The organism is Aeromonas sp. AE23HZ002T15, from assembly GCF_054165525.2.
Map to the genome: position 1 here is coordinate 1,958,387 of NZ_CM201342.1, position 57,671 is coordinate 2,016,057.

Annotated in this window: 50 protein-coding genes and 1 tRNA gene (2 of these 51 running past the window's edge); 14 read left to right on the top strand and 37 right to left on the bottom strand. The window is 61.9% G+C overall.

The features are described 5' to 3' along the window. Window positions 1–128: the start of a nucleoid-associated protein HU-alpha gene (hupA, locus tag ACT5M9_RS09005; RefSeq protein ID WP_005305063.1), read on the bottom strand. It extends 145 nt beyond the left edge of the window; the window shows 128 of its 273 coding nt (coding positions 1–128); the start codon lies at window positions 126–128; the stop codon falls past the left edge of the window. A 339-nt stretch (window positions 129–467) separates the two neighbouring features. Here hupA and rsd point away from each other — a divergent pair, with 339 nt between their 5' ends. Continuing rightward, a complete protein-coding gene (gene rsd / locus ACT5M9_RS09010; protein WP_438550712.1) occupies window positions 468–950 on the top strand; it encodes a sigma D regulator in 483 nt (160 codons plus the stop codon). Between the two features lie 101 nt (window positions 951–1,051). Beyond that, complete coding sequence (locus tag ACT5M9_RS09015) at window positions 1,052–1,432, top strand: PilZ domain-containing protein (RefSeq protein WP_457981931.1); 381 nt, start codon at window positions 1,052–1,054, stop codon at window positions 1,430–1,432. A gap of 74 nt (window positions 1,433–1,506) precedes the next feature. On the opposite strand, the gene radA is transcribed toward ACT5M9_RS09015, so the two are convergent. Then, window positions 1,507–2,874: a DNA repair protein RadA gene (gene radA / locus ACT5M9_RS09020; protein WP_438550714.1), complete on the bottom strand. Its 1,368-nt coding sequence runs from the start codon at window positions 2,872–2,874 to the stop codon at window positions 1,507–1,509. 100 nt (window positions 2,875–2,974) lie between these two features. On the opposite strand from radA, the gene ACT5M9_RS09025 reads away from it, so the two are divergent. Further along, window positions 2,975–5,347 (top strand): PilZ domain-containing protein, encoded by a 2,373-nt coding sequence (locus ACT5M9_RS09025; RefSeq protein ID WP_457981930.1) that lies wholly within the window; start codon window positions 2,975–2,977, stop codon window positions 5,345–5,347. Window positions 5,348–5,420: 73 nt separating this feature from the next. Here the strand turns inward: ACT5M9_RS09025 and ACT5M9_RS09030 are convergent, their stop codons facing one another. Together ACT5M9_RS09030 and serB are read right to left on the bottom strand one after the other, a co-directional pair. Beyond that, window positions 5,421–6,326 (bottom strand): alpha/beta fold hydrolase, encoded by a 906-nt coding sequence (locus tag ACT5M9_RS09030; protein ID WP_457981929.1) that lies wholly within the window; start codon window positions 6,324–6,326, stop codon window positions 5,421–5,423. A 28-nt stretch (window positions 6,327–6,354) separates the two neighbouring features. Then, window positions 6,355–7,359 carry a phosphoserine phosphatase SerB gene (gene serB / locus ACT5M9_RS09035; protein ID WP_457981928.1) on the bottom strand — a complete coding sequence of 335 codons (1,005 nt, stop codon included), beginning with the start codon at window positions 7,357–7,359 and terminating at the stop codon, window positions 6,355–6,357. 177 nt (window positions 7,360–7,536) lie between these two features. Between serB and ACT5M9_RS09040 the strand changes: the two genes are divergently transcribed. The 4 genes from ACT5M9_RS09040 to ACT5M9_RS09055 all read left to right on the top strand — a co-directional run bounded on the left by ACT5M9_RS09040 (window position 7,537) and on the right by ACT5M9_RS09055 (window position 13,556). Then, window positions 7,537–8,145: an AhpA/YtjB family protein gene (locus ACT5M9_RS09040; protein WP_438550718.1), complete on the top strand. Its 609-nt coding sequence runs from the start codon at window positions 7,537–7,539 to the stop codon at window positions 8,143–8,145. A 65-nt stretch (window positions 8,146–8,210) separates the two neighbouring features. After that, window positions 8,211–10,466, top strand: a complete 2,256-nt coding sequence (locus ACT5M9_RS09045) for a sensor domain-containing diguanylate cyclase (RefSeq protein ID WP_457981927.1) — start codon at window positions 8,211–8,213, stop codon at window positions 10,464–10,466. Between the two features lie 451 nt (window positions 10,467–10,917). Continuing rightward, complete coding sequence (locus tag ACT5M9_RS09050) at window positions 10,918–12,615, top strand: DUF3300 domain-containing protein (RefSeq protein ID WP_457981926.1); 1,698 nt, start codon at window positions 10,918–10,920, stop codon at window positions 12,613–12,615. Continuing rightward, window positions 12,615–13,556, top strand: a complete 942-nt coding sequence (locus ACT5M9_RS09055) for a DUF2950 domain-containing protein (protein WP_457981925.1) — start codon at window positions 12,615–12,617, stop codon at window positions 13,554–13,556. The genes ACT5M9_RS09050 and ACT5M9_RS09055 overlap by 1 nt, the downstream gene beginning before the upstream one ends. Window positions 13,557–13,655: 99 nt before the next feature. Here ACT5M9_RS09055 and deoD read toward each other — a convergent pair whose 3' ends face one another. From deoD to ACT5M9_RS09090, 7 genes are all read right to left on the bottom strand, one after another. Beyond that, window positions 13,656–14,369: a purine-nucleoside phosphorylase gene (gene deoD / locus ACT5M9_RS09060; protein ID WP_457981924.1), complete on the bottom strand. Its 714-nt coding sequence runs from the start codon at window positions 14,367–14,369 to the stop codon at window positions 13,656–13,658. 143 nt (window positions 14,370–14,512) lie between these two features. Then, entirely contained in the window at window positions 14,513–15,721 is a 1,209-nt protein-coding gene (locus ACT5M9_RS09065) for a phosphopentomutase (protein ID WP_457981923.1), read from the bottom strand. Between the two features lie 14 nt (window positions 15,722–15,735). Further along, window positions 15,736–17,067 (bottom strand): thymidine phosphorylase, encoded by a 1,332-nt coding sequence (deoA, locus tag ACT5M9_RS09070; protein WP_457981922.1) that lies wholly within the window; start codon window positions 17,065–17,067, stop codon window positions 15,736–15,738. An 83-nt stretch (window positions 17,068–17,150) separates the two neighbouring features. Then, window positions 17,151–17,924 (bottom strand): deoxyribose-phosphate aldolase, encoded by a 774-nt coding sequence (gene deoC, locus ACT5M9_RS09075; protein WP_438550725.1) that lies wholly within the window; start codon window positions 17,922–17,924, stop codon window positions 17,151–17,153. A gap of 391 nt (window positions 17,925–18,315) precedes the next feature. After that, the gene (locus ACT5M9_RS09080) at window positions 18,316–18,486 is read right to left on the bottom strand and encodes a XapX domain-containing protein (RefSeq protein WP_349919750.1); all 171 of its coding nucleotides are present in this window, start codon (window positions 18,484–18,486) and stop codon (window positions 18,316–18,318) included. Window positions 18,487–18,609: 123 nt separating this feature from the next. Next, window positions 18,610–19,884, bottom strand: coding sequence for a NupC/NupG family nucleoside CNT transporter (locus tag ACT5M9_RS09085; RefSeq protein WP_438550726.1), 1,275 nt, complete (start codon window positions 19,882–19,884; stop codon window positions 18,610–18,612). 213 nt (window positions 19,885–20,097) lie between these two features. Then, window positions 20,098–20,886, bottom strand: coding sequence for a TatD family hydrolase (locus ACT5M9_RS09090; RefSeq protein WP_457981921.1), 789 nt, complete (start codon window positions 20,884–20,886; stop codon window positions 20,098–20,100). A 40-nt stretch (window positions 20,887–20,926) separates the two neighbouring features. Here ACT5M9_RS09090 and tppF point away from each other — a divergent pair, with 40 nt between their 5' ends. Continuing rightward, complete coding sequence (gene tppF, locus ACT5M9_RS09095) at window positions 20,927–21,541, top strand: type IVa pilus pseudopilin TppF (protein ID WP_457981920.1); 615 nt, start codon at window positions 20,927–20,929, stop codon at window positions 21,539–21,541. Here tppF and ACT5M9_RS09100 read toward each other — a convergent pair. From ACT5M9_RS09100 to ACT5M9_RS09115, 4 genes are all read right to left on the bottom strand, one after another. Then, entirely contained in the window at window positions 21,510–21,692 is a 183-nt protein-coding gene (locus ACT5M9_RS09100; protein ID WP_457981919.1) for a DUF5363 family protein, read from the bottom strand. The genes tppF and ACT5M9_RS09100 overlap by 32 nt on opposite strands. Window positions 21,693–21,766: 74 nt before the next feature. Continuing rightward, window positions 21,767–22,279 (bottom strand): GNAT family N-acetyltransferase, encoded by a 513-nt coding sequence (locus ACT5M9_RS09105; protein WP_457981918.1) that lies wholly within the window; start codon window positions 22,277–22,279, stop codon window positions 21,767–21,769. Between the two features lie 188 nt (window positions 22,280–22,467). Further along, window positions 22,468–23,820 carry a 23S rRNA (uracil(1939)-C(5))-methyltransferase RlmD gene (rlmD, locus tag ACT5M9_RS09110; protein WP_457981917.1) on the bottom strand — a complete coding sequence of 451 codons (1,353 nt, stop codon included), beginning with the start codon at window positions 23,818–23,820 and terminating at the stop codon, window positions 22,468–22,470. A gap of 295 nt (window positions 23,821–24,115) precedes the next feature. After that, window positions 24,116–25,540 (bottom strand): ammonium transporter, encoded by a 1,425-nt coding sequence (locus ACT5M9_RS09115; RefSeq protein WP_457981916.1) that lies wholly within the window; start codon window positions 25,538–25,540, stop codon window positions 24,116–24,118. A gap of 512 nt (window positions 25,541–26,052) precedes the next feature. Here ACT5M9_RS09115 and ACT5M9_RS09120 point away from each other — a divergent pair. Next, complete coding sequence (locus ACT5M9_RS09120) at window positions 26,053–26,421, top strand: VOC family protein (protein ID WP_457981915.1); 369 nt, start codon at window positions 26,053–26,055, stop codon at window positions 26,419–26,421. A 710-nt stretch (window positions 26,422–27,131) separates the two neighbouring features. Here the strand turns inward: ACT5M9_RS09120 and ACT5M9_RS09125 are convergent. The 20 genes from ACT5M9_RS09125 to ACT5M9_RS09220 all read right to left on the bottom strand — a co-directional run bounded on the left by ACT5M9_RS09125 (window position 27,132) and on the right by ACT5M9_RS09220 (window position 48,974). Continuing rightward, window positions 27,132–29,717, bottom strand: coding sequence for a fused MFS/spermidine synthase (locus ACT5M9_RS09125; protein ID WP_520395665.1), 2,586 nt, complete (start codon window positions 29,715–29,717; stop codon window positions 27,132–27,134). Window positions 29,718–29,738: 21 nt separating this feature from the next. Further along, the gene (locus ACT5M9_RS09130; protein ID WP_457981914.1) at window positions 29,739–31,310 is read right to left on the bottom strand and encodes an arylsulfatase; all 1,572 of its coding nucleotides are present in this window, start codon (window positions 31,308–31,310) and stop codon (window positions 29,739–29,741) included. 100 nt (window positions 31,311–31,410) lie between these two features. Next, complete coding sequence (locus ACT5M9_RS09135) at window positions 31,411–32,415, bottom strand: HAD family hydrolase (protein WP_457981913.1); 1,005 nt, start codon at window positions 32,413–32,415, stop codon at window positions 31,411–31,413. Beyond that, entirely contained in the window at window positions 32,415–33,764 is a 1,350-nt protein-coding gene (locus ACT5M9_RS09140; protein WP_457981912.1) for a hypothetical protein, read from the bottom strand. Before ACT5M9_RS09140 ends, ACT5M9_RS09135 begins: the two co-directional genes overlap by 1 nt. After that, on the bottom strand, window positions 33,761–35,359 hold the full coding sequence (locus tag ACT5M9_RS09145) for a vWA domain-containing protein (RefSeq protein WP_457981911.1): 1,599 nt from the start codon (window positions 35,357–35,359) through the stop codon (window positions 33,761–33,763). The genes ACT5M9_RS09140 and ACT5M9_RS09145 overlap by 4 nt, the downstream gene beginning before the upstream one ends. Next, on the bottom strand, window positions 35,356–36,348 hold the full coding sequence (locus ACT5M9_RS09150; protein WP_457981910.1) for a vWA domain-containing protein: 993 nt from the start codon (window positions 36,346–36,348) through the stop codon (window positions 35,356–35,358). The genes ACT5M9_RS09145 and ACT5M9_RS09150 overlap by 4 nt, the downstream gene beginning before the upstream one ends. After that, window positions 36,335–36,838: a DUF4381 domain-containing protein gene (locus tag ACT5M9_RS09155; RefSeq protein WP_457981909.1), complete on the bottom strand. Its 504-nt coding sequence runs from the start codon at window positions 36,836–36,838 to the stop codon at window positions 36,335–36,337. The genes ACT5M9_RS09150 and ACT5M9_RS09155 overlap by 14 nt, the downstream gene beginning before the upstream one ends. After that, window positions 36,835–37,791, bottom strand: coding sequence for a DUF58 domain-containing protein (locus tag ACT5M9_RS09160; protein ID WP_457981908.1), 957 nt, complete (start codon window positions 37,789–37,791; stop codon window positions 36,835–36,837). Before ACT5M9_RS09160 ends, ACT5M9_RS09155 begins: the two co-directional genes overlap by 4 nt. A gap of 8 nt (window positions 37,792–37,799) precedes the next feature. Further along, the gene (locus ACT5M9_RS09165) at window positions 37,800–38,777 is read right to left on the bottom strand and encodes an AAA family ATPase (RefSeq protein ID WP_457981907.1); all 978 of its coding nucleotides are present in this window, start codon (window positions 38,775–38,777) and stop codon (window positions 37,800–37,802) included. Between the two features lie 261 nt (window positions 38,778–39,038). Beyond that, window positions 39,039–41,369, bottom strand: a complete 2,331-nt coding sequence (locus ACT5M9_RS09170; RefSeq protein WP_457981906.1) for a tetratricopeptide repeat protein — start codon at window positions 41,367–41,369, stop codon at window positions 39,039–39,041. Window positions 41,370–42,356: 987 nt separating this feature from the next. After that, the gene (locus ACT5M9_RS09175) at window positions 42,357–44,633 is read right to left on the bottom strand and encodes a DUF927 domain-containing protein (protein WP_457981905.1); all 2,277 of its coding nucleotides are present in this window, start codon (window positions 44,631–44,633) and stop codon (window positions 42,357–42,359) included. Then, a complete protein-coding gene (locus tag ACT5M9_RS09180; protein ID WP_457981904.1) occupies window positions 44,630–45,004 on the bottom strand; it encodes a DUF5375 family protein in 375 nt (124 codons plus the stop codon). Before ACT5M9_RS09180 ends, ACT5M9_RS09175 begins: the two co-directional genes overlap by 4 nt. Beyond that, window positions 44,970–45,137 (bottom strand): hypothetical protein, encoded by a 168-nt coding sequence (locus tag ACT5M9_RS09185; RefSeq protein WP_457981903.1) that lies wholly within the window; start codon window positions 45,135–45,137, stop codon window positions 44,970–44,972. Before ACT5M9_RS09185 ends, ACT5M9_RS09180 begins: the two co-directional genes overlap by 35 nt. Further along, window positions 45,134–45,292 (bottom strand): hypothetical protein, encoded by a 159-nt coding sequence (locus ACT5M9_RS09190; protein ID WP_457981902.1) that lies wholly within the window; start codon window positions 45,290–45,292, stop codon window positions 45,134–45,136. Before ACT5M9_RS09190 ends, ACT5M9_RS09185 begins: the two co-directional genes overlap by 4 nt. Beyond that, window positions 45,289–45,825, bottom strand: coding sequence for an ash family protein (locus ACT5M9_RS09195; RefSeq protein ID WP_457981901.1), 537 nt, complete (start codon window positions 45,823–45,825; stop codon window positions 45,289–45,291). The genes ACT5M9_RS09190 and ACT5M9_RS09195 overlap by 4 nt, the downstream gene beginning before the upstream one ends. A 105-nt stretch (window positions 45,826–45,930) precedes the next feature. Then, the gene (locus ACT5M9_RS09200; RefSeq protein ID WP_457981900.1) at window positions 45,931–46,533 is read right to left on the bottom strand and encodes a BRO-N domain-containing protein; all 603 of its coding nucleotides are present in this window, start codon (window positions 46,531–46,533) and stop codon (window positions 45,931–45,933) included. Between the two features lie 13 nt (window positions 46,534–46,546). Next, window positions 46,547–46,957, bottom strand: a complete 411-nt coding sequence (locus ACT5M9_RS09205) for a hypothetical protein (protein ID WP_457981899.1) — start codon at window positions 46,955–46,957, stop codon at window positions 46,547–46,549. Between the two features lie 10 nt (window positions 46,958–46,967). Beyond that, a complete protein-coding gene (locus ACT5M9_RS09210; RefSeq protein ID WP_139406556.1) occupies window positions 46,968–47,177 on the bottom strand; it encodes a helix-turn-helix transcriptional regulator in 210 nt (69 codons plus the stop codon). A 243-nt stretch (window positions 47,178–47,420) separates the two neighbouring features. Beyond that, window positions 47,421–48,629, bottom strand: coding sequence for a tyrosine-type recombinase/integrase (locus ACT5M9_RS09215; protein ID WP_043158844.1), 1,209 nt, complete (start codon window positions 48,627–48,629; stop codon window positions 47,421–47,423). 260 nt (window positions 48,630–48,889) lie between these two features. After that, window positions 48,890–48,974 (bottom strand) — tRNA-Leu (locus tag ACT5M9_RS09220). Between the two features lie 143 nt (window positions 48,975–49,117). Between ACT5M9_RS09220 and ACT5M9_RS09225 the strand changes: the two genes are divergently transcribed. Then, on the top strand, window positions 49,118–49,636 hold the full coding sequence (locus tag ACT5M9_RS09225; protein ID WP_457981898.1) for an RDD family protein: 519 nt from the start codon (window positions 49,118–49,120) through the stop codon (window positions 49,634–49,636). A 209-nt stretch (window positions 49,637–49,845) separates the two neighbouring features. On the opposite strand, the gene lptG is transcribed toward ACT5M9_RS09225, so the two are convergent. Together lptG and lptF are read right to left on the bottom strand one after the other, a co-directional pair. Further along, on the bottom strand, window positions 49,846–50,916 hold the full coding sequence (gene lptG / locus ACT5M9_RS09230; RefSeq protein ID WP_457981897.1) for an LPS export ABC transporter permease LptG: 1,071 nt from the start codon (window positions 50,914–50,916) through the stop codon (window positions 49,846–49,848). Window positions 50,917–50,941: 25 nt separating this feature from the next. Next, window positions 50,942–52,054, bottom strand: a complete 1,113-nt coding sequence (gene lptF, locus ACT5M9_RS09235) for an LPS export ABC transporter permease LptF (protein ID WP_438551535.1) — start codon at window positions 52,052–52,054, stop codon at window positions 50,942–50,944. Between the two features lie 172 nt (window positions 52,055–52,226). On the opposite strand from lptF, the gene pepA reads away from it, so the two are divergent. The 4 genes from pepA to ACT5M9_RS09255 form a co-directional block, all read left to right on the top strand. Then, window positions 52,227–53,738, top strand: coding sequence for a leucyl aminopeptidase (pepA, locus tag ACT5M9_RS09240; protein ID WP_438551536.1), 1,512 nt, complete (start codon window positions 52,227–52,229; stop codon window positions 53,736–53,738). A 153-nt stretch (window positions 53,739–53,891) separates the two neighbouring features. Continuing rightward, complete coding sequence (locus ACT5M9_RS09245) at window positions 53,892–54,344, top strand: DNA polymerase III subunit chi (protein WP_457981896.1); 453 nt, start codon at window positions 53,892–53,894, stop codon at window positions 54,342–54,344. Window positions 54,345–54,406: 62 nt separating this feature from the next. Continuing rightward, window positions 54,407–57,259, top strand: a complete 2,853-nt coding sequence (locus tag ACT5M9_RS09250) for a valine--tRNA ligase (RefSeq protein WP_457981895.1) — start codon at window positions 54,407–54,409, stop codon at window positions 57,257–57,259. Between the two features lie 275 nt (window positions 57,260–57,534). Then, window positions 57,535–57,671 carry the beginning of a hemolysin family protein gene (locus ACT5M9_RS09255; RefSeq protein WP_457981894.1) on the top strand. It continues 1,156 nt past the right edge of the window, so the window shows 137 of its 1,293 coding nt (coding positions 1–137); the start codon lies at window positions 57,535–57,537; its stop codon lies off the right edge, out of view.

Below are 57,671 nucleotides of genomic sequence, written 5' to 3' on the forward strand. Positions count from 1 at the left end.
TGAACGGCATCGCCCTCTTTCAGGCTCTGGGTAATACCATTGATGATCTCTTCCAGAGCAACTTTGGCCTGAGCTTTGCTCAGGTCTGCTTTGGCGGCAATTGCATCGACAAGTTGAGCTTTGTTCATAACATTTCCTTTATGATCGGGCATTTAGCACCGGGCCACTCTATTCAAAAAAAAACACTCAGGCAAAGGCTTTATCAGCCCCGTTGGCTTGAATGCTGGGGTTTTCATCAAGATCTGCGGAAATAGTCACATATCTCGCCCCTTCATCGCCCTTGGCGACGACACGGCGGCGCACAACCGATGGGGACTTGTACGCAAACCCCCATCTGATGTAACAATATCCCCACACTCCTATTGACGGTCAACAGGATTTTCCCTAGTTATAGGGAGTGTCGTCAGTCGATGGAATGACCGCAGGCCTGTCGCCATAGCGTCACAGGCCATGCCCACGGAGGGTCTATGTTAACTGAACTGGAAAACACCAAGCGCGCATTGGCAGGCAAACACAGGGCCATTGACGACTGGCTCGATGCTCGCCAGGCCTTGCTGGTCGAATATATCCGGCTGGCCGGCCTCAAACCCGCCAGGGCCAAGCAGCGCTCCCTCCCCAGCCACATTGAGTTGCAGCGCTTCTGCGAACAGCTGGTCGATTACGTCAGCGCCGGTCATTTCGAGATCTACAACCACGTGGTGACCGCCTTCGAGCAGGCCAGCGGCGACAAGCTGGAGCTGGCCAAGCGCATCTATCCCCACATCCGGGCCTGCACCGAGTTCGCCCTAGAGTTCAACGACAAGTACAGCAACGCCGATGAGGCCCAGCTGCTGCTGCTCGATGATGACCTGAATCACTTGGGCCCCGTGCTGGAAGACAGATTCAAGCAGGAGGATCGTCTGGTGAAGGCGTTGCAGGTGGTGGAATCCCTCAGTCACCAGCAAGGTTGATGGTCAATACCGGAGCCAGTTCAAGATCCTGCGGCTCAAGCTGGATTACAATCTGAGGCAACCTTCCCAGCCCCGTATCTGCCTTCCTACCGGAGACGAACATGCCAGAGCGCCGTCATTTTACCCGGATCTTCTACTTGACCGCCGCCAGGCTGAGCCAGGAGGCGCGCCAGTGGCGCACCCAGCTGGTCGATGTCTCCCTGCAGGGTGCCCTGCTGCTCAGGCCGGAAGATTGGTCCCCCAGCGACGACAAGGAGTACGAGATCTGCTTCGTGCTCGGCGGCAGCGACATCGAAATCAAGATGCAGGTGGAACTGACTCACGAAGCCAGCAAGAAGCTGGGGTTCTACTGCCATCACATCGACATCGACAGCGCCAGCCACCTCAAGCGGATGATCCAGCTGAACGTGGGGGAAGAGCAGCTGCTCTACCGTGAGCTCGAGCAGTTGCTGCAAGAGCATCAGGATCACGCTCAGCCCTGAGCGGCCCTGCCACAGAGTTCAAAAGAAAAAGGAGCGCCATGCGCTCCTTTTTCCTTGCCGTGATTCAGTTGTCGCTACAAGGCCTCGAGGGCATCGGACAGCTTCTTCACCGGCACCACCTCCATCCCCTCGATGGGATGCTTGGGCGCGTTGGCGTGGGGGACGATGGCCCGGCGGAAGCCATGCTTGGCCGCCTCCTGCAACCGTTCCTGGCCGGAGGGGACGGGCCGGATCTCGCCGGAGAGGCCCACCTCGCCGAATACCACCAGATCCTTGGGCAGGGCCTGATCCCGAAAGCTGGAAACCATGGCCAGCAAGAGCGCCAGATCCGCGCTGGTCTCTTCGACCTTGACCCCGCCCACCACGTTGATGAAGACGTCCTGATCCGCCATCTGCAGCCCGCCGTGGCGATGCAGCACCGCCAGCAGCATGGCGAGGCGGTTGTGATCCATCCCCACCGCCACCCGGCGCGGGTTGGAGAGCTGGGAGTAATCCACCAGCGCCTGCAGCTCCACCAGCAGCGGTCGGGTCCCCTCCCAGATCACCATGACGATGGAGCCAGGCGCCTGCTCCTCGCCCCGGCTCAGGAAGATGGCGGAGGGATTGCTAACCTCCTTCATCCCCTGCCCCGTCATGGCGAAGACGCCGAGCTCGTTGACCGCCCCGAAGCGGTTCTTGTGGGAGCGCAGGGTACGGAAGCGGGAGTCGTGGCCCCCGTCCAGCAGCACGGAGCAGTCGATGCAGTGCTCCAGCACCTTGGGGCCCGCCAGGGTGCCGTCCTTGGTGACGTGGCCCACCATGAAGATGGCGACGTGGTTCTGCTTGGCGTAGCGGGTGAGCAGGGCGGCGGATTCGCGCACCTGGGAGACGGAGCCCGGCGCGGACTGCACATCCGCCACGTGCATCACCTGGATGGAGTCGATGACCATGATCTGCGGCTGCTCCTGCTGGGCGATGAGGCAGATCTGTTCGACGGAGGTCTCGGACAGCATGCGCAGCTTGTCGGTGGGCAGCCCCAGCCGGCTGGCCCGCATCGCTACCTGCTGCAGGGACTCCTCCCCGGTCACGTACAGGGTCTTCATTCGCTCCGCCAGCCCGCACATGGTCTGCAGCAGCAGGGTCGACTTGCCCGCCCCCGGGTTGCCGCCGATGAGGATGGCCGAGCCCGGCACCACGCCGCCGCCGAGCACCCGATCCAGCTCCTTGAAGCCCGAGCCGAAACGGGGGATCTCGGTGGTGGCGATCTCCGCCAGGGTCTGTACCTGACTGCCGACAGCACCGGCATAGCCGCTGTAGCGAGCCGTGCTGCGACCCGGGGTGTTCACCCCCAGCCGGACCTCGCTGATGGTGTTCCACTCCTTGCACTCGCTGCACTGGCCTTGCCAGCGGGTGAAGTCGGCGCCACATTCGGTGCAAACATAGGCGGTTTTGTTTTTGGCCATGGATAACTCGGGGACAGGATGAATTCCTGCTTGATATACTTGTTTGCGACCGACAGATCAAACCCAGATTCGGAAAAGTGACTCTCCGCGGCAGGATTACATGGATTCAGAACAGCCCCTACACCTGATAGAACAGCTTGTCCCCCTGCTTCGGGAAAAGGACTTCGACGAGATCTTCAACCGTCTGACCCAGAACGAAAATACCAACAGCCGCTTCCTGCTCAAGATGGAGCTCAAGCGCAAGTGCACCCCCTGCCGACGGGTCGTGGACATGCGCAGCGAGCTGGGCGAGCTCTGTCAGGTGTTCGAGTCGGAGGGCATTACGCACTTCATGCCGGCGGAGGCCATCGCCCTGTTCCAGTCCCAGTGCTACCTCTACCGTGACGGCTACACGCTGGGGGTCTACGAGGCATTGCAGGCCTGGTACAAGCTCAATCAGGGGCGCATGGATCGCCTCTCCCTGCCCAGCAGCCCGTTTCATCCCTTCGACGTCAACGCCATCCCCTTCGCCAGCCACTATGGCCGCCAGGAGGAGCGGATGCACTTCAGCTCCCCCATGGTGCTCAGGCTGGCCAGCGGGGAGAAGGTCTTTGCCAAGAGTTCGGATCTCTCCCTCGGCGGGATCCGGGTCTCGGTACCCTACCTGCCCGACTACCAGACAGGGGAACAGATCGAGGTCATCTTCACCGGTCTGGAGCGGGAGTCCGCCAACCCCCTGCTGCGCCAGCCCATCGATTACCAGATCCTGGGGGAAGAGCAGAAAGAGGGAAAATTCTGGCTGCGCCTGGTCAAGAGCGGCGATCACCCCGCCTTCGAGCGGTTTCTCGGCGAATTCATCGAGCACAATCGCAGTCGTTATAGGGTCAGCGTCGATTACCTGCTGTCTGCGGCCATCATCAAGGGCTATGAGCAGTTCTACCTGCCGCGCATGACCGGCATGCCGCTCTTCTTCGGCACCGGGGAGAGTCCCGGCCTGGAGATAGCCCTGCGTACCGAGAACAACCAGCACCTGCTCGAGTACTGGCGGGACGCCAAGAACCGGGACATGCTCGGCAGCCTGTTCTCGCCGGCCCGGATGCGCGATCTGCTGCCCCGGAGCGGCGGATTGAAAGAGACCCTGATCTACAGCTTCACTCACTCGGTGCGCAGCCACCTCTACTTCTTCTCCGCCACCCGGGAGGAGCTGCAGCAGAGCGGCCTGACCGCCCTCTTCTTCCAGGTCGGGGCCCGCCGTCCCAGCTGGCGGGTCTACAAGTTCAGCCTGGAGGCCTGTTCGCTCCCCGAGGCCGATCTCGACAGCCAGCAGGGAGAACCTCATCAATTGCAGGATATGCTGCTGCGGGAGAGGCTCAAGCAGATAGGCTATGTGGGTGCATTGCAGGAGATCGGCCTCGACAGCCAGCGCGAGGAGTTCGGCTACGACGCCAGCCAGCATCACAACGCCAACGAGTTGCAGCGCTTCGGCCACGGGCTGGAGGCCACCCCCTTCGAGATCGAGACACTGCACTATGTGCAACTGCGCAAGGAGGCCCGCTACGTCCACAAGACCGCCATCGTCATCCGCCACAAGGAGCGGGCCTGGCTCGGCTGGACCCGGGACATCTCGGCCCACGGCATGCAGGTCGAACTGGAAGAACCCCTCGACGGGGAGAAGGGGGATATAGTCCAGGTCGCCCTGCCTAGGCTGCAGGAGCTCTCCAAGAGCATGGATCTGCAGCGCCTGCCCTACCGGCTGGTCAGCCAGAACCTCAGCCGCACCGTGCTGCACCTGTGCATCGAGGGGGCACCCGAGCGTCACACCGGCCATCAGTTCTTCAGCCTGCTGATCGAGAGCAACCAGAACAAACTCAAGGCCACCCGGGAGCACAGGCGCTACCGCGGCATGGCGCGGGCGCTGCGCAACATCTTCACCCACCACCTGTTCGACACCCCCGTCTACGTCAACAAGCAGAAGGCGGCGCCCCAGCTGGCGGCGGCGGGCCTCTCCCCCCGGCCCCGCAGCCTCAGCAAGCTGCTGCACTCCTGCGCCGAGCAGGAGGGGCAGGTCAACCTCTACCCCCTGTTCCAGGGGGGACTGCTCAAGACCCTGCTGCTCAATCCCCTGCGCACCATAGAGCGGGAAGACAAACCCGCCCAGGAGGAGGTCTATATCGCCAGCCTCCACTCCCAGGGGGGAACGCCCCTGTTCCTCAGCCGACTGGCGAGCAGCTTCCCGACCCTGGCGGACAAACGCCGCTTCGTGGAGCTGGCCCTGCAACAGGGGCAGTTCTACTCCGTGCTGGTCGGCATCTCCCGCACCGGCCGACCGGACACCAGCTTCATCGCCAACGAGCTGGATTACATCGCCAAGTTTGCCATCCACAAGGCCAAGAAGCTGGAAGAGGAGCTGTGGAGCGTGGTGGGGGTGGGTGAGCTGACGGACACCAGCCAGGCCACCCTGTTCCGCCTCGGCATCAGACCACCGGCGGGTTAGATCCGGGCAGCGGTCGATACATCATCAGGAGAGAGGGCGGCCAGCGGGCCGCCCTCTTCATGTCAACGCCGCCTCAGGTCGCCTGCGGGTTGTCGAGCCAGGTGAGGATCTGGGGGAAGTGATCCTCCTGGGCCTGGGGGGCGGTCAGCATGTTGATATGGTCGTAGTCGAGCCGGTTGCCATTGTCCCGTCCGAGCCGGGTATGACGGGTCGCCGAGCCCATCTCGCCACTGAACCGACGCACGTCTATGGGGTGGCCCAGCACCTTGTCGGCCCTTGCCGAGATCATCCAGAGCGGTGGCCAGGACACCCGTCCCGCCGCCTCCCCGTAGGCGAAGCCGTCGTGGGGATCCTGCCAGGGGCCGCATTTCACCCAGGGAATGGTCTCCTGCAGGTAACGCAGCGGCTCGTCATCGGCGCCCATCTTCAGCCTGCGCGCAGCCAGGAAACCGCTGTTGCGGGCCAGCCAGGGGGCGAGCCGATTCCAGATAAGATCGACCTTCAGCCAGCGCTCCGGGTTCTGCACCGAGACACCGCGTTTGGTGCCGAAGAACACCATGCTGGCGATCCCATCCGCCATCTCGGGGAAGCGGGCCAGGGTCGAGGCCATGATGACCCCGCCCCAGGAGTGCGCCATCCAGTGCACCCTGACGCCCGAGTGGCGCGCCGCCACCCAGTGTTGCAGGGCGGGGATGTCTTCGGTGATGAGTTCATGCTGGCCATGGCCGGCCCGCTCGGCGATGGTGGGGGTGCTGAGCCCCCGACCGCGCAGGTCCGCCACATAGACCTGATAGCCGTGCCGCGCCAGGTAGCAGGCCAGCCCCTTGCCCGACTCCGTGTAGAAGATGCGGCCATTCTCGATGGCCCCGTGCACCATCAGGATGGGATCTGCATGAACCGCCACGCCGGGGTGAATGTGGCGCACATGCAGTTGATGCTCGCCGCAGAGGATAAACAGGGATTGTTGCAACAGTTCCATCTTGAGTTCCGGTCCTCCTTGACCGAGGTCAGCACCAGCGCAAATCGCGACAGGCCAGGGCCCCGAGCAGGCAGATCACCCCCTCGAGGTCGTGGTGGTTGAGGGTGGCGGCTGCCTGCGCCCGCACCAGGGGCTTGGCATGGATGGCGATGCCGAGCCCCGCCACCCCCATCATCTTGAGATCGTTGGCCCCATCCCCCACCGCCACCGTCTGGGCGGGGGAGATGCCGTATTCTGCCGCCAGCCGTTGCAGCACCTCTGCCTTGACGGCGGCATCGACGATGCGGCCGCTCACCTTGCCACTCAGGTTGTCGCCGTCCAGGGCCAGCTCGTTGGCGAAGACGGCATCCAGCCCCAGGGCCCGCTGCAACTCACCGGCGAAGCGGGTGAAACCGCCGGAGGCGATCGCCACCTTCCAACCCGATCCCTTCAGGGTATCGACCATCAATCGCAACCCCGGCATCCAGGGCATGTTCCCCGCCACCTCGTCGAGAATGGCCACCGGCGCCCCCGCCAGCAGGGCGACCCGATTGCGCAGGCTGTCGGCGAACTCCAGCTTGCCCTGCATGGCCGCCGCCGTCACGGCGGCCACCTGCTCCCCCACCCCGGCCAGGCGGGCGATCTCGTCGATGCACTCGATCTGGATGGCGGTGGAGTCCATGTCCATCACCAGCAGGCCGGGTTCGTTCAGGCTCGGCAGGACGGGCAGATGGCAGAGATCGATGTCCCATGACTCGGCCTTGATCCCCTGCACCAGTTCGGGAGAGAAGTGGCTGGTGCCGAGCAGCAACAGGGGGACGCCCGCCTGCTCAGCCGGAGGATAGAGGCTGGTGCTGACCTCATGACGGGCCAGCAGGGCGGCCAGCCGATCCAGATGGTGAGCCCCCAGTCCTTTGCCAAACAGGACCAGCCAGGCGGCATCCTGCGACTCATCCACGGGGAGCAAGGCTTCGGGAGTCAGCAGCCAGTGGGGCGCGGAGCACAGGGCCGCCGGCCAGGCAGACAGCGTGGGGGGGAGCTGGGACAACAACATAAGAGAGACGCCTTCCTTGGGGTTCAAAATGCTGGCCCAGAGTAGCGTATTGCTTTTTGTACAGGCAAGCGCCAAGATCCCGCCATTGATCCGCCAGGGTGAACAGTGTCAGACCGGGTCGCTGGCGGTTTGACTCCGGCACACTCCTGGCATCACCCATCGCAAGAGGTTCGGGCTTTGCGTCATCTTCCCATCAAACGCGTCATCAGTCTGGCGGCCGGCACCCTGCTCGGCCTCTGGGTGCTGGTGCTGCTCATCCACATGCAGGGAGAGAGCCAGGCCGCCCTGCACAGCGAGGCCCGTGACCGCGCCCAGGCCCTGGTCTCCTATGCCGCTCGCGACATGGGGCGCTGGATCAAGGAAGACAACGAGAGCGAGCTGGAGCGGCTGGCCCAGGATCTGGCCGCCGAGCCGGAGATCCTGGACGTCACCCTCTACGATGCCCGCGGCATCCCCCTCGCCCAGTCGGATCAGGCCGTCCCCCTGGAGAGCCTGCTGCCCATAGGCGCGGACAACAAGTCCCTGCCGGAGCAGGGCAAGGGGCGCATCCAGTTCGTGCAGGAGGTGCAGGATGGCAACCTGACCCTGGGCTACCTGAGGATCACCCTGGAGGAGCAGAAGCTGCTGGCCAGGCAGGATACCCACCTCAAGGTGAACCAGGAAAAGCAGCGGCTGATGCTGCTGGTGATGCTGCTGGCCGGCCTGCTCATCTCCTACGGTGTGCGTCGCAACTACATGCGGGTGCGCAAGCACAAGAAGCAGAGCAAACCTGCAGCGCCACAATAAAGGGGGGTAGATCGCACCAGCCACCTTGTATATAACTCTGACAGGATGACTGGCAGGAGAGCCACATGATTGCCCCCCCCTTGCCGCTGGACGAGCACAGTCGACTGGAACGACTGCGTCTCCTCGGCCTGCTCGACCGAGAACCCATCGATCAGCTGGATCGCCTCACCCGGCTCATCACCCGCCATTTCTCGCAGCCCATCGCCATGGTCTCCCTGACCGACGTGAACCGGCAGTGGTTTCTCGCCCGTACCGGGATCAGCCTGTGCGAGATCAGCCGGGAACAATCCTTCTGCGGCCACGCCATCCTGCAACCCGACATCATGCAGGTGCCGGATGCCCGTCTCGATCCCCGCTTCGCCGACAACCCGCTGGTGACGGGGGATCCCAGGGTCGTCTTCTATGCCGGCCGCCCTCTGCGCGCCCTCGATGGGGTGGTGCTCGGCACCCTCTGCCTGGTGGGCCATGAGACTCATCGTCTCGACGACGACGCCTGCCGCGATCTCGATGACTTCGGCCACCTGGTGGAAAACACCCTGCACGATCTGGAGCGACGCCATCAGGTTCGCAGCCTGAATCAGGCACTGGAGGACAAGGAGCACCTCTTCACCCTCACCTTCAACCAGTCGTCGGTGGGCATGGCCCACTCCTCCCTCGAGGGCAGGTGGCTGAGGACCAATCCGGGGCTGGAGCGACTGCTCGGCTACAGCGAGCAGGAGATGCTGGGACGTACCTGGCACACCATGACCCACCCCGAGGATCTGCCGCGAGAGCAGTCGCTGTTCAATGCGCTGGTCGCGGGGAAGAGCCAGGACTACCGGCTGGAGAAGCGGATGGTCCGGGCCGACGGCAGCCTGTGCTGGGTACAACTCAGCGTGACCCTGTGCCAGGGCCGCACCACGGCCCCCCACATGATCGCCGTGTTTGCCGATCTCACCGAACGCAAGCAGGCCGAGGCCGAGTTGCTGCGACTGCAGCTCGGCCTCGAGCAGCAGGTGCGCGAGCGCACCCGCGAGCTGTCGAACACGGTGGAACAGTTGCACCTAGAGATGCAGGAGCGCGGCGCCGTCCAGCAGCGCCTGTGGCAGGAGCAGCGTCGCCTGCAATACATGCTGGAACACACCAGCAACGCCTTCCTAGAACTCGACGAATCCCTCGTCGTCACCGGCTGGAATCCCGCCTCCACCACCCTGCTCGGCTGGCATGCGGAGGAGGTGCTGGGCCAGCACCTGCCCCGCTTGCTTGAGGCCGGGCATCCCCTGCTCGCCCTGCTGGAGTCCCCGCAAAGCCCGCCACGGCGCCTGGAGTGCGATTTGGGCACGCGCAGCGGCCAGCGGATCCCGGTCGAGGTGATCGCCGAACGCTACCAGTTCGACGGCAAGGTGCGACTCGCCCTGTTCCTGCACGACATCACGGCGCGCCGCCGGGTGCTGGCCGAGATAGAGCGTGGCCGGGCCAGGCTGCGGGCCATCACCGACGGCCTGCCGGTGACCATCAGCATGATCTCGCCCGAGGGGCGCTATCTGTTTGCCAATCAGGCCTATTGCCACTATTTCGGACTGGATGCCGATTCGATGCGAGAGATGAGCATCAGGGAGGTGATAGGCCCGGAGGCTTACGCCATGGCCATGGCCCATGTGGCGCGGGCCCTGGCCGGGGAACAACTCAGTTTCGAGCACAGATTCACCCTGCCCATCGGCACCCGCGATCTCAGGATCACCCTGATCCCGAGCCGCAGTGACGAGCCCGGCGTCTACATCCTAGGCAGCGACATCACGGAGTTCAGGGCGCTGCAGAACCAGCTGGAGCACGAGGCGGCCCACGATCCCCTCACCGCCCTACCCAACCGGCGCGCCTTCACCCTGCGCCTCTCCCGGGAGCTGGAACGCGTCCACCAGAACGGCGCCCCCCTGGGCCTGCTGTTTCTCGATCTCGACGGTTTCAAGGGGATCAACGACAGGCTGGGTCACCATGTCGGCGATGCCCTGCTGCAGCGCTTCGCCAGCGTACTGAATGCCGAGGTGCGCCCGGGTGACATGGTGGCCCGCCTCGCCGGTGACGAGTTCACCATCATATTGCCGGCCCTGCGCCAGCCGGAGCAGGAGTTGCCCGCCCTGTGCGAGCGGCTGCTGGCGGCCATGGCCATCCCCGCCGACGTGGCCGGCCACGCGCTCCCCCTCGCCGGCAGCATAGGGGGCGCACTCTGCCCGTCGGGGCAGTTCTGCCATATCGACGATCTGCTGCACCGGGCCGACGCCGCCATGTACAGGGCCAAGCAGGCTGGCAAGGGGCGCTTCGCCCTCGACTTCGGCCAGGCATAAGGCCTCAAACAAACAGGGAGGCATCATGCCTCCCTGTTTGTTGCCCAGCATTATCCTCAAGGCTGCACGAACTGACCTGTCTCAGCAGCGCCTCAAGAACTCAATCCGAGACGATCTCCCTGGAACCGTCTTGCTTCTGGCAAGCGGTACCTAAGGCATCCTCTTTCTTACTTTCCACTGCGATGGTCTGCTGGCATTCACGGCAGTAACAACCGTTGCTGCGGTCCCCTCCCGCACCGCCGTCAGTGTGTCATTACAAGTTGTTCAGGCTTGGCTTGAGACAGAAACAAACGCATTTTTCACGCCTTTCCAGCCGGTTTTGGGTGTGATCCCGATTCGTGGTTTATGTTTTCGGTATGCAACCCCCGCATTGAATGCGATGAGATACAACATTTGTGGAAATCATCGGGCAAGAGGTGCATCAGCCACTCCAGCAGAAGGAAGCAAGATCATGAAGCAACCCAGATTTCGCCATGGCGTGTTGGCGGCCGTGATCGCCCTCAGCACGGTATTGGCTGCCTGCAAAGAGGAGCCGCCTGCCGTCACGCAAAATGCTCAACCCAGCGCGGCCTCTGCCGCCAGCCCAACCAGCGCTGCCAGCCCGGCGATCGCACCGCAAGGGCAGCCCGTTAGCGCACCCGCATCGAAATATACCCCGGAGGCGCTCGAGACCCTGCTCGCGCCCGTAGCGCTTTACCCGGATGCGGTATTGTCTCAGGTGTTGGCCAGCGCCACCAATCCGCAAGAGGTGCTCGATGCCGGCAACTGGCTGGTCGCCCACCCTAATCTCAAAGGGAAAGAGCTGACCGCCGCCATTGCGCCGCTGGGCTTTACACCGCCGACCATGTCGCTGATGCACTTCCCGACCGTCATGGACATGATGTGCTTGAAGATGGATTGGACGACTGAGCTGGGCAGTGCCTTCCTGGCCGATGAACCGGGCGTACTGGCCGCCGTTCAGCGCCTGCGCCAGCAAGCGATGGAGGTGGGCAACCTGAAAGACTCGGAACAGATGAAAGTAGCCCAGGATGAGCAGAACAATCAGCAGATCGTCACCATTGCGCCTGCCAACCCTGACGTCGTTTATGTCCCACAATACGACCCGAGCGCCGTCTATAGCCCGCCCGCTGCCGGGCCGGCCTCGGCACCGGTGACCACAGCAACCACCACAACGACCGTGCCTGCGACAACGACCACGACAGTGGTGGAACATGACGATCACGACGACGATAACGAATACGACCGCGGTGATATGGTCGTGACGGGCTTGCTCGCCTTTGGCGCGGGCATGTTGGTCAACGAGGTCTTCAACGACGACGATGATGACGATTATTACTACCCAAGGTGGGGATCGGGTTATCCCAGTGGTTACGCTCCCTATCCTTACCACCCCAACTATGGCAATGGTTTTCGTCCCACCAGCGGGTACAACCGTCCGGTCAACTATCAGCGGGGCTCTAACAACAATATTTATATCAACGCCAAGGGGAACGATTACTTCAACAAGTTTGAGCGCGGCCCCAATAACTACCTGCGCCAGACCAACAGTCCCATCACGGCGGCCCGCCCCAACCGCCCTGAGCTGGCTACCCTGGGACAACGCTCGCGCAATAACGAGGCGGGGGTGGGACAGCGAGGTATCACACCGAAGGGGAGTTATGCGGGGATCAATCGCCAGCCTAAAGGCGAATACGCTGGCGCACCGCGCGCCGTCAATGAGGCGAACAGGGAGGCTCGCGTCACCGCGCCAAAGGGAACCTATGCGGGGGCCAACCGCCAACTCAACAGCGAAAGTGCCAAGGTAACGCGCGATGCTAGACAGGCGAACAGGGAGGCGAATGTGGCCCAACGCACGCCACGCCAGGGCAACTACGCAGGAGACAGGGTCAAGCGGCAGCAAATCACGCCACAGACCGCTGGAGCCCGTGACCGCGGCTATGTCCAACCACGTGCCACTCACAACAAGATCACGGCACAGACTGCAACCCGCAGGGCACCTGTGGCCTCGGCCCCAACCTCGAGGAGTGCCTTCCAGGGGGTACATAACACGGGCAGAACCGAGCGCGCCGCCAGCCAACGTGGGCGTGAAAGTATGGCTAATAGAGCGCATACCGGGCGCAACACTCAACCCAGACGGAGTACGCGATAATGAAGCGTTTGTTGAAATGGAGTTGGGCCCCCTCATGGGGTTTGGCCCTGCTGGCCCTGGTCTGCGCCAGCGATGCGAGCGCCATGGCACCGCGCACCTTCGCCACCCCGGATGAGGCAGTGCAGGCCCTGATCACGGCCCTGGAGAAGAACGATGTCAGCGCACTGACGCAGTTGCTCGGCGAAAAGAGTGAGGAGGCCATCAGCTCGGGGGATGAGGTGGCCGATGCCAATGATCGCGCCGCCTTCGTCGCGAGCTTCAAGAGCAAGCACCAGCTAGTGGCCGAAAGTAAGGATAAAATGATACTGGTCGTGGGGGAGTCTGATTGGCCACTACCAATCCCCCTCGTGGCCGCAGATGGCAAGTGGTATCTCGATGGCGCCGCAGGTGCCAAAGAGATCGTCTATCGCCGCATCGGTCGAAATGAGTTGGGGGCGATCGCGGTGTGCCGTGGCTTCATCGACGCACAGCTAGAGTACGCCGCCGTGGGACATGATGGCCAAACGGCGGGGCTCTTTGCGGCAAAACTGCGCAGTGATGCCGGGCAACAAAATGGGCTCTATTGGCCCGTGGGCAAGGGGGAACCAGCAAGCCCGGCCGGAGAGGAGGTCGTCAGTGCCGCGGCAGAGGGCTACAAGGCCGTGGTGGGTCAACGCACCCCCTATCATGGCTACTACTACCGCATCCTGTATGCCCAGGGAGCCGCTGCCGATGGGGGAGCGAAAGAGTACTTTGTCGACGGGCAATTACGAGACGGTGTCGCCCTGATCGCCTGGCCGGCCGATTATGCCGCCAGTGGGGTGATGACCTTCATGGTGAATCACGAGGGGCGGGTTTATCAAAAGGATCTGGGCACCGACACGGCAACGGCCGTTGAGGCGATCCAGCTGTTCGATCCCGACAAGAGCTGGTCGCTGGTAGTTAGCAAGGAGGGTGATTAGGTCTCCCTATCTCCCCTCCGGGCTTCCCCCCTATTAAATGAGACATAAAAAAACGGCGACCCTGGGGTCGCCGTTCTTGCGTGGAGCCGAAGCCTGGGATCAGTCGCCCAGCAACACGGAGTCCAGCGCCACTTCGATCATGTCGTTGAAGGTCAGCTGACGCTCTTCGGAGGTGGTCTGCTCACCGGTACGGATGTGATCGGAGACGGTGCAGATGGTCAGCGCCTTGGCGCCGTACTCGGCGGCCACGCCGTAGATGCCGGCGGCTTCCATCTCGACACCCAGGATGCCGTATTTTTCCATGACGTCGAACATGGAGGGATCCGGGGTGTAGAACAGGTCAGCGGAGAAGATGTTGCCAACGCGCACGGCAACGCCCTTGTTCTTGGCGGCTTGCACGGCATTGGCTACCAGATCGAAGTCGGCGATGGCGGCGAAGTCGTGATCCTTGAAGCGCAGACGGTTGACCTTGGAGTCGGTGCAGGCACCCATGCCGATCACCACATCACGCAGTTTCACGTCTTCACGGACGGCGCCACAGGAGCCCACGCGGATCAGGGTCTTCACACCGTAGTCGGTGATCAGCTCCTTGGCGTAGATGGAGCAGGACGGGATGCCCATGCCGTGACCCATGACGGAGATGCGACGGCCCTTGTAGGTACCGGTGAAGCCGAGCATGCTGCGCACGTCGCACACCTGCTCCACGTTATCCAGGAAGGTCTCGGCGATGTACTTGGCACGCAGGGGGTCGCCCGGCATCAGTACGGTGTCAGCAAAGGCGCCATCTTTCGCATTGATATGAGGAGTTGCCATTCTCTTAATTCCTTCACACTAGGTTGAGTTTTATTGTCTTTATTGGGTTGCCCGCCACCTCTCGGCGGCGGGCGGGTAACTTACAGGACCCGGGCCCTGCCGTGCAACCCGGGCGGTCCGTGCGGCGCCGCCCGGAGCCTGCCTCACAGGAAGCTGGTACCGTATTGCAGCTTCGGCAGACCGTGGTAGGCGGCGATGCTCTGGCCGATGTCGGCGAAGGTCTCGCGACGACCGAGGGAGCCCGCCTTGACCGGCTTGCCGTAGAACAGCACTGGGATGTACTCACGGGTGTGATCGGTGCCGCTCCAGGTCGGATCGCAACCATGGTCGGCGGTCAGCACCACCACATCGCCATCTTCCAGCAGCTCGAACAGCTCCGGCAGACGGGAGTCGAAGTACTCCAGTGCGTCGGCGTAGCCCTTGACGTCACGGCGGTGACCGTAGGAGGAGTCGAAGTCCACGAAGTTGGTGAAGACGATGGTGTTGTCACCGGCGGCCTTTACCTCTTCCAGGGTTCTGTCCCACAGCTCGGTCAGGCCTGTGCCCTTCACCTGCTTGGTGATGCCCTGCTGGGCGTAGATGTCGGCGATCTTGCCGATGGAGACCACCTGGCCACCCGCATCCTTCATGAAGTCCAGCACGGTCGGCGCCGGCGGCAGCACTGAGTAGTCGTGACGGTTGCCGGTGCGCTTGAAGTTGCCCTTGCCGGTGCCCACGAACGGACGGGCTATGACGCGACCGATGTTGTAGGGTTCCAGCAGCTCACGCACGATGTGGCACAGCTCATAGAGCTTCTCGAGGCCGTAGGTCTCTTCGTGGCAGGCGATCTGGAACACGGAGTCGGCGGAGGTGTAGAGGATCGGCTTGCCGGTGCGCATATGCTCTTCACCGAGATCGTCCAGCACCTGGGTACCGGAGGCGTGGCAGTTGCCGAGGTAGCCCGGCAGGCCCGCCTTCTCGACGATGGCATCCAGCAGCTCCTGCGGGAAGCTGTTGTGATGATCGTGGAAGTAACCCCAGTCGAACAGCACGGGCACGCCGGCGATCTCCCAGTGGCCGGACGGGGTGTCCTTGCCGGAGGAGAGCTCCTGGGCGAAGCCGTAGGCGCCGATCACCTCGATGTCCTTCTTCAGGCCAGCCGGGAAGATGCCGGAGGCAAGTTCCCCCGCATGGCCCAGGCCCAGCTTGTTCAGGTTCGGCAGGTTCAGCGGGCCGCGGCCCTCGAACTTACCGTCGGCACAGGCCTTGGCGATATGGCCAAGGGTGTTGGCGCCCACATCTCCGAACTTCTCGGCATCGGCGGCAGCGCCAATACCGAAAGAGTCCATCATCAGAATAAAGGTACGTTTCATGGGACTTCCCCTTGTTACAAATCAGCCAGACCGATGCGACGATAGACCTCGGGCAGAGCCTCTGGTCGGGTGTCGCCGATCCTGACAGCCGCCTGCACCATGCTGGCAGCCTGAGCGAATTGCTCTTCGGTTTGAGCGTGGATCAGCGCGAGCGGCTTGTCAGCATCGACGCTCTGACCCAGGCGGATAAAGTCGGTCAGACCGACCGCATAATCGAGTTTGTCGCCGGCGGCGCGGCGACCACCACCCATGGCGACCACGGCCAGACCCAGCTCGCGGGTATCCATGGCGGTCACGAAACCGCTCTTGGGTGCGAACACGGGACGTACTATGGCCGCCTTCGGCAGATGGCTGTCGTAGCGCTCCATGAAGTCGCTCGGACCACCGAGGCCAGTGACCATGCGACCGAAGATCTCGGCCGCCTTGCCGTTGTCCAACACCGCCTGCAGCTTGGCGCGGGCATCGGCGTCATCGCTGGCGAGGCCGGCGGAGATCAGCATCTCGGCGCACAGGGCCAGGGTCACTTCGTGGATGCGCGGGTTGCGGTACTCGCCGGTCAGGTAGCGCACGGCTTCGCGCACTTCCACGGCGTTGCCGGCGCTGGAGGCCAGCACCTGGTTCATGTCGGTCAGCAGCGCCGAGGTACGGCAGCCGGCGCCGTTGGCCACGGCGACTATGCTCTTGGCCAGCTCCTCAGATGCTTCAAACGTCGGCATAAAGGCGCCCGATCCCACTTTCACGTCCATCACCAAGGCTTCGAGGCCGGAGGCCAGCTTCTTGGAGAGGATGGAGCCGGTGATCATGGCGATGGATTCGACGGTGGCCGTGATGTCGCGTACCGCATAGATGCGCTTGTCCGCCGGGGCGAGATCGCCGGTCTGGCCTATGATGGCCACACCCGCTTCTTTCACCACCTTCAGGAAGCGATCGTTGTCGACCGAGGTCTGATAGCCGGGGATGGCATCCAGCTTGTCCAGGGTACCGCCGGTGTGACCGAGGCCACGGCCGGAGATCATGGGGACGAAGCCACCGCAAGCGGCGACCATGGGGCCCAGCATCAGGGAGACCACGTCACCCACCCCGCCGGTGGAGTGCTTGTCGACGATGGGGCCGCCGAGGTTCAGGTGATCCCAGGAGAGCACCATGCCGGAGTCGCGCATGGCACAGGTCAGGGCCACCCGTTCATCCATGGTCATGTCCTTGAAGTAGACCGCCATGGCGAGCGCCGCGATCTGCCCTTCGCCTATGGTGTTGTTGGTAATGCCCTGGACGAAGAATTGAATCTCTTGGGTACTGAGCGCCTCACCGTTGCGCTTCTTGCGAATAATTTCTTGAGGCAAAAACATCTTTCATTCCCTCCGTGCGTCACGCACGAACACAGACCGAACAGGATCCGATGAGGGGACGGCGTGCCGTCCCCTGCCGCGACTTAGTAACCGCTGGTGTTGGCCGGCTTGTCGCCGTGGCCCAGGGTCGCCAGCAGGCTGGCCAGCAGGCTGGACGCGCCGAAGCGGAAGGTGCGGGGGGAGACCCAGTCCTTACCCAGGATCTCTTCGGCCATGGCCAGGTACTGACCCGCCACGGCGGCGTCTTTCACGCCACCCGCCGGCTTGAAGCCCACTTTCGGGTTCTTGGCCTTGATCACTTCCATCATGATGCGCGCCGCTTCCGGGGTCGCGTTCACCGGCACCTTGCCGGTGGAGGTCTTGATGAAGTCGGCACCGGCGTCGATGGAGATCTCGGAGGCGCGACGGATCAGCGCCTCTTCCTTCAGCTCGCCGGTCTCGATGATCACCTTCAGCAGGGCTTGAGTGCCGCAGGCTTCCTTACAAGCTTTGACCAGATCGAAGCCAACCTGTTCATTGCCGGCCATGAAGGCGCGGTAAGGGAAGACGACGTCCACCTCGTCGGCACCGTAGGCGACGGCGGCGCGGGTCTCGGCCACGGCGATCTCGATGTCGTCGTTGCCGTGGGGGAAGTTGGTCACGGTGGCGATACGCACGTCGGCGGCGCCGATCTCACGCAGGGTCTTGCGTGCGATGGGGATGAAACGGGGATAGATGCAGACGGCGGCGGTGAGGCCGGCCGGGGACTTGGCCTTGCGGCACAGGTCGATCACCTTCTGATCGGTGTCGTCATCGTTCAGGGTGGTCAGGTCCATCAGGTTCAGGGCGCGTTGGGCGGCCACTTTCAGATCGGTCATGCTATGTCTCCAAAGTCTCGATGATTCCCAATACCAGCGATCAGCATCCGCCGAACCAGCAGGATCGGCAAGTGAAGATCCCGGGTAAAGGGGATATGGAATTGCAGCGCAAAATGCACAGGCAATACGGCTGCAAATAAGGCAAGAGCCCTGTCACTTTCTTACAAAAGTGCGGACTTGGTTCCATGAAGACTTGAGAAAGGCCGACAACCGCTGACCCGAGTTCCCAATCAATTCCATTTGACCGCCAACACCCGACTTGAGCGGGTATTAGTCAATGCCAGCACCCTGCTGGCATCGCCTATTTCAGCCGAGATACCCCGTGTTTGCAAGCCGGATTTGCCAATTTCAGAGGTACCTCACATCTGGCAAAACCGGGTCTGGAAAGTGCTTAAGAGAAGAACTTGGTCAGGATCCAGGAGTAGGCTATCCCCCCCAGATAGACCCCGACTATGCCCATCACGCCGGACAGAACCGGTGGTGCCGGAATAGGCAATTTGAGGAAAGAAAACAACACGCCAACAAGAAAGCCGGCTGCCATCGCCAGTAGCACTTCATTCATATAACCTCCGATTTGACTCATTTTTTTATTAGTTTAAGCAGGAAAACGGTTGTCACCGCTCCAAACGCGAACGCCACAGCTTTTCGCTGTGGCGTTCGTCTTTACCCTTGTATCAGGTAAATCTTACATGGCGGTCAGTGCCAGGAAGAAGCCTGCGATAGTGGCAGACATCAGGTTGGACAGAGAGCCAGCCAGTACGGCCTTCAGACCGAACTTGGCGATGGTGCCGCGGCGGTTCGGTGCCATGGAGCCCAGACCACCCAGCAGGATGGCGACGGAGGACAGGTTGGCGAAGCCGCACAGGGCGAAGGAGATGATGGCCTTGGTGTGGTCGGACATGGCCACGCCGTTGATCAGCATCTCATCCTTCAGATAAGGCGCGAAGTTCAGGTAGGCCACGAACTCGTTCACCACCAGCTTCTGACCGATGAAGGAACCGGCAACGATGGCTTCGTTCCAGGGTACCCCGATCAGGAAGGCCAGCGGGGAGAACAGCCAGCCCAGCAGCAGTTCCAGGGACAGTTCAGGCATGCCGAACCAGCCACCCACACCGGAGAAGATACCGTTGATCATGGCGATGAGGCCGATGAAGGCCAGCAGCATGGCCCCCACGTTCAGGGCCAGTTGCAGACCGGCGGAGGCACCCGCGGCGGCGGCGTCGATCACGTTGGCCGGCTTGTCGTCCAGCTCGCCATCGGCGGCGTTCTCGTCGTAGTTGGGGGTCTCGGTTTCCGGCACGATCAGCTTGGCGAACAGCAGGCCACCCGGTGCAGCCATGAAGGAGGCGGCGATCAGGTATTCCATCTTGACGCCCATGGAGGCGTAGCCGGCCAGCACGGAGCCGGCAACGGAGGCCAGGCCACCACACATGACGGCGAACAGCTCGGAGTCGGTCATCTTGGAGATGAAGGGACGTACCACCAGCGGGGCTTCGGTCTGGCCCACGAAGATGTTGGCGGTCGCAGACAGGGATTCGGTACGGGAGGTACCCAGCACCTTCTGCAGGCCACCACCCAGCAGCTTGATCACCCACTGCATGATGCCGAGGTAGTAGAGAACCGCGATCAGGGAGGAGAAGAAGATGATGACCGGCAGAACCCGGAAGGCGAAGATGAAGCCGCCGCCGCCGAACACTTCAAACATCTTGTTGCTGACCAGACCACCGAACAGGAATTCGATGCCGTTCTGGCCATAACCGATGACGCTGGAGACGGCATCGGAGACGCCCACCAGAATGTCGCGGCCCACCGGGACGTAGAGCACGAATGCACCCAGGCCAGCCTGAATGGCAAAGGCACCCGCCACGGTACGAACTTTGATTGCCTTGCGATTGCTGGAGAACAGCACCGCGATAAGGATGAGCGTGACCATCCCTACCAGACCCATAATCAGATTCATTATTAACACTTCCTCTTAAGTAGCACCTTCCAGCTTGTTAACGTTTTGTGTCTTGCAGCCGTTAATCAAGGGTGCGCATTATACTAATTACGGTGCGACAAAGTAGAATGCTGGTCACATTTTATAAGCCCGAAACGGGCCGGACATCGTTTAATTAGAGCGCAAACGATTTTTATGGGCCCTATTTTTCATCACAGCGCTATCAATAGTTAATCAAGTGTTAATTGCCATGTTGAGCCGCGGGAAAGCCTGCAAGGTGGATTCACGTAACACCGAAGCAACATCCGCCAGCGGTTGCTGCCGCAATTGCGCCAGCAACTGGATGATGGTCAGCAGGCTGGCCGGGGTGTTCGGCTCTCCCTGCTGCCCCTGCAGCGGCATGTCGGGGGCGTCCGTCTCCAGCAGCAGCGCCTCCAGCGGCATCTCCCGCACCGCCTCCCGGGTCTTGTTGGCCCGCTCATAGCTGATGACCCCCCCGATCCCCAACCTGAAGCCGAGCCGCCAGAAGACTTCCGCCTGCTGCAAGGAGCCGCCGAAGGCATGGATCACGCCGCCACAGGCTGGTTTGAAGCGCCGCAGGATCTTGGCGACAGTGTCGTTGGCCCGCACCGAGTGGACGATGAGCGGCAGATCGAACTCCATGGCCAGCCTTATCTGCGCCTCGAACGACTCGACCTGCCCCGCCTGCGGCACCTGGCTGCGCAGATCCAGCCCGCACTCGCCGATGGCCACCAGGCCGCGGGGTTCACTCGCCAGCAGGGCATGCAGTCGCGCCAGCACGCCCTCGGTCTGGGCCCCCACATACCAGGGATGGATACCGAGGCCATAGGCAATGCCGGCATGGCGCTCGGCCAGCCCCATCACCCTGTCCCAGTTTTCCTCCCCCACGGCGGGGATGATATACTCCCCCACCCCCAGCTGGCGCCACGCCACCAGCCGCGCCTCCCGATCCCCATCGAAGACCGGAAAATCGAGGTGGCAATGGGTGTCGATCAGTTGCATGTCACGCTTACCTGTTTGTCGTATTTAATGGGTTGATTCAATGTCAAAACGCGCTTCCCGGGGCTTTACCCTGATAGAACTGGTGCTGGTCATCATAGTACTGGGGATCCTGGCGGTCACCGCCCTGCCCCGCTTCATCAATGTGCAGGACGATGCGCTCAAGAGCAGCGTGGCGGCGACCGCGGGCAGCTTCTCCAGCGCCGTGCAACTGGCTCATGCTGGCTGGGCCGTCAAGGTGAAGGGAGAGCCGCTGGCACTCTATAACTTTAGCGGCATGGGCAGGCAGGATCTCGACATCAACAGCCTGGGCTGGCCGGTGGGCACCAAGGAGGATCAGGGGGGCCAGGGGCCGGACACCATATTCCCGGGGGGAGACAGCGATCAGATCTCCGTCAGCAGCAGGGACGACTGCGAGAGCCTGTTCACCGGCCTGCTCGACACCGATCAGACGGCGGCCGATGAGCTACACACCGACTCGGACAGCGACTATATCTCCCGGCTTATCCCGGCTGACCATCAAACCGCTGGCAACCTGCGCCACGACAACTGCCGCTATATCCTGCGAGATTCCATCGGCCGCTTCCCCGCCTATCCAGACGGGCTCGGCTTCGATTACAACAGCGTCACCGGCGCCGTGACTCGCAACTTTCGGTGAGAGATGAGGGCTCCTCTGCCATTACCGGCGGCTTGAGCTCCTCCTCATCCCGGCGTACCGGCACGCAGCAGCGCCGGTTCTCCTGGACAAGTCCCCACTCCTGGCACCAGGCATCGTAGCGAGCCAGCCAATTCAGCAACACGCCTTTCATCTTCTGCTCCTTATTGCCAACGCAGGCAGCCTGTCTGCCCCTGACTAGCCCGTCGTCACGCCGTTGCGGGTCGATTATGAACGACCCGACGGCAACAACAGGCCCATGCTGATCTCGTCCACCTCTCTGTCTGCCAGCCGATAGGCTCGCCGCCGCAGCCCCTCGTCAACGAAGCCGCATTTGCGATAGAGGCCGTGAGCCAGCTCGTTGTCCGCCATCACCCCCAGTTCCAGCCGGCTGATGCCGCACCCCGGCGCGGCCGCAATCAGGGTTGTCAGCAAGCGCTCACCCCAACCCTGACCTCGTGCGCTCTGACGCAGGCCCATCACCACCAGGGCACAGTGCCGGTTGCGCCGCAGGCCGCCCCCTATCATGACGGCGAAGCCCTGTATCTCACCGGCCAGTTCCAGCAGCCAGATGCGCTGGTTGGGGCTGGCCGCCATGGCTGTCAGGCGCTGACGCTGCCCCTCGACATCCGATGGTCGCTCTCCCGCCTCATAGAGCATGAAGCGGGTCTCCTTGTCCAACTGCTGGAAGAAGCTGTCCAGCGCGGCAGCGTCTTCCACGACGGCCACACGAATACTCATCCCTGATTGCTCCTTCCCCACCACCCGGTGGCGGTCATAAAAAACGACTCCATTTGGAGTCGTTTTTTATCAGAGCCATCTGGCTAATTCAATGCAGGCCTTGGCAGGCAGGCTCAGACGAGCGACGGCTTCTACCTGCATGGAGCCGGTGGAACATGGCCACCGGCAAAATGCCTGTCGGCCCGACGTCAATCGGCCTTGGCAGGCAGGCTCAGACGGGCGACGGCTTCTACATGCATGGAGTGCGGGAACATGTCCACCGGCTGCACCTCGTCCAGCACGAAGCCATGCTTGACCAGCCAGGCCAGGTCACGGGCCAGGGTCTGGGGGTTGCAGGAGACATAGACCAGCCGGCGCGGCGCCATGGCCACCAGGGTCTGCAGCACCGCCTTGTCACAGCCCTTGCGGGGCGGATCCATCACCACCACATCGGCGCTCACCCCCTGGGCGTGCAGCTCCGGCATCAGCTGCTCGGCCTTGCCCACGTGGAATTCGGTGTGTTCGATGCCGTTCAGGGCCGCATTGCGACGGGCATCCTGGATGGCGCTCTCCACCGATTCGATGCCGACCACCTTGGCCGCCTTGGCCGCCAGGAACAGGGAGATGGTGCCGATGCCACAGTAGATGTCGAACACCGTCTCGCTGCCGGTCAGCTCGGCGTAGTCGAGGGCCTTGGAGTAGAGCACATCGGTCTGGCTCGGGTTGTTCTGGAAGAAGGAGAGCGGGGAGATCTCGAACGCGAGCTCGTGGATCTTGTCGCGGATCACCCCCTCCCCCAGCAGCACCCGGTTGTTCGCCCCCAAGATGCGGTTGGTGCGCTCGTCGTTGATGTTCTGCACCAGGGTAGTGATGGGCAGATCCGCCAGGGCGGCCAGCAGCTCGGCTTCAAACGGCAGCTCTTCGCCCAGGGTCACCAGCACCACCATCAGCTCGCCGCTCTTGAAGCCCTTGCGGGTCATCAGGTTGCGCACGCAGCCGCTGTGGTTCACCTCGTCATAGGCAGCAATCTCGTGCTCGCGCATCCAATTGCGTACCCGGGCATTGAGCTCAACGTGCAGGGAGTCCTGCACCGCGCAGTCGTCGGCGGTGATGAGGTCGTGGGAGTGCTTGCGATAGAAGCCGATCTCGGCGCCGGCGTCTGTGCCACGCACCGCATACTGCGCCTTGTTGCGATAGGCAAACGGGCTGTCCATACCGAGGATGGGGTTGACCTGGGTCACCAGGCCGGCCTGATCCAGCGCACCCTGCACCAGGGATTGCTTAAGCGCCAGCTGGGCCGGATAGGCAAGGGGGCGTACCTGGCAGCCACCGCACTCGGTGTTGGGGCAAAAATCCGGCACCCGATCGGCGGACGGCTGGGTCAGCTCCACCAGCTTGCCGTGCAGGTAGTTCGGCTTGACCTCGGTCAGTTCCACCAGCGCCTGCTCACCGGGCAAGAGCCCCTCGACAAACAGGGGGCGATCGAACAGGCGTCCCTTGCCATCCCCTTTGTCGGTCAGTTCCAGAATATCGATCTGATGTTGGTGTCCCACTAACGGCATGAGCGGCTCCGAAGGCATAGGTAAAAGAGGATGGAAACAGGGCAAGCCCGGCTACCCCGAATAAAGGGTGGCAGAGTTTAGCGGAGATCCACACAAAATGCAGGCATAAAAACGCGTCGTTGCGCAGATGAAGAGACGTTCGCGATGAGAGGGGAGGAGCGCTTCGGGCCGCCCCCGGGCAACAGCCGAGGCGAGACTTGGAAGAACCGAAGAGACGACGACGGGATACGAAACGCCGGGAATAAAAAAGCCGCCGGGCAGCGCCCGGCGGCAAGCTTCTCAATGGGAGCTTCTGTTACAAGCTGTAGGCCTTCTCGCCATGGCTGGTCACATCCAGTCCTTCGCGCTCGGCATCTTCCTTCACCCGCAGGCCCACCAGCAGATCCACCGCCTTGTAGGCCACGGCGGAGACCAGGGCGGTCCAGGCCACCGTCACCAGCACGCCGATCACCTGGATCTTCACCTGGGTCAGGATGGAGTAGCCCTCGGCCACCTGGTTGGTCACATAGTCCCAGACCCCGGTCCCACCCAGATCCGGGCTCGCAAACACCCCGGTCAGCACGGCACCGAGGATGCCGCACACCCCGTGCAGGCCGAACACGTCCAGGCTGTCATCGGCCCCCAGCAGGCGCTTGAGACCGTGCACCCCCCACAGACCGGCGACACCGCTCAAGAGCCCTATGATGAGGGCACCACCGACACCGACGAAACCGGCCGCCGGGGTGATGGCCACCAGACCAGCGACCGCACCCGATACCGCCCCCAGCAGGGAGGGACGCCCCTTCATCAGCCATTCGGCGAAGGTCCATGACAGCGCGGCCGCGGCAGGTGCCACCCAGGTATTGATCAGGGCCAGGGCGGCGGTACCGTTCGCTTCCAGCGCGGAGCCGGCGTTGAAGCCGAACCAGCCGAACCAGAGCAGGGCAGCCCCTATCATGGTCATGGTCAGGCTGTGGGGGGTCATGGGATCACGACCGTAGCCCACCCGCTTGCCCGCCATGAAGGCCCCCACCAGACCGGCGACCGCCGCGTTGATGTGCACCACTGTGCCGCCGGCAAAGTCTAGGGCGCCGTGCTGGAACAGGTAACCGGCGGTGGCACCGGCCGCTTCGGCGGCGGCCGCATCCGTATAGGCATCCGGGCCGGCCCAGTACCACACCATGTGCGCCATCGGGATGTAGGCGAAGGTGAACCAGATCACCGCGAACAGCAGTACCGCCGAGAACTTCATCCGCTCGGCGAAGCCGCCGACGATGAGGCCGCAGGTGATGGCCGCGAAGGCCCCCTGGAACACCACGAAGATGAATTCGCTGATCCCCACCCCCTTGCTGAAGGTGGCACCGATGGATTCGGGAGTGATCCCCATCAGCAACACCTTGTCGAAGGAGCCGTAGAAGGCGCCTCCCTCGGTGAAGGCCAGGGAGTAGCCATAGACGACCCAGAGCACCGTGATGAGGCAGAACAGGGTGAACACCTGCATCAGCACGCTCAGCATATTCTTGGCCCGTACCAGGCCACCGTAGAACAGGGCCAGCCCGGGGATGGACATCAGGATCACCAGGGTCGCGGCCACCATCAGCCAGGTGTTGTCGCCCTTGTTGATGGTAACGGCCGCCGCCTGCACCACATCGGCCTGCGCGGCCACCTCTTCGGCCCAACCGGGGGCGGCCATGGTGGCGCCCAGCGCCAGCAGGCCAGTCATTACGAGTCTCTTGAACATACAGCCCTCTCCTTGTCGTCCCGGCACCTGTCCGGGTCCATTTCCTGATATGAATGTCAAACTGGCTATTTACTCACATCGTCAAACCGGTATTGCCCCTCTGCCGATCCCGGCGGGATCATCATGGCGACATGATTGCTTCAAAGCATAAAGCAGGCCAAAAAATATAATTCTTATATTTCAATACCTTGAAATGAGGCTGGACGAGTGATGCACCATGATGGCGCAGCCTGGCCACAAACAGGAACGGGATCGCACTCCCGCTGTGCAGCCGCCTGGGGCCGCACCAAGATGGGACGGGGTCACAGAATGCGGAGATGAATTGGGCTGGCGGCAGGTGTTGCCGAGGTACTGATTCACCAAAGCACTGATGCCTGATGCACTGCAGCGATGTTAGCCCCGGCCCCCATACGGGCAGGGGGAGGCTGGCGAGCACGAGACGATCCGGGTGATACTGGCTGGGGCTCACCCCTTGCTCCACCATCCCCTAATCGTCATCGCCAGAGGCCTCCATGACCAATCTCAACATCACCGAAATCAAGGCCTTCGTGCCTGCCCGCGACTACGCCCTGTCCAGGCAGTTCTATCAGGATCTCGGCTTCACCCTGGCCTCGGACGGCGGCGGTGTCGCCTACTTCCACTTTGGGGAGGTGAGCTTCCTGCTGCAGGACCACTGCCACGAGAACCTGGCCGAACACTTCATGATGCATATCCTGGTGGAAGACGTGGCGGCCTGGTGGACCCATGTGAATGAGAGCGGCGTCGCCGCCCGCTACGGCGTCAGGGTCACCGAGATAGTCACCCAGCCGTGGCGGATGCGGGATTTTTGCCTCTATGACCCGTCCGGCGTGCTGTGGCGCATCGCCCAGAACATCGACTGAGCGGCGGGTGCAGAAAAACAAAAGGCCATCCCTGAGGATGGCCTTTTGTCATGAAATTGGATGGTGCCGGGGTCTCTATCGAATCGTGAATTTATTAGTATGATTTTAAAGGAAAAATCTGGATGTGGATTTTACTTATACCCCCAAAAATACCCCCACATCAGTGGCAGTGGTTGCTGCCTCCTCGAATCAGTGCGGGATATCTCAGGGGCAAGCCCCTTCCCTGTCCCGGGGAAATTACCCCTATACAGGGTGCGGTGAGGGGCCGGGCCATCCAGGTAAACGCCCCCTAGATTTGGTCACCGGCGTACCGGTCTGCCCTGCCGAAATGTCGGGTCAGATCATCGGCAACACCAAGAGCCTCTGGGTAGAGGTCAGTTCCCTATATGCCCACCCTTCACTGGTTTCATACTCACGGTGTTCTACTTCGCGCCGATGTATTTCGTTTTGCGCAGAACTGCGCAATTGCGCAATCTCCAGAACCCTCATCTCCTCCCCAGGCCTTGCCACGCCTCGAGCATCCTATATTGGTCTGTCCGTTGTATTTCGTTTTTGCGCAGTTCCAGTGCGCAGAGAAATGTGCAATTTGCGCAGTCTGTGGTTAGTGGCTTTGAAGATTACTTCCAATAGACGATAAAGCCCCCTACCCAAGCAACAGGTAACCACCAAGCCAATCTATGGATTAGCTTGGTGGATTTCTTTCGTAGAGATTAATCTCCAATAAACCAGCGGTAGTAGGGGTTGACTCGCTCTGCCGGGGTCATCTGGCCAACACCGCGTGCCCAGGCGTTGCGATTGCCCTGGTAGGCGTAAAAAGCCACCGAGTAGAAGTGATCCAGGGATTGCCATTCGCTCTCCACGGCAGCCCCAAACGCCGCGTCCGCATGGACGAGGGGCGGCGGGGTACGCAGGGCCAGCAGCTCTGGCAGCACCCGGGTGATCTCGTTGCGCCTGACCCAAGGGGCGTATTCGATGCGGGGCCAGTCATCGGTCACGGGCAGGGCCTTGCCGGCAAAGCGCAGCAAACCGTCCCGATCCGTGACCCAAGTGGCCAGCATGGCGGCCGGGCTGTCGATACCGACCTCGGCCAGGGCGGCTGCGACCTCGGGCCGGGCGAAGCGCTCGCTGATCCGCGGCGTATCCAGCACCAGCGGTTCGAGGGAACCAATTAGCAGCATCTCGTGAAACTCAGTGGTCCACAGGGTGGCGTGGGGGAACACCTCTATAAAGCTGCGCACCAGCGCACGGCTCTCTTCGATGTTCTGGGTAGGCAGCGGCAACCATTGGGCCAGCAGGCCACTCTTATGCAGGCGGCGGGCTGCCAGCCGATAGAAGTCGCGGGAGTAGAGATTCACCACCCCGGCCGCCGAGGGGGGTGGCGGCTCCAGGGTGATGAGATCGTAGCGCTCGTCGCTGCGCAGCAGCTCCCGTCGCCCGTCGCGCAGGCGGATGTCGAGGCGAGAGTCCCGCACCGCATCGTAATTGCCCTTGAACAGGGGCGCGGCTTCCAGCACTTCTGGCAGCAGCTCGGCCACCACGGGGCGGGTCAGGCCCGGGTCGCGCAGCATGGCACCGGCCGTGATGCCAGTGCCAAAGCCAATCACCAGAGCGGATTCTGGCTGCTCGTCATGGATCAGCAGGGGCAGCAGCGCCTGCAGCCGCATGTAGCGCAGGGAAGGCATGGCATCACCGGTATTGGATACCCCCTGGATATAGAGACGATTGAAGCTTTTCTCGGCACGACCCTGGGTGACGACGGCCACTGTGCCCCCCTTACCCTCGTGGTAGTAAGCGAGCTGCCCGTTTCTGGCCCCCGGCAGCAGCTCTGCCAACCGCTGGGGCGGCGTCAGTACACCGATAACCAGGGTCGCCAACGTCATGGCGAGAACGGCACCACGGTAGCGGCCCTGGGCCTGGCTTTGCCAGGCGGCGATGCAGCCCACCAGGGCTGCCAGCATGGCCAGCAGCGCCAGGGTGCGCACCAGACCGAGAAGCGGGATCAGCACAAACCCGGTCAAAGCCACCCCGACGATGCCGCCAAGGGTGTTGAGGGCGACCACAGTGCCTACATCCCGGCCAACTCGTTGGCTGGTGGCCGCCAGTTTCAGCGCTAACGGGAAGGCGGCGCCGAGCAGAGTGGTGGGGAGAAAGACAGTGGACAGCGCCACCGTGAGGAAGCGAACGCACATGCCAGCCAGCTCATTACCGGTCAGCTGCAGGGTCCAGGCTTCCAACTGGGATTGGGCCATGACGAGCCAGCGGCCAAGACCGGCCACCTGCAACAACGCCAGCAGCCCGGCCATGGTGATCAGCAGGCCGAACAGCCCCCAGGGACTGTGGATACGCTCAGCGCGGCGCGCGTAGAGGGCGCTGCCGAGCATCAGGCCGGTCAGGTAGGTAGCCAGCACCACGGCAAAGGCGAAGGTGCGGGTACTCATGAACTGCACTATGGATTGGCTCCAGACCACCTCATAACCAAGGGCGATGCCACCGGCCACGCAATAGAGCAGCACAGCGAGGCGCGCCGAGGCAGTCCCAGGCTCAGGGGTAGAAATGGTCGGCAGGGAGAGCCGGGCGTGGCGATACCAGAGCCAGGCACCGAGGGCCGCCAGCAGGTTCAGGGCGGCGGCGCTGAAGGCGCTGCCCTTGACCCCCATTTGTGGCAGCAATACGAAGGCGGTGAGCAGGGTACCGACGATGGCGCCGGCGGTATTGGCCGCATAGAGACTGCCCCCGGCCCGCGCCACCTGATGGCTGGCGGGGGTCAGGGCGCGCACCAGCACAGGTAGTGTTCCCCCCATCAAGAAGGCGGGCAGGCCGACGAGCAGGAATGGCAACACCCAGGCGAGCAGGCCCAGGGTCATTTCGAGGCGTGCGAAGAGCTCGGCTACATTGGCTAGGGCCAGGGTAGCGCTGATGCCGAGCAGGGCCACGGCCAGTTCCAGCACGGCATAGAGACGCACCGGTTGAGCCATGCGGTCGGACTTTCGGCCAAAATAGAGTCCGCCGAGGGCAAGACCGGCAAAGAAGGCGCTAATTCCAGTGGTGACGGCATAAACTTCTACCCCCACCACCAAAGAAAGTTGTTTTACCCAGAGAACTTGATAGATCAGCGCAGCCCCCCCTGATGCGAACAGGAGCGAAGCTGGCAGCAGCATATGCAGAGTGGGTCGATTGGGTGAGGCCGGATCCACCTTGTGATGGTGGGAAGCGGAGCGGGCGGCTGTAGACATCGAGAACGCCTTATCGGATCGGGTGATCCGTACGAGCAGAAGAGATAAAAAGGCGCCCGCCATGGGAGGGCGCCTTGACGATACTTATTGTTTTTGGCTCATCTTGGCTTCGATCTTCTTGTCTACATCGGCCCGGATCTGGTCGATGCTGAAGCTGGCCGGACGCTGGCTGGGCGGATAGTCCACGAAGGTCTGCAGGAAAGCAGCCGCCTTGCGAGTGCCCTCGAAGAGCAGATAGTCGTTCTTGGCCAGCCAGTCGTAGTACTGGTCGGAGACCACGTCGGCCCGTTCGTACGGATCCATGCGCAGGTTGAACAGCTTGGGTGTACGCAGGCAGGTGAAGGGCTCACTCCATACCTTGAAACCGCCCGGCGCCCGCTGTTCGCAGAACACCACTTTCCAGTTGTCAAAGCGCATAGCCACCAGATCACCGTCATCGCTGAAGTAGTAGAACTCTTTGCGCGCACTCTTGTCGCTCTTGCCGGTCAGGTAGTCCAGCTGATTGAAGCCGTCGAGGTGTACCTTGAAGTTCTTGCCACCGAGATCGGTACCCTTGAGCAGGCGATCCTTGATGTCGGTATCACCCACCGCGGCCAGCAGGGTCGGGAACCAGTCAAGGCCGGAGAACATCTGGGTGGAGATGGTGTCCGGCTTGATGTGGCCAGGCCAACGGACCAGCGCAGGAACCCGGTAGGCCCCTTCCCAGTTGGAGTTCTTCTCGTTGCGGAACGGCGTGGTAGCCGCATCCGGCCAGGACCACTGGTTCGGCCCGTTGTCCGTGGTGTACACCACTATGGTGTTGTCCGCGATCTTCAGGTCGTCCACCGCCTTGAGCAGCTTACCGACGTCGCCGTCATGCTCGAGCATGCCATCGGCGTACTCGTTGCCCGGCATGCCGCTCTGGCCCTGCATGGATTCACGCACGTGGGTAAAGGCATGCATGCGGGTGGTGTTCATCCAGACGAAGAAGGGTTTCTCCGCCTTGACCTGTTTCTCCATGAAGTTGATGGCCGCCTGGGTGGTGTCATCGTCGATAGTCTCCATCCGCTTCTTGTTGAGCGGACCTGTGTCTTCGATCTTGCCATCGGCGGTGGAATGGATCACCCCGCGCGGTGAGGCCGCCTTGACGAACTCGGCATCATCCTTGGGCCAGTAAGGGCGCTCGGGCTCCTCTTCCGCATTCAGGTGGTAGAGGTTGCCGAAGAACTCGTCGAAGCCGTGGTTGGTGGGCAGGTATTCATCCCTGTCCCCCAGGTGGTTCTTGCCGAACTGGCCGGTGGCATAGCCGTGGGACTTCAGCGCCTGGGCTATGGTCACATCACGGGCCTGCAGGCCGACCGGCACTCCGGGCATGCCCACCTTGGAGAGGCCGGTACGCAGTGCGGACTGGCCCGTGATGAAGGTAGAACGACCGGCGGTGCAGCTGTTTTCCGCGTAGTAGTCGGTGAACATCACCCCTTCCTTGGCGATGCGGTCTATGTTCGGTGTCTGGTAACCGACGACGCCCTTGCCATAGGCGCTGATGTTGGTCTGGCCGATGTCATCGCCGAAGATCACCAGGATGTTGGGTTTCTCCGCCGCGGCGGCGGCCGAGGCCGCCAGGGCTGTCACTATGGAAAGTGCCAGCCCGGGCATCCACTTTCTTGCAAATGTCATAGTTACTTCTCCGTATCACGCTACTGTCCTTGTCCGCGACTACGTACACACGGAAGGCTCATTGCAGAGCAGCATTCCGGCGGATCCTGCGGCCCTTCTTCTACCTGAGTGACTCGAACGGGTAGACACGGCGCCACTCTTTCGCCATATCCACGACGGTCCAGTTACCCCTGTTTGCGGCATCCAGTGCCTTGTCCAGACGCCCGATCTTGCTGTCTCTGTCGTAGCTCCACTCACGTCTGGCATCTGTGTGGTGTACCAGACCGGCAAAGCGCTTGCCCTCTCCTGCCAGAGTCCATTGCAACATCTGCAGGTCACCATCCGAGTTGCCGAAGGCGAAGATGGGGCGGCGGCCTATGATGCTGTCGATGCTCTCCGGCTTGCCGGGACCATCATCGTTGTGTACCAGCATGGGAAGCCGCTGGATGGAAAGTCGGCTCTTGTCATCCTCGAAGCGGCTGCCAAAGGTGGTGCCGATGACCTGCTCCGGCGGTATGCCATAGACCTTCTCGGCGAAGGCGCGCATGAAGGCCACCTCACCACCGGAGACGATATAGGTCTTGAAGCCATGGGCGCGCAGGTAATCGAGCAGTTCCAGCATGGGCTGGAACACCATCTCGGTGAAATGGCGCTGGCTAGTAGGGTGTTTCGCGCTTTCGAGCCAGTGACGGGCGTTTTGCATGAACTGATCTGTGCTCATCCCCGTATGGGTGGCGGCCACTATCTGCATCAGACCCTTCATACCACTAGCCGCGAGCGCCTTGTGATCCCCTTCCAGCGCCGCCTTGTAAGGTTGCTGCTGTTGCCACTCCGGGTGCTGGGGAGCCATCCGCTTGAGCTCAGCCAGGGCGAACAATATCTGGAAGTAGGCAGGTTGCTCGCTCCACAGGGTGCCATCGTTGTCGAACACGGCGATACGCTCGGCGGGCGGCACATAGTCCTTGCCCCCCTCGCTCGTCACCGCGGTGACGAACCCCTCAATGGCCTGGCGCGAAGGCCCCTCATTCCAGGAGGGAAGGGGGTCAGCGGCCCTTACCAGCAGTGGCAGTGCAAGCAACAGGAAGGTGCCCCAGCGCAGTGGTGACAACATTCGGGTGTGACGCATCATGGCTTCCTTGTCTGATGAAGAGGGTTCGGCTCGGCTTGCCCCGGATTCAAGGGCTGCAAATCATGGGGCTGGCCTGTTTGGCTATGTGATTCGCTCATCACGCCCTCGATCGTAGCGATGATCTGGCTGGCGACGTCTTGCCCCTCTGGTTGCTTGTTCGCGCCATAGATAAGTCTGAAAAAGGCTAGCACAGGCTGTTTGACACTCTCTGTACTTCCTTGAAATAAGGGCGATATCGCGAGCCTCCCCGTGCGCCGCCGCACCCAGAGATAGAGTCCGCCGAGCTCCATGGGACGCTGCCTGAGCTGGGCACGGGCCAGACGCAAGGCGTAGCCTGGGGAATTGAGCCAAGTCCGTCGATGGGCCTCTCGCCACTGCTGCGCGCGGCGCCAGAGCCCGCGTAGTCGAGTTCGCACCAGCCAGATCAGCAGCATGAGCAGGGCCGCCGCACTTGCGAGGAGCAGCCAGTGGCCGGCCAGGGTGATGCGGGCCTGTTGCCCCAGGGCGTGCAGATCCTCGCTGATGGAGAAGGGCGCCTGATAGCTGCTCGCCTGGGCCGTCAGTTCGATGTCGGGAACCTTCACCACCTGCGATTGATCACTGTTGGCATCCCACCAGGTCAGCTGGATTGCGGGCAGCCGGTATTGACCCGTTTGTTCGACCACATAGGTCGCCACATCTTCGCGCATGCCCCCCGTGGTGGTGCCACGGCCATCGTCAAGTGCCTTGACTGTCGGGGTCTGCACGTAGCGTTTGAGCCCATCGACGGCCGCAAAATCTGGAACGGGTAGCAGCATGGCCTGGGCCCCGTCGGCCTCGATACGCAGGCGACGGGTTACGCTGTCACCGACGCGCAGGGGCTGGTGGGAGCGCTGGATCTCCTGGGTGAAGCGCACTGCGTTGGCCACAAGCTGAGGGGTCTTGCCCCCATGGGGTAGGGCCTTGGCGTCGAAGCCGAACGCCGGGCTGCTGAGCTTGACCGGACCGCTCGCCTGACCGGGCTGAAGCTGGAAGCTCAGGGCCGGGATCTCGAAGCGCTGGGCAAGCTGGGGGGTGATGCGATAGGTGAAGCGCATGCCGAAGAAGGTCTTGCCATCGAGCTGCAAAGTGAGGTGACTGGCCTCGCTGCTCGGGGGGGCGACCACGGCCCCGGCCAGGCTCAGGGGGGGCAGCACGGGGGCCGCGGTAAACCAGGTATCCACCAGCAGATCCACTTCGAGCCGCAGGGTACCGCCCACGCTCACCCCATCGGCAGGCACCAGCCGGCTCTGGATGCGCACATCCGGCTCGGCGGCCAGTGCCGGCAGGGAGAGGCAGAGCAGCAACATGGTGAGCAGGATCCTCATGGCGACGGCTCCGGGGCGGACGGACTGGCGGCATCCTGCAACAGGAACTTGCGCTTGAGGAACTGGGCCGGCGAGGTGTTGAGGTTATTGAGCCAGAGCTCATCCGAGCTGGCTTGCGGGGTCTGTTGCTGTTCCACCTTGCCGCCCTTGGAGGAGGTGTTGTCCTCCACGGTTTTATCGGCCTTCTCATCCGGGGTGCCCGCCTCTTGCTGGGCCTCGTGATCTTTTAGCAGAGCCTGGGCCAGCGCCAGGTTGGCGGTCGCCTCGGGGAACTTGAGCTGCTTCTTGAGGGCCTGCTGGTAGGCCAGGATCGCCTCCGGGAACTTGAACCGCTTCACATAGCTGTTGCCGAGATAGAAATAGGCGTTGGCTGTGTCCAGCCGCGCCAGACTGGCCTCGGCGAGATCGTAATCGGCGGCCAGGTAGGCCGAGACCCCTTTCCAGTAAGGGTCGCTAAAGTGAGCCGCCGCCGCCGGGTAGTGGCCATGCTCGAAGGCCCAGCGTCCCTGTTGTGCCTGGGTGAAGAAGGCATCAACAAATGGATTGGCCTGCACCCGCGTCGGGGCCACGGTCAGCAGCAGCGCCAGCAAGAGGCCCCCCAGCCAGTGCACCTGCCAGCCTCGCCGCACGCAGCACAGGGCCAGCAGCGCCAGGGGCCAGCACAGCCAGTAACCGGCATCTTTCCAGTGAATTTGCTGATCGTCCCCTTGCGCCGCCTGGAAGTGTTGCTGGGCGTGGAGCTCAATCCAGTCGAGATCGTCATCATTGAGGGTCAGGCTGCCCAGAGGCGCATCGGCGGCCTTGGCGAGCCCCTTGAGCCCGGCCTCATCGAAGCTGCCCACGACTGGGCGGCCATCCGGGCCAGCCAGGGGTTGCCCCTTGGCATCGCGGATCAGAGTGCCGTCCTGGCTGCCGACCGCCAACACCAGCACTTGCAACTGGTTGCCGCTAAGGCGTTTGCCGATGGCGTCAAACTGGCTGGGATCGGCGCCATCGGTCAGCAGCACCAGGGTGCCGGGCGACTGCTCGGCAGCCAGCAGCTTGTGGGCTTCCTCGATGACGCCGAGCACATCCTTGCCGGGGCGCGGCATCAGATCTGTGGCCAGTACCTGGACAAAGGAGTCGAGCAAGGCCGGATCCTCGGTCGCGGGCAAGACCAGGTGCGCGCTGCCCGCATAGGCGATGAGGGCCGTCTTGGTACCGGCGCGGCGCAGGATGAGATCGTGCAACTTGTGGCGAATGGCGGCGAGCCGGGTGGGCGGAACGTCGTCGGCATCCATGGAGGAGGAGAGATCCACCGCCAGGATCAAGGGAGCCCGGTTATCGAGAAAAGAGGGCGTATCTTGCTGCCAGGTAGGGCCTGCGGCAGCCAAAGCTCCCAAAATAAGCGTGGCTGACAGCAGATGTATCGGATGCAGGCTGCGATCATGGGTGGGGGTAATGACCAGGGAGGCCAGCAGATGAGGCGCTATGCTGTCGCCGAGCTGGCGCGCCAGGTCATGACGACGCAGCCAGAGCAGGGGCAGCAGGGCCCCCGGCAGGATCAGCAAGAGCCAGAGGGGGCGCAGGAAGTGGAAGGCCGCCAGATCGATCATGAAGGTTCCTCCCCGGCTTTGGGCATGGGAGTGCGTCTGCCCAGCAGGGCGGCAATCAGGTGGCAGATCAGTAACAGCAGCAAACCAGCCCCGAGCGGCCACCAGAACAGATCCCGTTTGGGCTGATGGCTGAGGGTCTTCACCTTGTGGGGGGTCAGCTTGTCCAGAGTGTCGTAGACGGCTTGCAGCGCCTGGCGGTCATCGGCCCGAAAGAAACGCCCGCCCGTGGTGCTGGCGATCTTCATCAGCACCTGCAGGTCGACCTTGGCCTCGCCGCTGGCCGCCGGATCGCCGATGCCTATGGTGTGTACCTGGATCCCCCTGTCATGGGCCAGCTGGGCGGCGTGCTCCGGGGGGATGGCGCTACCGGTGTCGTTGCCATCGGTCAGAAGTATCAGCACCTTCTCCCGTTCCTTTGTCTTTGCCAGCAGCTTGATAGCCAGGCCGATGGCATCCCCGAGCGCCGTATTGGGCCCCGCCATGCCGATGCCGACCTCATCGAGCAGCAGTTGCAGGCTGGCGTGATCCAGGGTCAGCGGGGCCTGGGGATAGGCGCCCGTGCCAAAGACGATGAGGCCTAGCCGATCACTCTTGCGCTGCTTGATGAAGTCGCGCACCGCTTCTTTCACCACGCTCAGTCGATCCGTCAGTTGCCCGTCCGGGTTGGTGTAATCCCGGGTCTCCATGGATTGGGAGATATCGATGGCCAGCATGATGTCGCGGGTGGGGGTGTCGTGGCGAATGGGCTGCTCGACCAGCACCGGACGGGCGCAGGCCGTCACCAGTAAGCCCCAGACCAGCAGATTGAGAATGAGCTGCCAGCGTCCGCCACTCAGGTTGCGGGGGGCCAGCCCCAGGGCCTGATCCATGGCGGCGAAGAAGGGCACCCGCAAGGCGCTGCGGGCGGCGCGATACTCGGGCAGGTAGCGATAGGCCAGCCAGGGCAGCGGCAACAGGAGCAGCGCCCAGGGCGCATCAAACTGCCACATGGTGCTCTCCTATCCAGCGCCGGCTGAGCTGGATCAACCCATCGACGCGATTGTCCGGCAGGCTCAGTACCTGATCGGATGGTGCGTAGGCGAGGGTGAACAGATCGTCGGCAAACTCAGCGGGCAGCGGGAAAGGGGCGCTCTTGGCCATAAAGCCCTGCCAGGCCTCCCCCCCGAGTTTGGCCGCCGCTGCGCCGTCCGGCATGGAGAGAGCGACGCGTTTGAGCAACACCGGGATCTCGCGCAGGGCCGCGAGCTTGTCCCCATCGTCGCCAAGGGAATCTTGCAGTGCATCGAGGCGGGCCAGCGCCTCCCGACGATAGCGATCGCGGCGCCATTGCCACCAGCGCCGTCCACCCCACAGCAGGAGCAAACTCAATGCAATGAGCAGCAGCACTGCCCAACCCCAGGTCTGGGGCAGATAGCTGACGGAGGGCGTGGGGATGGGCAGCTCCTTGAGCTGATCGATGGCGGGCACCTTGGCCGTCATCCGGCCCTCCTCGACAGGCGGCCGAGTTCAAGGCGCAGTTGGCCTATGACCTCCTCGCCTGTGCTTATCATCATCAACGGCACCTGGCTGCGGCGCAGCAGCTCGGCGACATCCCTCAGTCGCCCGGCGAGAAACTCTCCGAGTGGCTGCTGCACTTGCTTGCTACCCACTTGCAGCTCCCGTTGCACAGTGCCCTGGGTGATGGTGATCCTGCCCTTGTCGGGCAGTTGCAGGGCGATAGGGTCATAGACCTGCATGGCGATGACATCGTTATGGGTGCTGAGCTGGCGCAGCAGTTGCAACGTCTGCGCCCCGGCCCCGGCAAAGTCGCTGATGAGGCAGATAAGGTGATCGTGACCGGCGCTGGCGAGGCAGTGCTGCAACACGGTATCGAGTTGATTCTGTTGTTCGGTTTCCGGCCGAGTGGCGTGCAGTGCGTGGTTGGCCTTAATCACGGCGGCGCACAGGGCCTGGATGCGGGCGCGACTGCGCTGGGGACGTATGTACTCAATCTTGTCATCGCCAAACACCATGCCACCGACTCGGTCACCGGCGTGGAAGGCAATCCAGGCAGAGAGGGAGGCCAGCTCGGCCGCCGTCACCGACTTGAAGCTTCTACGGGAGCCGAAATACATGCTCATGCGCTGATCTACCAGCAACAGGGTCGGGCGATCCCGCTCCTCGGTGAAGGTGCGCACGAAGGGTTTGCCGTAACGCAGGGTGGCGCGGGCGTCGAGGTGGCGAAGATCATCTCCGGGTGTGTAGTTGCGCAGCTCGTCGAAACTCAGGCCGCGACCGCGCAGGCGGGAGGCGTGCGCCCCTGAGAGGATGCTGGAGAGCGGCTGGCGAGAGAGAAAACTGAGCCCGCGACTGCGCTGCTCCAGTGCCATCAACTGGGGGAGGGAGGCATACACGAAGCCATCCGGGGCAACGAGACTCGTCTCTGTGGTCATGACGCCGCCTAGGCCGGGATGGCGACGCGATCGAGCAGGCGATTGATGACGTCGTCAGCGCTCACCCCGTCGGCGACGGCGTCATAGGAGAGTTGCAGTCGATGGCGCAGCACCGGATGCACCACGGCGCGCACATGATCCGGCGTGACGAAGTCGTCACCGGCCAGCCAGGCTTGCGCCCGCGCCACCCGATCCAGGCTGATGCCGCCCCGAGGGCTGGCACCTATGGCAATCCAGCGGGCGAGATCGGCGTCGTAATCGGCCGGGTGACGGGTGGCATTGATGATAGCCATCAGATAGCTGTCGATGGCCTCGGAGACATAGATGGCGGCCACCTCGCACCTGGCGGCGAAGATGACCTCCTGGGGCAGATGATCCGGCTGTTGCTGCTCACCGGCCTGCTGTTGCTGATCCTCCCCCCGAATAAGGCGCAGGATGCGGATCTCGTCCTCCACCTTGGGATAATCCAGGTGCAGCTTCATCAGGAAGCGATCCATCTGGGCCTCCGGCAGAGGATAGGTGCCCTCCTGCTCGATGGGGTTCTGGGTCGCCAGCACCATGAACAGAGAAGACATGGGGTAGCTCTGTCCTGCCACCGTGATCTGGCGCTCCTCCATGGCTTCGAGCAAGGCGGCCTGCACCTTGGCCGGGGCGCGGTTGATCTCGTCTGCCAAGATGACGTTGCCAAACAATGGGCCTTGCTGGAACTTGATCTGGCTTCCGCTGGGGGTCTGCTGGAGGATCTCACCCCCCGTGATGTCCGAGGGCAAGAGGTCCGGCGTGAACTGGATGCGGCTCATCTTGGCATCGAGGTGAACGGCGAGCGCCTTGACGGTGCGGGTCTTGGCGAGCCCGGGCAAGCTCTCCAGCAAGACATGGCCGTTGGCCAAGAGTCCCAGCAGCACGTGGCGAATGGTATCGGCCTGACCAAACACCATGGCGGCGACGTTCGCCTCCAACTGGGTGATCTGTTCGCGTATCGTCACAATTCCATTCCTTGGCAAGGTGAGTCGAATGAGGGTCATAAGCCGGGCATCGCAACAGGCGATACCCCCATGACTGTCTCCCTCAAGATGATCGGCGTCGATGATTTTATGTATGGAAATTACACAATATTGTTGTTTCTAAGTGATGACAATAGACCCGTTTGATTTCTTTTTGCCTTATATATGATGCATCTATCATGCATCATTTGTCGTGGTCCGGGTCACTACAGGGGTCATCCCCCGCAGTGACCTCAGGTGCACTCATTTGGTCCAGTAGGGCTCGATGGCCAGCAGGCGGGGATCCTGCGGGGCGGCTTTGCGCATCCGTTTAACGTAGCCGAACGCCTCATCCTGCTCGCCAGCGATGGCATGCAGATAGATAAGGGTATAGAGCAGGTCGGGATCCTCAGGTGCCTGCTCCAGCCCGGCCCGCAAGGCGGCCAGCGCCTCGTCACGGCGATTCAGCTGGGACAGCAGCAGCCCCTGGTTGTAGCGGATCCGCACGTTGCCCGGCAGCTCGCTGGCCGCCTTGTCCAGCCAGTTCACGGCCTCCTCCGTCTTGCCACGCTCCACCAGCAGCAGCGCCAGCATATAGGCGAGGTTCCCGTGATCTGAAGTAGGCATTTTATCTAGTGCCAGACCTTCTCGTAGCAGAGCCTCTGCCTCGTCCAGCTGCTGAGCTGCACTGGCCAGGGTCACCAAGTTGACCCGGGCCGGTACGAAGTAAGGGTCCATTCTCAGGGCCTCACGATACTGGTCCATGGCCTCCTGCTGGCGGCCCTGACGGGTCAGCAGCACAGCCAGATTGAGCCGCCCTCCCGGCAGATCTGCATTGCCACGCAGGCGCCGTTCATAGTCGGCAAGCAAGGTCTGGAAGCGGGCCCGCTCGGCTTCGGGCAAGCTGTCCGGCGGCATGTCGGCGAGGGCCCGGATGGCTTCGTCCCGCACCGCCAGGCTCGGGTCCTGCAGCAGAGGCAGCAGGTCGCCTTGCCGCGCCATAGGCGGCGTGTTGGCGAAACCGGAGACGGCATAGGCCCGCACCAGGGCGCTCTCATCCTTGAGGGCTAGGCGCAGGCTCGGCAGCGCCGGCAGACCGAGATCCGCCAACTGCTCAGCCGCGGTGGCACGCACGATGGCGGCCTTTTCTTTATCCGTCAGCAGGGCGCCGAGCAGCTTGAGGGCATTGCCCTGACCGCTGCGCACCGCCTGGAAGCTCTCGCCATAGTGCGCGGGTCGCTGCGGTTTCTCATACCAGGTGTCGATGGCCCTGGCCGCCCAGTCGGGTTGTTTGCCCTGATGACAACTGGTGCAGGCATCCGGGCTGGCGGTCTTGGCCGCGAGATCCGGGCGCGGGATGCGCAGGCTGTGGTCACGGCGCGGATCCACCACCATGTAGGTCTTGGTCGGCATGTGGCAATTGACACACTGGGCCCCGGCGCTGCCCGGCTCATGATGGTGGTGTGCCTTGTTGTCATACTCCTTGGCCTGCAGGCTGGGGAAGCGGCCGGTCGGCGGCTGGGGGTTGTGGCACTGCACACAGAGGCCATTGCCCTCCAGCTTGATCTTGGTGCTATGGGGGTTGTGGCAGTCGCTGCACCCCACCCCGGCGGCGAACATCTTGCTCTGGGTGAAGGAGTCGAACTCATAGACCTCGCCGTCGATCTGGCCATCGGCATGGTAGAGGGAGGTTCGCAGCGTGGTAGGCAGGCTCTGATCCAGCTGTGGATGGCCAGGCATCTGGCCGGTACCGAGCCCTTGCCGGCGGCTGTGGCAGAAGGCGCACTGCTCCACCTGCCCCTTGCTGCCTAGGGCTTTGGTGTCGACGCCGAGACCATAGTGGTCATCCGGCGCCTTGGCGCTGTTGCCCGCCTTGTGCTGCTGGGCCCAGGTCACGTGGTTCTGGCTCGGGCCGTGGCAGGCCTGACAGCCGACGGTCTGCTCGTGCCAGCTAGTGCTGAAGCTGTCGCTCTTGTCGTCGTAGCCTTTGCTCAGGGCGGTGGAGTGACAGTCGGCGCACATGGCGTTCCAGTTCTGGTAGCGACCGGTCCAGTGCAGGGGATCGCTGGTGGCAAAGCGTTGACCGGGATAGAGGGAAAACCAGCGCTGTCCGCCTTCCCCCTTCGGGCGGCTATCCCAGGCCAGGGTCAGGGCCTGCAGGCGGCCACGGGAGAGTTCGACCAGGTATTGTTGCAGCGGGTAGTGGCCGAAGGTGTAGAGGATCTTGACGTCGCTGGGCTTGCCATCCTCCCCCTCCAGATTGGCGAAGAACGCATCCCCCTTGCGAAAGAAGCGGGCCTTGACGCCGGCCTCTTCGAAGCTGGCATCCTTGAAATCGCCAAGCACGTTGTCCGGGGTGGCGTGGCGCATGGCCCAGGCGTGATCGGACTGCTTCCATTGGGCTACCTGGCTCTGATGGCAGTCGAGACAGCTCGCCTCGGGGGCATAGCCGCTTGGCTCGGTGGCGAGGGCGGGGGATTGGCCGGGCTCTGCAAGGGCCGGGGTGGCGACAAACAGCAGCCAGCCCCAGAGGCTGGCCAACAACAGGGCCATGATCCGGCGCGGCAACCCGCCTCTACTAGGTCTCTCTCTCACAGCGGCTCCTTGCCGATCCCTGCTCATTGTCAGTACCTCGTCAGCGGGTACTCTGTGGCCGCCCCGGCGCTGGCATCCTGCCAGTCAGCGGTGGGCCAGGCCCAAGTCATGTGACCGACGCGCCTGATTTTATTGATTATTTAAGTATCATTAAGGCTGTAGTCCATCAAGTGTTAAATGTAAATCAAAGAGCGGGCTCTATCTGCTTCTCCAGTATTTATCATTGCTAAATGATTATTTAGTTAATTGCTTCTATTGGCGAAGCACTTGGTGGCATTTATTTGATGCATGATTACCGCACCTTACGGGGTAAAAATTAATGGAGTTTATTTAGGGCTCAACGCCTTCATCGTCAAATGACGAGATCGATGCGCTCTTGTTATGAGTGTCGACGACGGATTGAACTCTCTGTTCAGTATCTAAAAAACAAGCCCCTTACTAGATTGCCCTTTAGTTCCTTCTGGCTGGTGGTGAGTAATGCCCATATCTTAAGTTCTCGTTTCATAGTTCACTTTGCTGAGTTCAATACGGCAAAGAAGTTCATTATCTCTTCTGGTTACATTACAGACTCATATGTGGTAAGTGAGGTTCTTCTGTCAGCAGTAGAAGTAGGGATATGATCTCGAACGGTTAGTTGTACTGTATATACGAAAAAAAACGAGGTAACTGGGGTAACGAGGTAACGCTGCCCTGAGAGCCACGCCAAGACTGGCTTTAGGTGGTTACCCCTTGAAAAAAACTTGAGGTAACCGAGGTAACAGGGAGAGGTAACCGGCATAAGAACCTCAACAGGTTACCTCTGGTTACCTCAGCACTTTTACTCAGAGGTAACCAATCAACCCAGTAATGGCGCACCTTACAGAGATGGTTACCTCAGTTACCTCGGTTACCCCTACTTTCTCTTTATGCGCGCGAGGCTTAATAAAAAAAGAGGGGCACATTCAGCAGCCCTACTCTCTATATAGATAGTCATTTGGTTATGTACTGTTATTCCGTGCCTCCTAGCTCAGTAGCTTCATCAGCAAGCACAGTATCTGATAGGACATAGACCTTAATAGCCCTCCCTACGCAGGGTATCTTCACCGTTTTCTGCGTCTTACCCTTATCACTGCAGCCTATCCAACCGATTTCCACTGCCAGCAACGCTGCCTTTTTGTGGTCACGGCCAACAGTGATCTCACGCCACCCTTCCGGAAGAACATAAAAAGTCACACCTGCTTCACTATTCACCTTGGGGTTACGGCGATACCCGACCATATTCGCAGCGCGATGGTTGGGATCATCCCAATCAGCAAAGCGAGTGTACTGATGAGCCGTGAAAAACTGGCGGATCTGGCGTAGGGTCGCCGCATCTTCCTTGTTTCCCAGATGTCCACGTTCTGCCAACCAAGCCTTGAGGCAGACCCTCACAGCCCTGATGGCTTCCCCCTCTGGCCAGCCGGTCACCCCCAATCGGGTGGCCAACTCCCCGGCTGCGGCCACCAGCGCAAACCGGTTGATGGCTCGGCCAACCTGATTACCCGCCCCCTTGGGAGTTAACTCTGCTGCCAATTGCTTGATGTCGGCCCTCAGCCGCTCACTGTGCTCATCAATGGATTGGGTCAGGGCTTGGGCATAGGTGCGAAAGGCGGTGCCGTGATGTTCTTCTGAGTTGGCTTTCAGGGTATCGGCAAAGCTGCGGCCTCCATCCATGCCATGTAGCCACTCAAAGGCACCATGGTGCCCGGTATCGCTGGGGATCTGGATTGTCCGCACCTCCATCCCGGCCTGGGTACTCTTCCCGGCACTGGCGGCATGGTCCTCGAGGCTCAGCTCACCGGTGGAGAGGAACAGCAACCGCCAGGCCTTGCGCTCTCTGAGCTCCCCATCCTGCTTACTACGGCCCTTGCCTTGACCGTTGGCCAGCATGTAGGCGGTCTGCCCTGCCTCCCGGCCGTCCAGCTCGCCCAGTTCATCCAGACAGAGCAGGGCATCATTGCGCCGGCTGGCGATCCCCTCGATGGCATTACCGGTGGCCCGCCAGGTTTGGGCATAGCGGTCCGGGTGACCATAGACACTGGCGGCCGCTTTCATCACCGTGGTTTTGCCGTCGGTACTCTCGCCCTTGAGGTGGAAACCACCGCCCTCCATGCCTACCAAGGAGAGCAAGGGAGCCGCAAAGGCGAGTGACAGCGCGAAGCAGAGCCGAGAGTTGCCCACGGCCAGCCCTGCAACCCCCTGTTGCCAGCCGGCCAGGGTGCCGCGCTCGGTAAAGTCGCTGGCGGTGTAGCCGGCGGTCTGCAGGATGACCCCCTCAGCATCTGGCCCAATGGACCCACCGGGCAGCACATAGGCATGCCCATGCCACCCCGTGCGCTCGACACAGGTGATCCGCCGCTTGGGCTGGCAGCTCATCAGGTAGGCCGACAGCCTGCGCTTATGACTTAGCTCGATGAAGGGCAACCCCGCATCCAGCAGCGCGGCAAACACTTCTTCACCGTTGCGTGGGACCAGGGCGCGCACCGGCATGGCCCATTGGCGCGTCCGCCCGGCACTGTCGCACCATTCCAACAAGCGGCCGTAGCCGCGGCCCTGCTCATCAGCGGTCTCAGCAAGTACATGGACGGGGCTGGCGATGGGGATCCACTCTTGCCGGGCATCCTCACCCCGGCCAACTGTCGTCAGGGCACACAGACGCGAGCCCCGCACCTCAAACCCTGCTGGCAGCTCTGGCACTTCCTCTGGGTTGCCTTTCACCAGATGGAGCGGAGCCACATTGTCTGACCAAGGCACCTCGTCCGATGGAGTGTCTACCGCCAGTGTCTGCTCGAAGGCCACCACATCCACCAGCTGCCAGGGCTCGGCATTCTGGCCCGGGTGACCGCGGTAGAGCTCGGCCTTAGGGGCTTGCTTGCGCAGAGCCACGATCAGCCGCTTGGCCTTCTCGGGGGCCAGGTTGCCGAACTGGTGAACGATGACTCGCTTGGTCGCATCCCGATCGGCCATCTTGTAGAGCCTGGCGCCTTCATCCAACTGAGCAGGCCCCACATACAGCGCCTGCTCTGGCTCGCTCTCCGGATCAATCGGGTTGTCTGTAGCCACCGCCTCGTTGTGGGCGCGCTGCAGGGTGGCCCTGATGCCGGCATCCCTGCTGGCTTGCTCACCGGTGTGGATCACGACCACCTGCAGATCATCCAGGTCCGCAAACTTGAGGAAGGCGCCGGCCCGGGATGGTGGGCTGTTTTGATGACCGGGGCCTGCTGCCCCTTGATGTAGTGCTGTCATTGCATCGCCCTCTGCTTGCTCTCGCTCGCCAGCTCAACCATGGGGTCCTTTCCCTCTTCGAGCATCTGGTGAACATCGGCGCAGAAGGCGCAATACATCTGATCCACCACCAAGGCGCCCAGCGGGGTCAAAGTCCCGTTCACCACCATGTGCCGCAGCATGAGCAAGGCATCGGCTTGTCCCTGCTGCGCCCCGGCGTTTTCAAGGTGAGCGCCCACGATGTTGTTATGAATGGCCATCGTCAGTGACTCAGCAGCAAGGGGAAGCTGGATCCCCAGGTGAGTAAACACATTGCCCCGAGCGGCCAAGTAGGCCTGGGCTAACTGCTCCACCAGCTTATTTATCTCTGTCATGGCAACCCCCTGTTGCATTGCGCTCGCCTGGTTGTTTCTGGGCCTTGGTCACCCGCTTGAAGAGTTCCCGCAGTACCGCGGGGCGCAGCGGATTACGTGATAGCTCACACCACATGCGGCCATTCAGGGTCTTGAGCAGTCGATTACTCATGCCAGCACCTCCTGGCAGAGCCCAACCTCAATGCTCAGGGCATCCAGCAAAGCGCTGAACTGCGCCCGCTCTTGGAGGCATAGGTCGGTTTGTTCCAGGGCGTCGGCAAACTGCTCGAGCAGTGCCTCTAGGCGGGATGAGGTGGATTGGTTCATGCGGCCACCCCCATGCTCGGGGTGCGGGACATAAACACCAGAGACAAGCCAGGCAGGTTAGCGCGAGCTTGGCGCTCGGTATTGGCGATGACAGAGATAGTGCGAATACGCCGAAGCTCTGCCAGACGACAGGCGCGTTGGCGCTGGATCAGGAAGGTGAAGATTTTGGGTAAAGCAGGGGTGGGGACAGTAGCCATGATGGCAGCCTCCAAGGTCAGCAAATTGTCGCTGCCACAGATAGACGCCAATCTTCTGGTGACAGCCCGGACGAGGTTGGCGTAACTGGAGACCTTGGGATCCAGCGCTCCTTGCGGAGCCCTCGCCCGAGCCGCCATAACACGGTAGGCACTGCCGACCAGATAAGCCAGCAGTGCCCCTAGAAATGAGGGACGAGCACCGACAAAAAACCACGCAAGAGCGTGGGTCGGCTCCAAGACTCTTTCCGAGACGCCAATCTCGGCAGCGGATTTTGCCGCTGCATGAGGAATCGTACTCTGTTGAACGCTGTGGGACAAGAGTGGAGGGTAAATCATGTCCGGCCCTCCCGTTCAGAGTGTACCGCCAGCATGCTGGAGACACGTGCTTTTGCGCTCCCCGAATGGGGGGAGCTCAAAGTTTCGCCCTGGGCACTGAGCCCATTAATGTTTCTGGTCATGGCTCATCCCCAAGAGTTCAGGCTGATATTTACGCCAAAGCTCAGTCTCTTCAGCTTTCAACCGCGCTTTCTCATCCTTGCAAGACTGCAGGGCATACCCTCTCTTGCTCGCCTCCTTGGTGTACTGGGCTTGCCGACGGCTGTAATCGTTCAGGGCGGAGAATGGAACACCGTAGGCACCGGTTTTACGGATAGAGGGGATTACCTCGCGGAATACCCAGTTACTGAACCGGTGGGGCAGTGTGCCGGGTGTGCTGGCCTTACGACTGCGGACAATCAGTTTGTAGAAACCGGATTCCGATACGGCCCCCACCTTCTGTTTGCCACCAAGGGTGTAAGTTAAAGTTACCCCCCTTTCATCTTCATCAAGCGCTTTGATTGCCATACGTGAATTAATCAGTTCCAGCGCCTCGCAAATATCCTTTGCTACAAACCACGGCTCACCGTTGATTTTCACAATACGCACCTTCACGCCTTCAAATTTGATGACGGACATATCGCTTTCGTGAGCTGTGAAATTAACCCCTTGGCTGGCAACTGGCTGAGGGGCGGCCTCAGAAGTTAATCTGCTTTTTTCGATAGTCATATTTGGGACTCCGTTAGGCGGCGGGAGGGAGGGAAGTGGCTGCCGGCGTGCGAGCGCACAGAATGGCGGCGTATTCCTTTGCCAGCGGAACAGCCTGGCGCAGGTGTCGCCAGTTGTTGATCAGGACCACCAGCTTATGGGCTTGCTCACGGTCGGCCAGGCAGTAGCGCTTGAAGCGAGTGGTTCCGCCGCTATGCTGGTGCTCAAAGAACGCATTGGTGATAGCTACCCCGTGGTTTCGACGGAGCAGGCCAATGCTGTTGCGCAAGTTGAGGTCATGAAGACCGGCCAGGCCAGACAAGGCACTGACACCTTGGGCTCCCTGCTCCAGCAGGTGGGTGGCGACCAATTCATACTTGGTGATATGCTGACCCTGCTCAAGCTGGGTCGTGCCGTTCGCGGTGCGGCCTTTTTCTTTTTGCATCGTCCTCTCCTTACGCAGCTTGGCCTTGAGCGTTGATCCACTCGTGAACCTCTTCACAGCGCCAGGCGGTGACCCGGGCTCCCAACTTGATTGGCTTCGGGAACTTGCCTTCACCAACCATCCTCCACAGCGTTGACTTGCTGAACGGCAGTGGGCCTACCTTGCTGGCCGTGGTCACCAGTTGTGCCTCTCGAATAAATCCTGTTTCCGGTATTGTCATGTGAGCTCTCCTGAAATGAAAAAGCCCGACACAGTGGTCGGGCTTAAGAGGGATAAAGCAGTCTTTGATGATGAATGGGGCTGATTTTGACTTGGGATCCTCCAACGCAAAAACCCGGCACGATGGCCGGGTTTGGATATGAAAAAGGCCCAATCTCGAGAGAATGGGCCATGATGGGGAAATCCTAACGCTGGTGTGATAACGAGTCAAGCAGTCGCTTAGCGTGTCACCCCCTCCTACCTCTTACCCTGCTCTGTGGAAGTTCACCGGACGAACATTGCCGCCCTGTTGTGACTCATAGAAGTCAGCAAGCCACTGCAAGAGCTTGCGGCGATCATCCAGGTACTCGGCCCTATGGTAGGCCGCCCGCACCTTGTTGCGCTCAGCATGGGCAAGCTGGCGCTCGATGACATCCGGATCAAAGCCCTCCTCATTGAGGGTGGTGGATGCCAGCGCCCGGAAGCCGTGTGGGGTAGCAATCCCCTTATAGCCCATTCGTCCCATAGCATAACTCAGGGTGTTCTCGCTCATGGGGTCAGTCAGCTTCCGCTCGCTCGGGAACAGCAGCTCACAGTGTCCGGTTATCTGGCGCAGCTCCTCAAGCACAGCAAGGGCCTGTCGGGAAAGGGGCACGATATGGGGTACCCGCATCTTCATCCGCTCAGCCGGGATCCGCCACTCGGCTCGCTCCATGTCGAACTCATCCCAACGAGCAAAGCGCACCTCACCAGGGCGGGTCATCGTCAACATCAGCAGGTGGAAGGCTAGGCGGGTTGCAGGGTTCAATGGCTCAGCAGCCAAGCGCCGGTAAAACTCCGGCAGCTCAGCCCGCGGGAGCGCCGGCCGGTGTTCCTGCTTGGTAGCCCTCAGTGCCCCTTTCAGATCTTGGGCTGGGTTGTAGCTGGCCCGCCCGGTCTGGATTGAGTAACGCATGACAGAGCTGATCCGCTGCAGTACCCGTCCAGCTGTCTCGGTGGCTCCCCTTGCCTCAACCTTGCGCAGAGCATCCAACATGATGGGTGCTGTCAGCTCAGCAACCGGCACCAACCCCAGATCGGGAAAGGCATCCACTTCCAAAGACTCGATGACCCGCTTGGCATGACCTGGGCTCCAGCGGGCTAACTGACTCTGGTGCCACTCCCTGGCTATGGCCTCAAAGCTGTGTTCGCTGGCGAGCCGGCTGGCCACCTTGCTCTGCTTTCGGGCAAGGCTGGGGTCGATACCCTCTGCCAGCAGCCTGCGAGCCTCCTCTCGCTTAGCTCTCGCCTCTTTCAAGGAAACCTCTGGGTAGACCCCCAGAGCCAGCACCTTCTCCTTTCCAGCGAAGCGGAACTTGAGGCGCCAGTATTTCCCCGACGAGGTGATCAGCAAAAAGAGGCCCTTTTCATCAGACAGCTTCTGCTGTTTGCCATTGAACTTGGCTTGTCGGGCGGCGGTATCGGATAGCGGCATGGGGGTATCTCCCGTTTAACTTGGGGGTACATGGCAGGCGCTGGGGGTATAAGCCACTACCTCACAGGCCAGGAATGGCGCGGGATAGCGGACAGGTGGGGGTACTTTTTACCCCTGCTGGGATTTGTACCCCCAGAGATACCCCCAATAATGGGGGGATGTCATGAGGCTTTATGATACGACGAGAGACAACAAAAAACCCGCAAGCCTTACGCTATGCGGGTTTCTGGTCTGCCGTGATACGGCATGAAACTGTAATATGGTGCCCGGGGTCGGACTCGAACCGACACGGTTTTACCCGGCGGATTTTGAATCCGCTGCGTCTACCGATTTCGCCACCCGGGCAACTGCGAGGGATTATACGAATGGCGTTTTGGCATGCAAGGTGTTTTTCTCTCGCTCACTGTTGTTTGCTCATTTATTCAACGTCTTGCCGACGCCTGGCCAGTTACATAGAATGCCCCCATCGTATTAATGGAATAAACACCATGGCCAAGCGCAAGACAGTCACCCCTCTCCAGCCTCCCCCCCAGCACAAGTACCCATCGGCCGGCTTGCTGCGCCGCCTCGGCGCCCTGCTCTATGACTATCTGGTGGTCATCTCCCTGCTCATCATCGCGGGCTTCATCGGCATGGGGGTGGCGCACCTGCTGCTGGCTACCGGCATGGCGACCGTGCCCGAGGGCAAGGATGCTTCCTGGCTGCTCACCAGCCCCCTCTACAGTGCCTGGCTGGCCCTGGTGATCTGCGGCTTCTACACCTGGTTTTGGACCCGCGCCGGTCAGACCATCGGCATGCGCGCCTGGCGCCTGCGCATCCAGAACGTGGATGGCAGCAACATCCGCATCACCCAGGCCCTGATCCGGCTCGGCACCGCCGCCTTCGGGCTCGGCAACCTGCTGTGCGTGTTCAACCGCGAGCGGCCCCGCGCCTTCCAGGACATCTGGGCGGAGTGCGAGGTGGTGGTACTCGGCAAGCAGGACAACCTGGATCAGCTGAACAAATAAGGCGGCCGGTTTAAAGAGACGAGGCGGCAAGCCGTCCATGCACATCGAGAGAAGAGGGCCCATCGGGCCCTTTTCCTCGTCTGGGCCGCCAGCACCACTTGCCGCAGCCCCCAATAAAGAAAGGACCCGTCGGGTCCTTTCTTTTTCCATTCAGTGCTCGCCGCTTGCGGCGCAGGATGAGGGGGACATCGCCTCCCCGCCTCATATCGCTACTGCTTGCGGCTCAGGATATAGAAGGAGATGCCGCCAAACAGCAGGCTGGGGGCGATGGCCGCCAGGATCGGCGGCACCGCATAAACCAGGCTCACCGGGCCAAACACCCGATCGCTCACATAGACGGCGAAACCGGTCATGATCCCCATCAGCATCCGCGCCCCCATGCTCACCGAGCGCAGGGGCCCGAAGATGAAGGAGGAAGCGAGCAGTATCATGGCCACCACGGAGAGCGGCGACAGCAGCTTGCGCCACATCTCCAGCTTGTAGCGACCGGCATCCTGCTTGTTTGCATCCAGATAGCCGATGTAGTCCCGCAGCCCGGAGATGGGCAGGTTTTCCGGATCCACGCTGACCACCCCGAGCTGCTTGGGCGTCAGTTCAGAGCTCCATTCCATCTGGGTATGCTGCTCATCCTGGATCTGCTTGGGATCGTCGAAGCGGGTGATGTGCACCCCCTTGAGCAGCCAGTGATGTTGCTCGAACACCCCCTCCTGCGCCTGGATCACGTCGATGAGATTGCGGGACGGGGTGAAGCGGTACAGGGTGATGCCGGTCAGGGCACCGTCGTTGCGCACCCCGTTGATGTTGACGAAGTTGTTGCCATCCCGGGCCCAGACCCCGTAGGCCGAGACCGTCAGCCGGCCTTCGGACATGGCGCCCGCCTTGATGTCATCCGCCATCCGCTTGGCGACGGGGGCCACGTACTCCCCCATCAGCCCCACCAGCAGCATCAGGGGGATCGCCGTCTTGAGGGCCGCCATGACGATGCTGATCTTGGAGCGACCCGCCGCCTGCATCACCACCAGTTCCGAGGTAGTCGCCAGCTGACCGAGGCCGATGAGGCCGCCGAGCAGGGCCGCCAGCGGGAAGAAGAGCACCGCCTCTTTCGGCATGGAGAGCACCACGAAATAGAGGGCGTTGAGCATGTCATAGTTGCCCTCCCCGACCGCCTTGAGCTGCTCCACATACTTGATGAGCGCCGCCAGCCCGACCAGGGTCAGCTCGCACAGCAGGATCGACATGAAGATGACCCGGCCGATGTATCTATCGAGAATGCCAAACATCAGCAGTAATTCCTATGTTGCAGCATCATGCTGATTTGCCTTTGAAAAAGTGGCCTTTCACCCCGTTCCACCAGCTGGTCCCCTGCAGGTTCAAGGGCAGACCGATGAACAGCAGATAGGCCAGGGGCACCAGGAACATGCCGGGCCAATGGGGCAGACGACCGCTGTCGATGGCCGAGCGGGCGGCGCTGAGCAGCAGGAAGTAGGAGAGATAGAGCAGGATGGCCGGCAGCAGCTTGGCGTAACGGCCCTGACGCGGGTTGACCCGGGCAAGGGGCACCACCAGGAAGGTGAGCACCAGGATGGAAAGCGGCAGCGACAGGCGCCACTGCAGTTCGGCCATCAGCTGATTGTCCTGGGTGCCGAGCAGTTCCATGGTCGGTTTGGCCGCCGCCTTGCGGTTGGAACGTTCCATCTCCTGCTGACGGATCACCAGGCTGTACTCGCTGAACTCGGAGACCTGGAATTTCTTGCCGGTGAACTGCCCCTCGTAGCGGGAGCCGTCGATCAGGGTCAGCCACTGCAGGCCGTTGCTGTCGGCCGTCACATGGCCTTCGCTGGCCACCACTACGGAAGGAGGGGAAGTTCCTTCGGCCCGCTGCAGCACGAAGATCTTCTGCAGCTCGGACCCCTTGTCATTGAGATCCTGGATGTAGGCGACCAGCCGGCCCTTGTCGAGCTCCATGAAGCGGCCCGCCTGCAGGAAGGAGATGCCGGGGTCCGCCTTGAACTCGTCGATCACCTGGTATTCGCGCTCCTTGGCCTGGGGGGCGACCCAACCCGTGTTGAAGGCCGCCACGGCGGCGGTCAACAGGGCCAGCACCAGGGCGCTGCGCATCACGAAGCGATGGCTGAAGCCCACCGCGTGCATCACCGTCATCTCGCTTTCGGCATACAGGCGACCGTGAGCAAACAAAATGGCTAAAAACAGGCTGATGGGCAGCATCAACAGCGCCATGTTCGGCAGGTTGAGCAACAGCAGGGTGGAGACCAGGCGCGTCGGCACCTCGCCATCGGCGGCATCGCCGATGATCTGGATAAATTGCTGGCTGACGAAGATAAGCAGCAGGACGAATAACACCGCCAGCTGGGTTTTCAGGGTTTCCCTGAACAAATATCGGAAAACGATCACAGTCATTCCCAAGTAAACTTGTGTTTTTAGTCGAATGCCTGAAAAATAGGGCCCTATATTGGATTTTTACCAGTTTGAACTGCGGAGCCTGTGGCTGTTCGCTCCGCCTCTGATACCCCAACAAGCACCGCATTATTCAATAATTGGTGCCTTTTGTCTTTAGGATGTAGGAGATTCCATGGAGTTCAGTGTAAAGAGTGGCAGTCCTGAGAAGCAACGCAGTGCCTGCGTCGTGGTCGGCGTGTTTGAACCCCGTCGCCTCTCTCCGGTTGCCGAACAACTGGACAAGATCAGCGACGGCTACCTCAGCTCGCTGCTGCGCCGCGGCGATCTGGAAGGCAAACCAGGCCAGATGCTGTTGCTGCATCAAGTACCGGGCGTGCTCAGCGAGCGCGTGCTGCTGGTGGGTTGTGGCAAGGAGCGGGAACTCGACGAACGCCAGTACAAGCAGATCATCAACAAGACCATCACCACCCTGAACGAGACCGGGTCCATGGAAGCCGTCTGCTTCCTGACCGAGCTGCACGTCAAGGGTCGTGACACCTACTGGAAGGTGCGTCAGGCGGTGGAAACCACCAAGGCGGGCCTCTACAGCTTCGATCAGTTCAAGACCAACAAGGCCGAGCCCCGCCGTCCCCTGCGCAAGCTGGTGTTCAACGTGCCGACACGTCGGGAATTGACCATAGGCGAGCGCGCCATCACCCACGGCCTGGCCGTGGCGAAAGGGGTGCGCGTCTGCCGCGACGTGGCGAACATGCCGCCCAACGTCTGCAACCCGGCCTATCTGGCCTCCCAGGCCCGTCGTCTGGCGGATGCCTATGACAACATCACCACCAAGGTGATCGGCGAGCAGGAGATGGCCGAGCTCGGCATGAACTCCTACCTGGCGGTGGCCCGCGGCTCCGAGAATGAAGCCATGATGGCCATCATCGAGTACAAGGGCAACGGCGACGCCAAGCCCGTGGTCCTGGTGGGCAAGGGTCTGACCTTCGACTCCGGCGGCATCTCCATCAAGCCGGCCGAGGGCATGGACGAGATGAAGTACGACATGGGTGGGGCTGCCTCCGTGCTCGGCACCATGCACGCCCTGGCCCAGTTGCAACTGCCCATCAACGTCATCGGCGTGCTGGCGGGCTGCGAGAACATGCCGGGTGGCAACGCCTATCGTCCCGGTGACATCCTCACCACCATGTCAGGCCAGACCGTCGAGGTGCTTAACACCGACGCAGAGGGTCGCCTGGTACTGTGCGATGCCCTCACCTACGTGGACCGCTACGATCCCGAGACCGTCATCGACGTGGCCACCCTGACCGGCGCCTGCATCATCGCCCTGGGTCACCACACCTCCGGGCTGCTGGCGAACCACAACCCCCTGGCCCACGAGCTGCTGAACGCCTCCGAGCAGGCCGGCGATCGCGCCTGGCGCCTGCCCCTGTTCGAGGAGTATCAGGAGCAACTGGAAAGTCCGTTCGCCGACATGGCCAACATCGGTGGTCGCCCGGCCGGCACCATCACGGCTGCCGCCTTCCTGTCGCGCTTCACCAAGAAGTACAACTGGGCGCACCTGGATATCGCCGGTACCGCCTGGAAGAGCGGCAAGGAGAAGGGCTCCACCGGTCGTCCCGTGCCCCTGTTGACCCAGTTCCTGCTCAATCGAGCCGGTGTGGCGGACGTCGAAGACAAGGAATAAGCCTTCTCTTCTACGCCCCATCGGGAGAGTGGTATCACAAGGAAGAGGCTCGCCTCTTCCTTGTTTCATTGAGAACATTGGGAAACCGCGCACCGCACGGCGCCCCAGAAGACGGCCAATCGCTGTCCGTCACAGCCAAACGGGACTGACCTGATGAGCCAAGTGACCTTTTATCTGATGAACGAGCAGGATGACGAGCGCGGCAACGCCTGCGAACGCCTCGCCTGCCAGCTTGCAGCCGACTCCTGGAGTTCGGGTCATATCTACCTGCTGTGCAGCGACGATACCCAGGCACAGCGCCTCGACGAGTTGCTCTGGCAACTGCCACCGGATCGCTTCGTGCCCCATCAGCTGCAGGGGGAAGCCGGCCAGGCGCCGGTGGAGATAGGCCATCAGCCGCCTAAGCGGCGCTACGCCCGCCTCATCAACCTGACCGAGCAGACACCTTTGTTTGCAGGACACTTCGCTCAAGTGGTAGATTTTGTCCCCACTGAGGAAACGCAGAAGCAGCAAGCCCGCGAGCGCTACAAGCAGTATCGCCAGGCGGGGCACACCCTCGAGATGAGGGATCAGCCCGCTGCCGCACCGGATCCGGCGCAGGCCTGACGGCCGTCCCCGCGTATCCCGAATCCATTCACACCAGCATCCATCCAGAATACGGCGAGACCATGGAAAAGACCTTCAATCACAACGCCATCGAACAGGCGCTCTACCAGCACTGGGAATCCCAGGGTTACTTCAAGCCCCACGGTGACACCAGCAAAGACTCCTTCTGCATCATGATCCCGCCGCCGAACGTCACCGGTAGCCTGCACATGGGTCACGCCTTCCAGCAGACCCTGATGGACACCCTGATCCGCTACAACCGCATGCAGGGCAAGAACACCCTGTGGCAGGCGGGCTGTGACCACGCCGGCATCGCCACCCAGATGGTGGTGGAACGCAAGATCGCCGCCGAAGAGGGCAAGACCCGTCACGACTACGGCCGCGATGCCTTCATCGACAAGATCTGGCAGTGGAAGGAAGAGTCCGGTGGCACCATCACCCGCCAGATGCGCCGCCTCGGCGACTCCGTGGACTGGGAGCGCGAGCGCTTCACCATGGATCCGGGCCTCTCCGAAGCCGTGCAGGAAGTGTTCGTGCGTCTGTACGAAGATGGCCTGATGTACCGTGGCAAGCGCCTGGTGAACTGGGATCCCAAGCTCAACACCGCCATCTCCGATCTGGAAGTGGAGAATCGCGAGATCAAGGGCCACATGTGGCACCTGCGCTACCCGCTGGCGAACGGCGCCAAGACCGCCGAGGGTCAGGATCACCTGATCGTCGCCACCACCCGCCCTGAGACCATGCTGGGTGACACCGCCGTCGCCGTGAACCCGGAAGATCCGCGCTACAAGGCCCTGATCGGCCAGCACATCCTGCTGCCGCTGACCAACCGTCTGATCCCCATCGTCGCCGACGAGCACGCCGACATGGAGAAGGGCACCGGCTGCGTGAAGATCACCCCGGCCCACGACTTCAACGACAACGAAGTGGGCAAGCGCCACAACCTGCCGATGATCAACATCTTCACCCTGGACGCCCACGTGCGCGCCGAGGCCGAAGTGGTCGACACCAACGGCAACCCGAGCACCGCCTACGATGCCGCCCTGCCGAGCGAGTTCGCCGGTCTCGAGCGCTTCGCCGCCCGCAAGGCTATCCTGGCCAAGCTGGACGAGCTGGGCTTGCTGGCCGAGACCAAGGATCACGTGCTGCAACAGCCTTACGGCGATCGCGGCGGCGTGCCCATCGAGCCCATGCTGACCGACCAGTGGTATGTGCGCGTGGCCCCCATGGCCAAGACCGCCATCGAGGCGGTGGAAGATGGCCGCATCCAGTTCGTGCCCAAGCAATACGAGAACATGTACTTCTCCTGGATGCGCGACATTCAGGACTGGTGTGTCTCCCGTCAGCTGTGGTGGGGTCACCGCATCCCGGCCTGGTATGACGAGGCCGGCAAGGTCTACGTCGGTCGCGACGAGGCCGAGGTGCGCGCCAAACACAATATCCCGTCCGTGACCGTGCTGCGTCAGGACGAAGACGTGCTGGACACCTGGTTCAGCTCCGCCCTCTGGACCTTCTCCACCCTGGGCTGGCCGAACAACACAGAGGCGCTCAAGACCTTCCACCCCACCGACGTGCTGATGAGCGGCTTCGACATCATCTTCTTCTGGATCGCCCGGATGATCATGATGACCATGCACTTCATCAAAAACGAAGATGGCACTCCGCAGGTACCATTCAAGACCGTCTACATCACCGGCCTCATCCGGGATGAAGAGGGCCAGAAGATGTCCAAGTCCAAGGGCAACGTGCTGGATCCTCTCGACATGATCGATGGCATCTCCCTGCCGGACCTGCTTGAGAAGCGCACCGGCAACATGATGCAGCCGCAGATGGCCGAGAAGATCGCCAAGCGTACAGCCAAGCAGTTCCCGGAAGGGATCGAGGCCCACGGCACCGACGCCCTGCGCTTCACCCTGGCGGCGCTGGCCTCTACCGGTCGTGACATCAACTGGGACATGAAGCGCCTGGATGGCTACAACAACTTCTGCAACAAGCTGTGGAACGCCTCCCGCTACGTGCTGATGAACACCGAAGAGCAGGATTGCGGCCTGAACGGCGGCGAGATGCAGTTCAGCCTGGCGGATCGCTGGATCCAGTCCCAGTTGCAGGTCGCCATCCGCGACTTCCGCACCGCCCTCGACACCTATCGCTTCGACATGGCCGCCGGCGTGCTGTACGAGTTTATCTGGAACCAGTTCTGCGACTGGTATCTGGAGCTGACCAAGCCGGTGCTGGGCAAGGGCTCTGCGCCTGAGCAGCGCGCCACCCGCCACACCCTGGTGAACGTGCTGGAAACCCTGCTGCGCCTCGCGCACCCCATCATCCCCTTCATCACAGAGACCATCTGGAAGTCGGTGGCTCCGCTGGCCGGCGTGCACGCCGATACCATCATGCTGCAGGCCTTCCCGGAGTTCGACGGCGCCAAGCTGGACGAGACCGCCATGGCGGATCAGGAGTGGGTGAAGGAATTCATCGTCGGCATCCGCAACATCCGTGCCGAGATGAACGTGGCGCCGAGCGTGGGGCTGAACGTGCTGCTCAAATGCGACGCCAAGGATGCCGGCCGTGCCGCAGACAACGAGGCCTTCCTGAAGTCTCTGGCCCGTCTGGAGTCCATCCGCGTGCTGGGCGAAGGTGAAACCGCCCCCCTGTCGGTGAAGAAGCTGATCGGTGCCACCGAGCTGATGATCCCCATGGCGGGCCTCATCGACAAGGAGGCCGAGCTGGCCCGTCTGGCGAAAGAGCTCGCCAAGCTCACCGGCGAGTGCGCCCGCATCGAAGGCAAGCTCGGCAACGAGGCCTTCGTGGCCAAGGCGCCGGATGCCGTCATCGCCAAGGAGCGCGAGAAGCTGGAAGACTACCGCCTCCAGCTGGTCAAGCTGGAAGCCCAGCAGGCCGAGATCGCCGCCCTCTAAGCGACGCCATTACCAGCCAAAAGCCCCCGACTTGCGGGGGCTTTTTTATTTACCACCCTACCCAGCGCCGAATTGGTCCGTCTCCACACCTGCTTCTATTCTCGTCTCCAACCCCTGCCCCACCGCGGCAAGGCCGAGCCGATCCCCCTTTCTTCTGCCCATGCCACGCATGAAATTCAAAAATTCACGAGCCAGATCCCCTGCTTTCACAAGCGTATCGCCCGCAAATTCATTACACTGCCAGCGACCTTTTCTATCAGGAGTGCTGTCGCAGTATGGAAATATTGATCCTGCTTGGATTGATTTTGCTCAATGGCGTCTTCGCCATGTCGGAAATCGCCATCGTCACCGCCCGCAAGGCGCGCCTTGGCAAGATGGCCAGCGAGGGGAGCCGCTCCGCCGCCATCGCCCT

Bases quoted from the DNA above. Each gene is read 5' to 3' on its own strand.
- ACT5M9_RS09045 (WP_457981927.1), top strand. From the start codon at position 8,211: ATGATTGCCCCCCCCTTGCCGCTGGACGAGCACAGTCGACTGGAACGA.
- ACT5M9_RS09195 (WP_457981901.1), bottom strand. From the start codon at position 45,825: ATGATTTACCCTCCACTCTTGTCCCACAGCGTTCAACAGAGTACGATT.
- rsd (WP_438550712.1), top strand. From the start codon at position 468: ATGTTAACTGAACTGGAAAACACCAAGCGCGCATTGGCAGGCAAACAC.
- tppF (WP_457981920.1), top strand. From the start codon at position 20,927: ATGTCAAAACGCGCTTCCCGGGGCTTTACCCTGATAGAACTGGTGCTG.
- deoD (WP_457981924.1), bottom strand. From the start codon at position 14,369: ATGGCAACTCCTCATATCAATGCGAAAGATGGCGCCTTTGCTGACACC.
- ACT5M9_RS09030 (WP_457981929.1), bottom strand. From the start codon at position 6,326: ATGGAACTGTTGCAACAATCCCTGTTTATCCTCTGCGGCGAGCATCAA.
- lptF (WP_438551535.1), bottom strand. From the start codon at position 52,054: ATGACTGTGATCGTTTTCCGATATTTGTTCAGGGAAACCCTGAAAACC.
- ACT5M9_RS09105 (WP_457981918.1), bottom strand. From the start codon at position 22,279: ATGAGTATTCGTGTGGCCGTCGTGGAAGACGCTGCCGCGCTGGACAGC.
- ACT5M9_RS09140 (WP_457981912.1), bottom strand. From the start codon at position 33,764: ATGAGGATCCTGCTCACCATGTTGCTGCTCTGCCTCTCCCTGCCGGCA.
- lptG (WP_457981897.1), bottom strand. From the start codon at position 50,916: ATGTTTGGCATTCTCGATAGATACATCGGCCGGGTCATCTTCATGTCG.
- ACT5M9_RS09185 (WP_457981903.1), bottom strand. From the start codon at position 45,137: ATGAGTAATCGACTGCTCAAGACCCTGAATGGCCGCATGTGGTGTGAG.
- rlmD (WP_457981917.1), bottom strand. From the start codon at position 23,820: ATGCCGTTAGTGGGACACCAACATCAGATCGATATTCTGGAACTGACC.
- ACT5M9_RS09190 (WP_457981902.1), bottom strand. From the start codon at position 45,292: ATGAACCAATCCACCTCATCCCGCCTAGAGGCACTGCTCGAGCAGTTT.
- serB (WP_457981928.1), bottom strand. From the start codon at position 7,359: ATGTTGTTGTCCCAGCTCCCCCCCACGCTGTCTGCCTGGCCGGCGGCC.
- ACT5M9_RS09205 (WP_457981899.1), bottom strand. From the start codon at position 46,957: ATGCAAAAAGAAAAAGGCCGCACCGCGAACGGCACGACCCAGCTTGAG.
- deoA (WP_457981922.1), bottom strand. From the start codon at position 17,067: ATGTTTTTGCCTCAAGAAATTATTCGCAAGAAGCGCAACGGTGAGGCG.
- ACT5M9_RS09120 (WP_457981915.1), top strand. From the start codon at position 26,053: ATGACCAATCTCAACATCACCGAAATCAAGGCCTTCGTGCCTGCCCGC.
- ACT5M9_RS09025 (WP_457981930.1), top strand. From the start codon at position 2,975: ATGGATTCAGAACAGCCCCTACACCTGATAGAACAGCTTGTCCCCCTG.
- deoC (WP_438550725.1), bottom strand. From the start codon at position 17,924: ATGACCGATCTGAAAGTGGCCGCCCAACGCGCCCTGAACCTGATGGAC.
- ACT5M9_RS09065 (WP_457981923.1), bottom strand. From the start codon at position 15,721: ATGAAACGTACCTTTATTCTGATGATGGACTCTTTCGGTATTGGCGCT.
- ACT5M9_RS09160 (WP_457981908.1), bottom strand. From the start codon at position 37,791: ATGACCACAGAGACGAGTCTCGTTGCCCCGGATGGCTTCGTGTATGCC.
- ACT5M9_RS09215 (WP_043158844.1), bottom strand. From the start codon at position 48,629: ATGCCGCTATCCGATACCGCCGCCCGACAAGCCAAGTTCAATGGCAAA.
- radA (WP_438550714.1), bottom strand. From the start codon at position 2,874: ATGGCCAAAAACAAAACCGCCTATGTTTGCACCGAATGTGGCGCCGAC.
- ACT5M9_RS09245 (WP_457981896.1), top strand. From the start codon at position 53,892: ATGAGCCAAGTGACCTTTTATCTGATGAACGAGCAGGATGACGAGCGC.
- ACT5M9_RS09085 (WP_438550726.1), bottom strand. From the start codon at position 19,884: ATGAATCTGATTATGGGTCTGGTAGGGATGGTCACGCTCATCCTTATC.
- ACT5M9_RS09015 (WP_457981931.1), top strand. From the start codon at position 1,052: ATGCCAGAGCGCCGTCATTTTACCCGGATCTTCTACTTGACCGCCGCC.
- ACT5M9_RS09100 (WP_457981919.1), bottom strand. From the start codon at position 21,692: ATGAAAGGCGTGTTGCTGAATTGGCTGGCTCGCTACGATGCCTGGTGC.
- ACT5M9_RS09210 (WP_139406556.1), bottom strand. From the start codon at position 47,177: ATGACAATACCGGAAACAGGATTTATTCGAGAGGCACAACTGGTGACC.
- ACT5M9_RS09250 (WP_457981895.1), top strand. From the start codon at position 54,407: ATGGAAAAGACCTTCAATCACAACGCCATCGAACAGGCGCTCTACCAG.
- ACT5M9_RS09080 (WP_349919750.1), bottom strand. From the start codon at position 18,486: ATGAATGAAGTGCTACTGGCGATGGCAGCCGGCTTTCTTGTTGGCGTG.
- ACT5M9_RS09130 (WP_457981914.1), bottom strand. From the start codon at position 31,310: ATGACATTTGCAAGAAAGTGGATGCCCGGGCTGGCACTTTCCATAGTG.
- ACT5M9_RS09115 (WP_457981916.1), bottom strand. From the start codon at position 25,540: ATGTTCAAGAGACTCGTAATGACTGGCCTGCTGGCGCTGGGCGCCACC.
- ACT5M9_RS09145 (WP_457981911.1), bottom strand. From the start codon at position 35,359: ATGATCGATCTGGCGGCCTTCCACTTCCTGCGCCCCCTCTGGCTCTTG.
- ACT5M9_RS09150 (WP_457981910.1), bottom strand. From the start codon at position 36,348: ATGTGGCAGTTTGATGCGCCCTGGGCGCTGCTCCTGTTGCCGCTGCCC.
- ACT5M9_RS09155 (WP_457981909.1), bottom strand. From the start codon at position 36,838: ATGACGGCCAAGGTGCCCGCCATCGATCAGCTCAAGGAGCTGCCCATC.
- pepA (WP_438551536.1), top strand. From the start codon at position 52,227: ATGGAGTTCAGTGTAAAGAGTGGCAGTCCTGAGAAGCAACGCAGTGCC.
- ACT5M9_RS09135 (WP_457981913.1), bottom strand. From the start codon at position 32,415: ATGCGTCACACCCGAATGTTGTCACCACTGCGCTGGGGCACCTTCCTG.
- ACT5M9_RS09180 (WP_457981904.1), bottom strand. From the start codon at position 45,004: ATGCAACAGGGGGTTGCCATGACAGAGATAAATAAGCTGGTGGAGCAG.
- ACT5M9_RS09175 (WP_457981905.1), bottom strand. From the start codon at position 44,633: ATGACAGCACTACATCAAGGGGCAGCAGGCCCCGGTCATCAAAACAGC.
- ACT5M9_RS09125 (WP_520395665.1), bottom strand. From the start codon at position 29,717: ATGGCGGGCGCCTTTTTATCTCTTCTGCTCGTACGGATCACCCGATCC.
- ACT5M9_RS09225 (WP_457981898.1), top strand. From the start codon at position 49,118: ATGGCCAAGCGCAAGACAGTCACCCCTCTCCAGCCTCCCCCCCAGCAC.
- ACT5M9_RS09200 (WP_457981900.1), bottom strand. From the start codon at position 46,533: ATGACTATCGAAAAAAGCAGATTAACTTCTGAGGCCGCCCCTCAGCCA.
- ACT5M9_RS09090 (WP_457981921.1), bottom strand. From the start codon at position 20,886: ATGCAACTGATCGACACCCATTGCCACCTCGATTTTCCGGTCTTCGAT.
- ACT5M9_RS09050 (WP_457981926.1), top strand. From the start codon at position 10,918: ATGAAGCAACCCAGATTTCGCCATGGCGTGTTGGCGGCCGTGATCGCC.
- ACT5M9_RS09055 (WP_457981925.1), top strand. From the start codon at position 12,615: ATGAAGCGTTTGTTGAAATGGAGTTGGGCCCCCTCATGGGGTTTGGCC.